The organism is Streptomyces sp. TLI_146 (assembly GCF_002846415.1).
GTDB lineage: Bacteria > Actinomycetota > Actinomycetes > Streptomycetales > Streptomycetaceae > Streptomyces.
Map to the genome: position 1 here is coordinate 2,727,115 of NZ_PJMX01000001.1, position 55,885 is coordinate 2,782,999.

Sequence of the window (55,885 nt, forward strand, 5' to 3'; positions counted from 1 at the left end):
CTCCCGTACGGACGCGCGCTCCGAGACGTCCGCCACGCGCGCGTGGACCCGCGCCCCCTCCTCGCGCAGCTCCTGCGCCGCCTTCTCCAGGGCCGCCTCCTCGACGTCCGCGAGGACCACCTTGAGCCCCTCGGCCGCGAACCGGCGGGCCATGGCGAGCCCGATCCCGCTCGCCGCGCCGGTGACGACGGCGACCTGTCCCTCGGCGAGCCGCATCACACGCTCCCCGCCGGGGGCCCGTCGAGGATCTGCTGCGGGTCGTCGTAGCGCTGGTGGATGTACGGCAACAGGGCCTCGGCGCTGACCCGTTCGGCCACCCGGCCGCGCTGGTCGGTGGTCTTCTCGCCGATCGTGATCTCCACGACGCGCCGCACCGGGAGGTCCGCGACCGGGTCGTACATCGACTCGCGCAGCACCACGTCCCCGGTGATCCGCTCCAGCTTGCGGACCTTCTCGTTGCGTACGCAGTGCACGAGCACCGGGTCCGCGTCGAAGCCCTCGCCGTCCACGGCGGGCAGGAACTTGAAGTAGAAGTCGGTCTTCTCCACCGGTTCCGGCAGCGGCAGCACGCTGTCGACCGCGCCGCGCACCTCGACGAAGGCGATGCCGTGCCGGGCGAGCGCGGCCCGCACGACCAGGCCGTCCCGCTCGACGGTGACCTCGCCGAGCTTCTTCGGCTCGCCGAACACCTCGCGCCCGCCGATCAGCGCCCGCTCATGGGTCATCGGCATCACCAGCGGATACCAGCCGGGCTGCCCGTCGTGCACGGCGGACACCGCCACCGAGCCCGCGCCGAGCGGATAGCCGGGCAGGTCGACCCGGCTGATGTTGGCCCGTACGAGTGAATCCCCGGCGGGCTTGAGCGGCGGCGGCAGCACGGCCGCCACCGCGTCGGGGTCGCTCTCCCAGACGGCCACCACACCGGTGGACCAGATGTCGGGGAGACGGGAGCTCGCGGAGCGCGCGGCCCGGATCTCGTCCTCGGTCCGCGCGCCGTACCGTACGCGTGCCATGGCGTACCACCCTTCCTGGGTTGTGCCTCGCAGTGCCGTTCCCCCGGGTCTGTAACACAGTTACACCGAGGCCGATGAAGGGTAAAGAGCCGTGCGGCGACCGGAGTTGGGAGGGCGCGGGCCATGACGCGTACGTCTCTGAGCCGCGAGGAGGTCCTGGCGGCCGCCGGGTCCCTGGTCAGACAGCACGGGCCGGCCGCCCTCACCATGCGCAAGCTCGCCGCCGAGCTGGGCACGGCGGTCACCTCGATCTACTGGCACGTCGGCAACCGCGAGTCGCTGCTCGACGCGCTCGTCGAGCGGACCGTGCGGGAGCTGGGCGAGATCAGCCCGCGCGGGCGCACCCCGGCCGACCGCATCGTCTCGGTCGCCACCGCGCTGCGCCGCCAGCTGCGCGAGCGCCCGCACCTGATCGCGATGGTCCACGAACGCGGCTTGACCGAGCGGATGTTCCTGCCCGCCCAGCAGGCCCTGGTCCACGAGGTCCACGAGGCCGGGCTGCGCGGGAGCGCCGCCGCGCGGGTGGTGCGGGCGGTCCAGTTCCAGGTCGTCGGCCACGTCCTGGTCGAGCGCTACCGCGAGCGGGCTCCGGCGCAGCACCCCGGCGAGGACGAGCTCTGGCACACCGCGCCCACCGAGGACGACCCGGCCCTCGCCCGCGCGCTGGCCCGGCCGCCGGACCCGGAGCGGCTGTTCGCGGCGTCGGTGCGGGCACTGGTCGACGGGCTGCTCGCACAGCCGCGTTGACGGGCGCCGCCCGCGTTGTCAGTGCGGCCCCGTATTCTCTGTGACCATGCTCGACGACCGTACGACAGCAGCAGCGACCTGGCCGACCGCCTACCCGCAGGGGTACGCGGTCGTCGACGTGGAGACCACCGGCCTCGCCCGCGACGACCGGATAATCTCGGCTGCCGTCTACCGCCTGGACGCCCAGGGCAACGTCGAGGACCACTGGTACACGCTGGTGAACCCCGAGCGCGACCCCGGGCCGGTGTGGATCCACGGCCTGACCACCGACGTCCTGGCGGACGCGCCGCTCTTCCCGGACATCGCCGGGGAGTTCGCCGAGCGCCTGGACGGCCGGGTCCTGGTCGCGCACAACGCGATCTTCGACTGGCAGATGATCGCCAGGGAGTACGCACGGGCCAAGCGCACCGCCCCGGTGCGCCAGCGGCTGTGCACCATCGCGCTCTCCAAGGAGCTCGACCTGCCGCTGCCCAACCACAAGCTGGAGTCGCTGGCCGCGCACTTCGGAGTGGTCCAGCAGCGCGCGCACCACGCGCTCGACGACGCGCGCGTGCTGGCCGAGGCGTTCCGCCCGAGCCTGCACGAGGCGGCGCGGGTCGGGGCGCGGCTGCCGCTCCTGGAGTGCCGCCCGCTCACCGAGTGGTCGGACGGCCCGGCCACCCGCCGTATCGGCTACCAGGCCACCGGGTCGTACGGACGCGGTTCCGGCTGGCGGCCCGCGCGCAAGCGCCCGGCGTGCCCGTACCCCAACCCCGGTCGTTACGAAGCGGACAAACCACTCAAGCAGGGCATGCGGGTGGCGTTCTCCGGCGACACCTCCATCGACCGGGAGCTCCTGGAGGACCGCGCGACCGAGGCCGGGCTGCACGTGGCGACCAGCGTCTCCCGGCTGACCAGCCTGCTGGTGACCAACGACCCGGACTCGGCGACCTCCAAGACCGTGAAGGCGAAGTCGTTCGGCACCCCGGTCGTCGACGAGGCGGCCTTCACCCAGCTGCTGCGGGACGTGGCTGCGGCAGACGGGTGACCGTGTGGCGTGCCGCCCGCCGTTGGGGCGCGGCGCGCTCCACCCTGTGGCGCATGGCACGTTGCGAGGTCTGCGGAAACGACTACGGGATGTCCTTCGAGGTGCACGCGCAGGGCGTGGTGCATGTCTTCGACTGCTTCTCGTGCGCCATCCACCGCATGGCGCCCATCTGCGAACACTGCCGGGTCCAGATCATCGGCCAGGGCGTCGAGGTCGAGGGGCACTGGTACTGCGGCGGGCACTGCGCCCGAGCGGAGGGCCGGGTGGGCATCGTCGACAAGGTGTGATCCGGCCGCGTCTGCCTCGTTAGGGCCTTTAAGGCGACGCGTTCGCCCAGTTCCCCGTTCTACGGGGGTGGTCCGCGATAGACCCCCCGACGATACAAGTCGGCTGTACGCACCCCGCCGATGCGGGGGTCCGGCCCCCGGCGGTACCCACTGCCGGGGGGCCTTTCGTCACGTTGTACCGTCGATGCGTGTATCGCTTCCTGTTGTCCCGGCAGTGGGTGCTCGTCACCCTCCTCGCCCTCGTTCTCATCCCCACGATGATCGAGCTGGGCTTCTGGCAGCTGCACCGCCACCAGCACCGCGTCGCGCAGAACACCGTCATCGCGGACAACCTGAAGGCGAAGCCGGTCCCGGTGACCGCGCTCACCTCCCCCGGCCACACCGTCCCGCACGCCCAGTACTGGCGCCGGGTCACCGCCACCGGCACGTACGACACCGCCCACGAGGTCGTGGTGCGCCGCCGCACCGCCGCCGACGGGCGGGTCGGGTACCACGTGCTCACCCCGTTCGTCCTCGACAGCGGGCCGACCGTGCTGATCAACCGCGGCTGGGTGCCGGACAACGGCAGCCAGACCGAGTTCCCGCAGATCCCGGCCCCGCCCAAGGGCGACGTCACGATCACCGGGCGGCTGATGGCCGACCAGACGACGGCGGCCAGCGGCATCAAGGACGTCAAGGGCCTGCCGCCCCGGCAGGTGATGCTGATCAGCAGCGCCCAGCAGCAGAAGGCGCTCGGCCGCCCGGTGCTCGGCGGCTACATCGAGCAGACCGCCCCCGAGGCCGACTCCCCCGAGCTGATCCCGGCGCCGGACCACTCCTCCATCGGCCCGCACATGGCGTACGCCGTGCAGTGGTGGCTGTTCACCGCCGGGGTCCCGGTCGGCTGGGTGATCCTGGTTCGCCGCGAGAAGCGGGACCGGGCCGAGGCAGCGGCCAAGGCGGAGGCGGCGGAGCCCGCACCGGCGACGGCCTGAGCCGGCCCGCAGGCGGCGCCCGCCCCATCCGTACCGTCCGGTCCTATGGACGTACTGGTCTGATTGACAATTCCGCAGGGCGGGAAGACGCCAGAGCGTGACGCGACGCATCCAACGCATCGAGGACTACGCCCTCATCGGCGACCTCCAGACCGCCGCCCTGGTCGGCCGGGACGGTTCCATCGACTGGCTCTGCCTGCCCCGCTTCGACTCGGCGGCCTGTTTCGCGGCGCTGCTCGGCGACGACGACAACGGCCACTGGCGGATCGCCCCGGCGGGCGCCGGGGACTGCACGCGCCGCGCCTACCTCGACGACTCACTCGTCCTGGAGTCCGTCTGGGAGACCCGCACCGGCACGGTGCGCGTCCTCGACTTCATGCCCCAGCGCGACACCGCCCCCGACGTCGTACGGATCGTCGAGGGCGTCAGCGGGAGCGTCGAGATGAGCTCCGTGCTGCGGGTGCGCTTCGACTACGGCCGGGTGGTGCCCTGGGTGCGCCGCGCCGACGGCCACCGGGTCATGGTCGCCGGACCCGACTCGGTCTGGCTGCGCACCGACCCCGCGGTCAAGACCTGGGGCCAGCAGATGAGCACCCGCTCGTCGTTCACCGTGGGCCCCGGCGAGCAGGTCGCGATGGTGCTGACCTGGCACCCCTCGCACGAGCCCCGGCCGTCGATAATCGACCCGTTCGAGGCGCTGGAGCAGAGCCTGGCGGACTGGCGCGAATGGGCCGACAGGTGCCGCTGCACCGGCCCCTACCGGGACGCCGTCGTCCGCTCCCTCATCACCCTCAAGGCCCTCACGTTCGCGCCGACCGGCGGCATCGTCGCCGCCCCCACCACCTCGCTGCCGGAGGAGATCGGGGGCGTGCGCAACTGGGACTACCGCTACTGCTGGCTGCGCGACTCGACGCTGACACTGGGCGCGCTGGTCTCGGCCGGCTACCTCGACGAGGCGGCGGCCTGGCGCGACTGGCTGCTGCGGGCGGTCGCGGGCGACCCCGCCGACCTCCAGATCATGTACGGCCTCGGTGGCGAGCGGCGCCTGCCGGAGACCGAACTGCCGTGGCTGCGCGGCCACTTGGGCTCCACCCCGGTGCGGATCGGCAACGCCGCCGTCAAACAGCTCCAGCTCGATGTGTACGGGGAGGTCATCGACTCCCTCCATCTGGCCCGTACCGCGGGCATGGCCGCCAAGCCGCACACCTGGAACGTCGAACTCAGCCTGCTCGGCTTCCTGGAGGCCCGCTGGCGCGAGCCGGACGAGGGGCTGTGGGAGGTGCGCGGCGAGCGCCGCCACTTCGTGCACTCCAAGGTGATGGCGTGGGTCGCCGCCGACCGCGCGGTGCGGGCCCTGGAGTCCGACCCGTCGCGGCGCGGCGACGCGGAGCGCTGGCGGCGGATGCGGGACGAGGTGCACCGGGAGGTGTGCGAGAAGGGGTTCGACGCCGAGCGCAACACCTTCACCCAGTCGTACGGGTCCGCGGAGCTGGACGCGGCGACCCTGCTCATCCCCCGGGTCGGGTTCCTGCCGGGCGACGACCCGCGGGTGGTCGGGACGGTGGACGCGGTGCGCGCCGAGCTCGGCCACGACGGCTTCGTACGCCGCTACAGCACCGAGGGCGTCACGGTGGACGGCCTGCCGGGCGACGAGGGCACGTTCCTGGTCTGCTCGTTCTGGCTGGCCGACGCGCTGCGGCTGACCGGCCGCGAGAAGGAGGCGCGGGAGCTGTTCGACCGCCTCCTCGCGCTCCGCAACGACGTCGGGCTGCTCGCCGAGGAGTACGACCCGGTGGCCGGCCGGCAGCTCGGCAACTTCCCGCAGGCGTTCAGCCACATCGGACTGGTGGCCACGGCGATGGGGCTGGAGGCAGGATAGGCGCATGGATCTTGGACTGAAGGACCGCGTCTACGTCGTCACCGGCGCCTCCCGGGGCCTCGGCCTCGCCTCGGCGCGGGCACTGACGGCCGACGGCGCGAAGGCGGTACTGAGCGGCCGCGACGAGAAGGCGGTGGCGGCCGCGGCCGAGGAGCTGGGGCCGAACGCGCTGGGCGTGGCCGTCGACAACAGCGACCCCGACGCCGCCGCCCGGCTGATCGCCACCGCCCGCGAGCGGTTCGGCCGCTTCGACGGCGTGCTCATCAGCGTGGGCGGCCCGCCGCCCGGCTTCGTCGCCGACAACACCGACGAGCAGTGGCGCTCGGCCTTCGAGTCGGTGTTCCTGGGTGCGGTACGGATGGCGCGCACGGCGGCGGAGGAGCTGGACGAGGGCGGCGTGATCGGCTTCGTCCTGTCGGGCTCGGTCCACGAGCCGATCCCCGGCCTGACCGTCTCCAACGGCCTGCGCCCGGGCCTGGCGGGCTTCGCCAAGTCCCTGGCGGACGAGCTGGGCCCGCGCGGCATCCGGGTGGTCGGCCTGCTCCCGTCCCGCATCGACACCGACCGCGTCCGCGACCTGGACGCCCTCTCCGGCGACGCGGAGGCCGCGCGCACGGCCAACGAGGCCCAGATCCCGCTGCGCCGCTACGGCACGCCGGAGGAGTTCGGCCGCACGGCCGCGTTCCTGCTCTCGCCGGCGGCTTCGTATCTGACGGGCCTGATGCTGCCGGTGGACGGCGGGGCACGGCACGGCTTCTGAGCCGACGTCATACGCCGGGGGGCTCGGCGGCGGGGCCCCCGTGGTCATGTGCCGGGGGCCCCGGCGGCGGGCCCCCGTGGTCATGCGCCGGAGGCCTCGACGACGGGGCCCTGTGCCCCGGTGTCAGCTCACCCGCCGGGCCCGGTGCTTGACTGCGCGCAGCCGGACCTCGGCGGGGAGTGCGGCCAGGCCCGCCGAGTCGCGGGCGTGGGCCAGGGCCTCCGAGGTGAGGCGGGAGAGGGCTTCGGCGGGGGCCGCGTGCGGCTCCAGGAGGAGGGCGACGCGGGCCGCCGGGGTGGTGCGGCGGCCGTGCAGGGTCACCTGGGCGCGGGCCACGCCCGGCAGCGCCTCCGCCTCGCCCGCCAGGACCGTCTCCATGGCGCGGCCGCGCAGCAGCGCGCCCTCGCCGTCGCCCGAGTCCACCAGGACCTCGGCCAGCCGCGCCCGGCGCAGCTGGGCGAACAGCCACCACAGGGTGAGCAGGACGAGTACGGCGAGCACCGCGATGACCGTCGGCCACCACCAGCCGTGGTGGTGCCAGCGCTCCCGGCGGGCCCGCTCCAGCAGGGCGTCGTCGCTGTCCTCCCAGGGCCACCACGACGGCACCGACAGGCCCGCCCCGGCCGCGAGGACCGCGCCGCCCGCCGCCACCAGGACCAGCCCGGCGAGGCCGATCAGCACCCGGTTCACCGTCCTGAGCATGGGTCACCTCTTCCTGGCGGCACGGCCCACATGCACGGAGAGCCCGGGCTGTCCGGCGAGCCCGAGCTCCTTGATGCCCGCGCCCAGCGCGGCGTCCAGATCGGCCCGTACGTCGTCGAGCTCGCGGAAGTGCGAGACGGCCCGTACGGCGACCTTGGCGCGGCCCATCCTGACCCGCACCGACTGCACGCCCGGGACCTCCATCGCCCGGTCCCGCAGCACCAGCGCGGCGGCCGAGCGGTCGAGCCCGGCGCGCACGGTGGCCGAGGCGCGCCGCATCGGCAGCACGTCCCGCAGCCCCGGCGTCACCGCGAGCACGATCAGCCAGATCCCGAGGGCCACCGCGACGCCCGCGCCGGTGAGCACCGCCACGTCGTCCACGGTGTGCCGGGCCGCCCAGTCGGCGAGCCTGCGGCGCCAGGCCATCGCGGGGCGGTCGGCCCGTACGGCCGCGATGTCGTACAGCAGGGGCCCGGACACGGCCAGGACGACGAGGGCGACCAGCACGGCGGGCACCCGCCGCACCGACCAGAAGCGATGGGCCCGGCCGCCCTCGTCCTCGGCGAGGACGGGCACGGGGTCGTAGGCGGCGGACGACCGCGACTGGTCGAGCCCGCCTTCGGGGTCCGGGGCGGCGCCCTTCTCCATGACGACGGGCAGAGGCCGGGTGCCGTTCCCGCCGTTGGACGCTTCCGGCTCGCTTGGCCCGTTCATGCGATCCTCCCCCGGTCCGCCGTACCGGTGTGCGCCGAGTGCAGACGCTCGATCTGCACCGCCACCTCGGGCACCTCCATGCCCGCCAACGCCCTTACCCGCTCGGCGACTCGCCGACGCACGGCGCCGCACTGGGCCCCGAGATCGGAGGGGTAGCCGAGCTCCAGGCTGACCCGCACCCGGGCCACGTCCTGGTGCACCGTGACCGCCGCGTGGGGCGCGGTGCCGCCCTCTGGGGGCGCACCCACCGCCTCGCGCGCCGCCTGCGCCGCGATCTTCGCGACGACCCGGTCGGCGATACGGGTCGCTCCGCGCTCGGCGGGCGGGATACGGCGGGGGGCGGCGGCCGGGCCGGGGTCCACGGGGCCGGGCGCGGTGGAGCCGGGCCCGATGGGGCCGCGTCCGCCTTCACCGGACCCGGACCCGGACTCGGCCCCGGGCGCCGCCGACACCGTCATGAGAACACCGTCATGACTCGGCGTCACCGCCGCCGGTCGCCGCGGTCGCGGTCCCGGGGACGGAAGAAGTCACCGGGTTCGAGATCGCCCTCCAGGAACCTGCCCACCACGAATCCGATCGCGCCGAGCGCCGCAACCAGCAGGAACGCCCCGAAGCCGCCGAAGTATCCGGCGAAGCCGAGCGCCATGCCGGCCACCATGCCGATCACCGCCATGCTCATCCTGAGCTCCTCAGTCGCTCCTCAGTCGGGGGCCGGGGCCTCACTGGAGCCGGTGCTCCGGCTCTTCCTCTTCCTCATCGGGAAGTTTCACGTCACTGACCGCGATGTTGACCTCGACGACCTCGAGTCCCGTCATGCGCTCCACGGCCGCGATCACGTTCTCCCGTACGGCACGGGCCACGTCCGCGATCGCCACGCCGTAGTCGACGACGATCTCCAGGTCGAGGGCCGTCTGGACCTCGCCCACCTCGGCCTTCACCCCGCGCGCCACGGCGGCTTTGCTGCCGCCGGGTACCCGGTCGCGCACCGCGCCGAACGTACGGGACAGTCCGCTGCCCATCGCGTGGACACCGACGACCTCGCGGGCCGCGAGCCCCGCGATCTTCTCCACCACGCCGTCGGCGATGGTGGTACGGCCGCGCGCGCCCGGGTCGCCGCCGCCGCGTCTGGCGGTGGAGGTCTTTCTGGTCCCGCCCTCGGGTGTGTCCTTGCCGCCCAGGCCGGTCGGTTCGGGGCGGCTGCGTTCCGTGGTGTCGCTCATGGCGTTCATCCCTTTCGGCTTCCCCTTCCCCTCAGCTGCTCACACTAAGTGCGGTTGCCCCGTCCCGCGCCCCGGATGCGGCAGGCTGGAGCAATGACGGCTGACGTGTGGAGCACGGAGGTACGGCGCCGACTGGCCCTGGGCAGGCTGCTGCCGCTCGGGGAGGCGGAGGACGGCGCATGGGTGACGGAGCGGGCGGCGGGGGCGGTGCTGCGGGCGGCGTGCGCGTCCGTGCAGGGCCTCGCCGTGACGTCCCTGCGGCTCGCGCTCGCGGATCCGGCGGCGGCCGGGGTCCCGGCCGTTCCGCCGCCGCCGAGTGGGCTGCCGCCGGGGGATGTGGGGGCGGTGGTGGAGGTGGCGGTGTGGGGGTCGGGGCGGCCGCGGGCGGATGAGGTGCGGGGGGCGATGCTGGCGGCGTCCTCCGCGCGCCTGGGCCTGCGCCTGACCCGTGTCGACATCCGGGTGACAACGCTGCTGGACGCCCCCGCTCCGCCCACTCCCCCGCCGCCCCCACCCGGGGCACGCCCCGGGCCCCCGCTCGCCGTGCCCGGTGTGGCGTTCCTGACGGCGGAGCTGGGGGTTCTGCCGGGGTGTGTGGAGGTGGGGGTGTCGGCGGGGTATCGGGTGGTGGAGGTGGTGCGGGGGGTTCGGGGGGTGGTGGGGGGTGGGGTGGCTGTGCTGGTGACGTGGGTGGGGTGAGTTTCGTTCCCCACCCCGCCCCTTCCCGGCTGTGACATGTGCGGCTCCGCCGCGTGGCCTCTGGCGGGCGGCCGGGTTCGTAGGCTGCGGGCCGGTGGGTGGCTGGTGGCGCAGTTCCCCGCGCCCCTGGATGCGCCCCTGCGGGCCGCCCTGGGGATTGCCGCGCAGCGGCATCTTCAGGGGCGTGGGGAACTGCGCCACCAGCCATCTACGGTCCGCAGACGAAAGAAGCGGGGTGCAGGGGCCGCAGGCCCCGCGAACGGGGTCCGGGGGCGCAGCCCCCGGGAGACGGGCCTCCACCCCCACCCACCCCCGGAGGGTTAAGGGAACGGGCGGGGTGGGGGAAAATCAGTCCGCCAAGCCCGCCAGGTCACGGAGGCGCCGCGCCTGCGCCCCCCGCTCCGCAACCCGCTGCTCCTCGTACGACCGCCCAGACGCCCCCCGCAACAGCGCCTTCGTCTCGATCACCGCATCCCGCGGCGCGGCCAGCAGCGCCGCGGCCAAGTCCCGTACAGCAGCGTCCAGTTCAGACCCCGGCACCGCCAGGTTCGCGAGCCCGATCCGCTCCGACTCCTCCGCCCCGACGAAGCGGCCGGTCGCGCAGATCTCCAGGGCGCGGGCGTAGCCCACCAGGCTCACCAGGGGGTGGGTGCCCGTGAGGTCCGGCACCAGGCCCAGGCTGGTCTCGCGCATGGCGAACTGCACGTCGTCCGCGACGACGCGCAGGTCACAGGCGAGCGCGAGCTGGAAGCCCGCACCGATCGCGTGCCCCTGGACCGCCGCGATCGACACGATGTCGTTGCGACGCCACCAGGTGAACGCCGACTGGTACTCGGCGATGACCTCGTCCAGCTCCGCGTCGGAGCCGCGCGCGAGGTCGATGAACGACGGCTCGCCGTCGAAGCCCTCGGGAGTGAAGGCCTGACGGTCGAGCCCGGCGGAGAAGGACTTGCCTTCTCCCCGCAGCACAACGACCCGGACGGTGCCGGGCAGTTCCTGACCGACGGACGCCAACGCCCGCCACAGAGCGGGAGACTGGGCGTTGCGCTTGTCCGGATTGGTCAGGGTCACCGTGGCGACTGCGTCGTCGACGGTGAGCCGGACGCCGTCCTTGTCGAGTACGGGGTCGGGCGAAGCCATGGGGCGCCTCCGGGTCGGGTGCGGTCAAAAATAAGTGACTGCACAGTAACCACCCGGCCGACGATCCGGCCGACCGGGTGGCAACCCGACCCGGCGAGCCCATGGACCCGCCCGGCCCCGGTCAGGCCGAGGCGGTCTTCTTGCCGCGTGTCGCTCCGCCGCGTCCGCGCAGAACCACCCCGGACTCGCTGAGCATCCGGTGGACGAATCCGTAGGAGCGGCCGGTCTCTTCGGCCAACGCCCGGATGCTCGCACCGGAGTCGTACTTCTTCTTCAGGTCTGCCGCGAGCTTGTCGCGCGCGGCGCCGGTAACCCGGCTGCCCTTCTTCAGAGTCTCGGCCACCCGTGCCTCCTCATGGGAAGTGCGCTCTGGACTTCTCATGATCACCCCTCCCGGGCTTCCTGGCCACCCATTCGGCAAGGTCCGTGCAACCGGGTTTCCGCGCAGCGCGGGGCGAGACAGGGCCGGAATCAAAAATTCCGCACGGCCGCGGAATCACCCCGGACCTCGGCGCGGCAAGAACGCGCTGGTCAGGGGTGTGTTCGGGGTCACACACCGGAATCAGCCCGTCCCGTACCCACCGGATCTTGATCCCGTGCATGACACGCCGGGGTACGAGACGCACTCACTCAGATTGAGGATCACACGTAAGCCGAATGATCCATATGGAGTGGATCAGTCGCACCGGGTCAGGCGAGGGCGACCAGATCCGCGTAGTCGGGACCCCACAGGTCCTCGACCCCGTCGGGCAGGAGAATGATGCGCTCGGGCTGCAGAGCCTCGACCGCGCCCTCGTCGTGCGTCACTAGAACGACCGCGCCCTTGTACGTGCGCAGCGCGCCCAGGATCTCCTCGCGGCTGGCCGGGTCGAGGTTGTTGGTCGGCTCGTCGAGCAACAGGACGTTGGCGGACGAGACCACCAGCGTGGCCAGCGCCAGCCGGGTCTTCTCGCCGCCGGAGAGCACACCCGCCGGCTTGTCCACGTCGTCGCCGGAGAACAGGAACGAGCCCAGCGTCTTGCGGACCTCGACCAGGTCCAGGTCGGGCGCCGAGGAGCGCATGTTCTCCAGGACCGTGCGGTCCGGGTCGAGCGTCTCGTGCTCCTGGGCGTAGTAGCCGAGCTTGAGGCCGTGGCCCGGGGTGACCTCGCCGGTGTCCGCCTTCTCGGCGCCGGCGAGCAGCCGCAGCAGGGTCGTCTTGCCGGCACCGTTCAGACCGAGGATGACGACCCGGGAGCCCTTGTCGATGGCCAGGTCGACGTCGGTGAAGATCTCCAGGGAGCCGTACGACTTGGACAGGCCCTCGGCGGTCAGCGGGGTCTTGCCGCAGGGCGCCGGGTCCGGGAAGCGCAGCTTGGCGACCTTGTCGGAGACCCGTACCGCCTCCAGGCCGGAGAGCAGCCGCTCGGCGCGCTTGGCCATGTTCTGCGCGGCCACCGTCTTGGTCGCCTTGGCGCGCATCTTGTCGGCCTGCGAGTTGAGGGCCGCGGCCTTCTTCTCGGCGTTCTGGCGCTCGCGCTTGCGGCGCTTCTCGTCGGCCTCGCGCTGCTGCTGGTAGAGCTTCCAGCCCATGTTGTAGACGTCGATCTGGGAGCGGTTGGCGTCCAGGTAGAACACCTTGTTGACGACCGTCTCGACCAGGTCCACATCGTGGGAGATCACGATGAAGCCGCCCCGGTACGACTTGAGGTAGTCGCGCAGCCAGACGATGGAGTCGGCGTCGAGGTGGTTGGTCGGCTCGTCGAGGAGCAGGGTGTCGGCGTCCGAGAAGAGGATGCGGGCGAGCTCGACGCGGCGGCGCTGACCGCCGGAGAGGGTGTGCAGCGGCTGGCCGAGCACCCGGTCGGGCAGACCGAGCGCGGCCGCGATGGTGGCGGCCTCGGCCTCGGCGGCGTACCCGCCCCTGGTGAGGAACTCCGTCTCCAGGCGCTCGTACTTCTTCATCGCCTTCTCGCGGGTGGCGCCCTTGCCGTTCGCCATCCGCTCCTCGTTCTCGCGCATCTTGCGCAGCACCTCGTCGAGGCCGCGCGCGGAGAGCACGCGGTCGCGCGCGAGGACGTCGAGGTCGCCGGTCCGGGGGTCCTGCGGCAGATAGCCGACCTCGCCGGAGCGGGTGATGGTGCCGGCGGCCGGGATGCCCTCGCCGGCCAGGCACTTGGTGAGGGTGGTCTTGCCGGCGCCGTTGCGGCCGACGAGACCGATGCGGTCGCCCTTGGCGACTCGGAAGGACGCGTTCTCGATGAGGATGCGGGCGCCGGCGCGCAGCTCGATGCCGGTGGCGGTGATCACGGAAATACTCCAGGGCGGTATGGACGGCGGGATGGACGGAGGTCGCGGAGCGTCGACGCCGTCTAATGCACAAGGAGAATTGCCATGGGCCAATTCTAGCGGGGGTGTGCAACTGCTTTTACGTGCGGTGATCTCTTACGGAGAGGTGGTCACCCGGGTACGGAGAGATCGTCCTCCGCGTACGGAGAGGCCGTCCTCCGGGTACGCAGAGGTGGCCCCCGGTCGCGGCGGGGCGCGGCGTCACACGCCCCGGGCGTCGCCCACGCGCGCGGGGAGCTCGTTGCCGAGCGGTGTGCGGCCGGGGGCGATCCGTCCGAGGGTGTCCACCGCCACCAGCTCCTGGGTCCACGCGTCCCGGTCCCGGCAGGGCTGGGCGACGATCAGGACGCCCGCCACGCGCGCGACGCGGCCCGGGTCAAAGGCGCACTCCCGCCGGGCGGGCAGCGTCCAGCGCAGATCGCCGTCGGCGGTGCGGTACGCGGCGATGCGCTCGGGGGTGACGACGGCGAGCATCCCGGCCGGGGCCAGCTGCTGGAGGACGCCCGCGGCCCGGCCGGGGCGCCCGGCGAGCCAGCCCGCGAGGCCCGGCACGGCCCGGTGCCAGCGGACCGCGTCGACCGAGAGCACGCGCGCGGTGTCGGTGACCATGCCGTCGCTCCACAGGGCGAAGGCGTGCCCCGGCGCGGTGCGCACGGCGAGCGGACGGCGCCCGTCGCGGCGGTAGGTCCAGCTGCGCGCCCCGCTCCTCGGGTCGTACGCCTCGACGGCCGCGCCCCGCACCCGTACCGCCGGGCGGCCCGGGGCGGTGGCGGCCAGCGAGGTGAGGCGGTCGCCGTAGGGGGCGGGCCGGGCGTGCCGGCCCGCGGTGACCAGCGGGAGGGCCAGTACGGCGGCGACGGCGGCCAGCGCGAGACGGTTCCGGTCCATGAGGCGCCGAGCGTATCGGCCACCGTGTCGAAACGGGCGCAACGCAATGAACTGTTCGATACTCTAGGTGATATCGGGTGACGGAGGGTGCTGAGCCCATGCAGTTCGACGACGACGCCGATCTGGACACGTCCGAAGTCAAGGACATGCGGGGCAGCCGGGTCCCCGGCGGCAGGGCCACCATCGGCGGCGGCGTCGTCGGGCTGATCGCGCTGGTGCTCGGCCTGCTGTTCGGGGTCGGGCCCGAGCAACTGGGGCTGTCCTCCGGCGACTCCGCCCCGGCGACCTCGGTGTCGGCCCAGGGGCAGGTGCAGGCGAGCTGCCGCAAGGGGCGGGACGCCAACACCAAGGAGGACTGCCGGATCCTCGCGGTGGTCAACAGCGTGCAGGACTACTGGTCGCAGGAGTTCCCCCGCCGCGGCGGCCGCTATACGCCCGCGCAGACGGTCTTCTTCACCGGCCGGGTCGCGACCGCCTGCGGCACGGCGACCTCGGCGGTCGGCCCGTTCTACTGCCCGGGTGACCGGCAGGTCTATCTGGACCTCGGCTTCTTCGACGACCTGCGCACCAAGTTCGGCTCCACCGGCGGCCCGTTCGCCCAGGCGTACGTGGTGGCGCACGAGTACGGGCACCACATCCAGAACCTGATGGGCACCCTCGCCCGGTCCCAGGACGGGCAGCAGGGCGCGAACAGCAACGCCGTGAAGGTCGAGCTGCAGGCCGACTGCTACGCCGGGGTGTGGGCGCACCACGCCACGACGACCCCGGACCCGAAGACCGGCAGGCCGCTGCTGACCCGGCTGACCGACCAGGACATCAAGGACGGCCTGGACGCGGCGGCGGCCGTGGGCGACGACCGGATCCAGGAGAAGTTCCAGGGCCGGGTGACCCCCGAGTCCTGGACGCACGGCTCGGCGCAGCAGCGCCAGCAGTGGTTCCACACCGGCTTCACCACCGGCGACATGGGCCGCTGCAACACCTTCGCGCGCTGAGCCCGCGAGTCCGCCCGCGCACCCGGCCCCGGTCGAAGGGGCGTTGTCAGTGGCCGGTGCAAGACTGAGATCCAGGTCACATGAAGGCACGGTGGCGTGAGCGACGGGAGTGCGTGATGAGTGTGTATCCGACGATTCTGTACACGGACGCGAAGGCGGCGATCAGTCTCCTGAAGGACGCGTTCGGCTTCACGGAGACGAGTGTGTACGAGGACGCGGACGGCCTGGTGCTGCACGCCGAACTGTCCAGCGGCACCGGCATGGTGATGCTCGGTTCCAAGGGCCGGGGCGGCGTCTTCGCCGACGCCATGCACGACGCGGGCCCGGTCGGTGTCTATGTGGTGGTGGACGACGTGGACGCGCACCACAAACGGGCGGTGGAGCACGGCGCGGAGATCCTGATGGAGCCCACCGACCAGGACTACGGGTCGCGCGACTACATGGCGCGCGACGCCGAGGGCAACGTGTGGAGCTTCGGTACGTACGCCCCCGGCGCGGGCTGACCCCCGTCACACCCCGCCGGTGTGGACCTGGAAGGCCGCGCGGCGCACTGCCTTGGCCAGCGCCGGGTCCGGGTGGGCGGCGGCGAGGGCGACCAGGACCTGGACGGTGCGGGGGTGGCCGACTGCCCTGACCTCGTCGAGCAGGGCGGGCACGGTGCCCTGCACGGCCGAGTCGAGATGGCGCACCATCAGCTCGACCTCGCCGTGGTCGGCGACGGCCGCGGCGGTGTCGACCCAGAGCCAGGTGGACTCCTCGCGGGTGAGGACGGCGGTGGCGTCCTCGGGGTCGGTCCCCTCGTGCTCGGCGAGCCAGAGCAGGGCGTAGGGGCGCAGGAAGATCTCGTCGGTGGCGGCGCGCACCTCGGGCTCGGCGGGCGCGCCGACGACCCGGAGCGCCTCGAAGGCGAGCCCGCGCACCAGGGCGTCCTCGCCCCGGGCCGCGTCGAGCAGCTCGGTCACCGCGCTGCCGACGGGCCGGGCGGCGAGCCAGGCGCGGTACTCGGCGCGGGCCGGGCCGGGGGTGAGCCGGGCGCAGCCGCGCAGCATGTCCTCGGCGGACTGCTCGATGTTGCCGGCCGGGCTCTGCGCGGCGACGCAGATCTGCTCCAGCTTGACCCACACCGCCCAGCTGCCGAGCGGGGTGAGGGTGGCCGAGCCCTCGCCGAGGGTGAGCGCGCCGACGGCGGCGAGCCCGGCGAGGACCCAGTCGAGAAGGAGGGAGAGGAAGGCGAGGGAGGCGGGGCGGTCCCCGCCGGTGCCGTCCGCGTCGGTGCCGTACGGGACTTCGCAGCGCTCGTCGCGCAGTTCGGCGACGCGCTGGCCGAGCAGGTCGAGCAGGGCCGGTACGAGGACGGGGCCGGCCGAGAGCTGGAGGAGGGAGAGCACCTGGGGAACGGCTTCGACGACCTCGGCCACGGCGGCGGGCGCGATGGCGGCCGGGGCGGGGTGGACGATCGACCAGGCGTCGAAGAGGGCGACCCAGCCGCGCAGCACCGCGGCGTCGTCGCGGTCCCAGGCGCGCAGCCGCCAGCCGGGGCGCGCGGTGCCGCCGTGCAGTTCGACGAGTCCGGCGAGCCGGGCCCGGTCCCAGCCTTCCCGCACCTGGGCGGGTGTCAGCCCAAGGGTGGCGGCGGCCAGTTCGGCGGCGGCGCCCGACAGGGTGCCCGTCGCGGCGGGGCGGGGCGCGTTGCCCCGGGCGCGCTCGGCGTCGGCCCAGCGGGCGACGCGTACGGCGTCGGCGAGGACCGCTCTGGCCTGGCGGGCCAGTTCGGCGGCGGCCGGGGTGCCCTCGGGCGGCCGGGACCCCGCCCGGGAGCGGCGGTCGCTCACGGCCCGGCGGGCGCTGGCGAGCGGTCGGGCATCCTTCGCGTGCGGTGCGCGGACAAGCCGCAGTCTGGAGTCTCGCGGCAACTTCTCTTCAGGCTTCCGGGACGTCACGGATGCAGTCTTCCCGCTGACGGGCAGAAAGCCCAAACGGAATGGGTCAGGTCCGGCTCCCGGACGGGCCGGGCGCGGCCGGGGTCCCGGGCTGTCCCCCGGGGCGGCGTGGTCCGTTGACGGGCCGATTGCAGAAACGGAATGGGCGCCCTGATCGTCGGGGCGGTGCGGCGCGCCCCCCCGTGCGCCGCTTGGGGTGCTTTGCCCCCGCGCGTCACATGAGCGGCGTCAGGAAGCGCCGCAGCGCCTCCTCGTAACGGGCGGGGTCGGCGTTCCACATCGAGGCGTGCGGGGCGTGCTGAACCGCGTGAAGGGTCACCAGATCGGGGCGGCGGGCCGCGAGTTCACGGGTGAGGTGCCAGGAGGCCAGAGTGTCGTCGGGGCCGTGGAAGACCAGGGCCGGGACGCTCAGGGCGGCCGGGTCGGCGGCCTCGCGCAGACGGTCGCCGTGCGGGCCGGTGCGGCCCTGCGCGGCCCGGACGGCGAGTGGAAGCAGCGCGCTCGGGGCGCCGTGGGCGACGGCGAGGGCGCGCAGCGTGCCCTCCCAGTCGAGCACCGGGGAGTCGAGGACGACGCCCCGGATGTGCTCGCGCATCCCGGAGCTCGCGGCGGCGTGCAGCGCCATGGTGGCGCCGGTGGACCAGCCGTGCAGGATGACGCGCTCGGCCCCGGAGCGCACGGCGTACCGGACGGCGGCGTCGAGGTCGCGCCACTCCGAGTCGCCGAGGTGGCCGAGGCCGTCCGGGGAGCGGGGCGCGCCCTCGTCGCCCCGGTAGGCGATGTCGAGCACGGGGAGCCGGCGGTGGTGCAGGAACCCGATGACGTTGAGCGGGTGCTCGCGGGTGGTGCCCAGGCCGTGCACGGTGATCACCCAGGTCTTGCGCACCCCCGGCACCAGCCAGGCGGGCAGCACCCCGAGCTCGGCGGGGATCTCCACGTCCTCGTAGTCGACGCCGAGCGCCTCCTTGGGGGTGCCGTGGTGGAGCTGCGGGGTGAGCCGGACCCGGTCCCCCGGCTGCGGGCTGCCCCGGGTGACCAGCTCCAGGCGGCGCACCACGGTGTCCGCCGGGTGCGGCACGTCGACGACCTCGCCGACCACCGCGCGGATGCCGGGCCCCTCGATCCCGTACAGGCCGGGGCGCAGCGAGGCCAGGCAGCGGGTCAGGGTGATCCGCCCGGGCCCGGTGGCGTGCACGGTGAGTTCGGGGTCGGTGGGCAGCGGGCGGCCGGGCGGCGCCTTGAGGGCCGCGTCGCTCGCGTACCGTCCGGCGGCCACCGCTGCCGCGCCGACGCCGATGAGTGTGGTGACGGCCGCTGCCGTCGCTGTAGCCGGGCGCACCGTTCCAGTGTCGGCAGTGCGCGGCGGCATGGCCAGTGGGCGGGGGCCTACCGGGGCACGCCCGGGTGCGGGGGCGTCAGCGCTGCCCGTATCCCCGGAACTGTTCGGCGGCCCGGTCGAGGTCGGCGGCGGAGAGCAGGGAGGGGGTGCGGCCGGGGACGGAGGAGGCGGCGAGCCAGAGGCGGCACATCCACTCCAGTTGGGCGGTGCGGTCGTATGCCTGGGAAAGGGTGGTTCCGTAGGTGATCGTCCCGTGGTTCCGCAGGAGGCAGCCGGTGCGGCCTTCGAGGGCGCCCAGCATGTTCCGCGCCAGTTCCTCGGTCCCGTACAGCGCGTACGGCGCGACCTGGACCGGACCACCGAGCGTGGCGGTCATGTAGTGGACCGGCGGGAGCTCGGTGACCAGGGTGGAGACGGCCGTGGCGTGCACGGCGTGGGTGTGGACGACGGCCAGGGCGTCGGTGTTCCGGTATACGGCCAGGTGCATGGGCAGTTCGCTGGTGGGGCGCAGCGAGCCGGTCACCTGGTGGCCGGTGAGGTCGACGGCGACGGTGTCGTCGGGGCCGAGGCGGTCGTAGGGGACCCCGGTGGGGGTGACCAGGACCAGGTCCCCGACGCGTACGGAGACATTGCCCGAGGTGCCCACGACCAGGCCTTCCTCGGCGGTGCGGCGCGCGGTGGCGGTCAGCTCGGCCCAGGCCGCGGCGACCGCCGCTGAGTCGTTCGGCTCTCCCATGGGGGCGATCCTCGCAGGCTCCGCCCGGCGAGCGGCGGAGTGAGCAGAATCTCTTCTATAGGCGCTATGACCGGTTCACGGGGTTTGTCAGAGCCTGACCGCATCAAAAACCGGTCAGATACACCGTGACGCCCGACCCAGTTCACCTTCCGTTCATCCAAGTTACTTACGTTCGTCCAGCCACTGACGTCGAACGATTGCCTGGGTAAATGGAACACATCACGCTGCTGCTCGCCATTGTGGTCGTGACAGCTCTAGTGTTCGATTTCACGAACGGTTTCCATGACACCGCCAACGCGATGGCCACGACCATCTCGACCGGCGCCCTGAAACCCAAAGCCGCGGTCGCCATGTCCGCCGCGCTCAACCTGGTCGGCGCGTTCCTGTCGGTGGAGGTCGCCAAGACGATCTCCGGCGGGATCATCAACGAGAAGGGCATCAGAACAGAGGTCATCTTCGCGGCGCTCGTCGGCGCCATCCTCTGGAACCTGGTGACCTGGCTGCTCGGCCTGCCGTCCAGCTCGTCCCACGCCCTGTTCGGCGGTCTGATCGGCGCGGCCGTGATGTCGGCCGGCTGGTCCTCGGTGAACGGCTCGACCGTCGTCACCAAGGTGCTGCTCCCCGCCGTCGCCGCCCCGATCGTCGCGGGCGTCGCCTCGATGCTGGCCACGCGTCTGACGTACCGGATCAACCGGAATACGGACGAGAAGGCCACCGCCAAGGGCTACCGGGCCGGACAGATCGCCTCCGCCGGTCTCGTCTCGCTCGCCCACGGCACCAACGACGCGCAGAAGACGATGGGCATCATCACCCTCGCCCTGGTCACCGGCGGAGTGCTGCACCCGGGTGCCAACCCCCCGATGTGGGTCATCGTCTCGGCCGGCATGGCCATCGCCATGGGCACCTACCTCGGCGGCTGGCGCATCATCCGCACCATGGGCAAGGGCCTGACCGAGCTGGCGCCGCCGCAGGGCTTCGCCGCCCAGTCCGGTGCCGCGACCGTCATCCTGGCCTCCTCGCACCTCGGCTTCTCGCTCTCCACCACCCAGGTCTGCTCCGGCTCCGTCATGGGCGCCGGCCTCGGCCGCAAGGGCGGTGTGGTCCGCTGGTCCACCGCGACCCGCATGTTCATCGCCTGGGGCCTGACCCTGCCCGCCGCGGGTCTGGTCGGCGCCGGCGCCGAGTTCCTCACCGGCCAGGGCACCTGGGGCGTCGTCCTCGTGGCGATCCTCCTGGTCGCGGGCTCCGGCTTCATCTGGAAGCTGTCGCGCCGCCAGCCGGTCGACCACAACGACGTCACCGCCACGGCCACCCCGGCCGAGTCCCCGGCCGAGCCCGCGGGCGTCGTGACCACCGCGATCGCCGCCGTCACCCCGCCGCCCACCGTCGCCGCCGTGGCCGCCGATCTGACGGCCACCATCCCGGCGCCGGCCCCGGTGGCCCCCGCCGACCCGGCCCGCCCGGCTGCCGTCTGAACGGGCCGACCCGGCCCGCACCCCAAAGGAATCGTCATGCACATCGACTGGGCAGCTCTCGGCACCGTCTTCGGTGTCAGCCTCATCGTCACCGTCGGCCTGGTGGGCCTGTTCACCGTCGGGATCATCGGCCTCAGCAAGCAGCAGTCGGCCGCGGCCGGCAAGGGCAACGTCGCCGTCGCCCGCACCACCGCCTACCTCTGCTTCGCGCTCTGCGCGGCGGCCGTCGCGTACGGCATCAACCTGATCGTCGGCAAGTAGCGCGGCGAGCGGTACCGCACACCCCCAGAACCGCCCTCCGGCCCCGCCGGAGGGCGGTTCTCTGTGTGCCTGGGCACACTCTCCCGTCGCAGGTCAGCAGCGAGTTGACGGGCGTTCGCGGGCGTGGTGGACTGCCCGAGCCATTACGGCGGCAGAAGAGGAAGCCGGTGCGAATCCGGCGCGGTCCCGCCACTGTCATCGGGGAATCATCCCCGTGAGCCAGGAACTCTCACCGCCGGTCGACGTCGTACCAGGGCGCGGACACCCTGAGTGAGGACATACCGCCATGTGCGCCTGCCTGTTGCCGGCACCCCCCGGAAGTACCAGAGCCCTTCTCGGCGTTGCGGCGGGCTGATCCCATGCGTGCCGATCGCACTTTCGCGTACGGCGCCACCGCCGGTCTCCTCGGCGACCTCCTCCTCGGCGACCCCCGCCGAGGGCACCCGGTCGCCGCGTTCGGCCGTGCCGCGGCCGCTGTGGAGCGCGCGCTGTGGCGCGACCACCGGGGCTGGGGCGCGCTGCACACCGCCGTGTGCGCCGGAGGCGCCGCGGGCACCGCGCTGCTCGCCACGCGCGCGGTACGCAGGCGTCCCGCCGCGTCCGTCGCCCTGACCGCCGCCGCCACCTGGGCCGTCGTGGGCGGCACTTCGCTGGGCCGGGAGGCCCGGGCGATCGGCGCCGCCCTGGAGGCCGGGGACGTCGAGGCGGCCCGCGCGCGCCTGCCGCACCTGTGCGGACGCGACCCGCAGTCCCTGGACGCGCCGGGCATCGCGCGCGCGGTCGTCGAGTCCGTCGCCGAGAACACCTCGGACGCCGTGGTCGGCGCGCTGGTGTGGGGGGCGCTCGCGGGGGTGCCGGGCCTGGTCGCCTTCCGCGCGGTCAACACGCTGGACGCGATGGTCGGCCACCGCTCGCCGCGCCATCTGCGGTACGGGTGGGCCTCGGCGCGCCTGGACGACGTGGCGGGCTGGCCGGGCGCCCGGCTCACCGCCGCACTCGCGGTGGCGGCCGGAGGCGCTCCGCGTCGCGCCACGCGCGCGTGGCGCGACGACGCCCGCAAGCACCCGAGCCCCAACGCGGGCCCCGTGGAGGCGTCGTTCGCGGGCGCGCTCGGAGTACGGCTGGGCGGCACCCTCTCGTACGGCGGCCGCGTGGAGCACCGGCCCGTCCTGAACGGGGGCGGCCGGGCGGTGGAGGTCGCGGACATCGAGCGGGCGGTGCGGCTGTCGCGCCGGGTGGGCTGGCTGGCGCTTGGCGCGGCGATCGCGGTGAGGAAGGTACGGACATGAGCGGCGGACTGCTGGTCGCGGGCACCACGTCGGACGCCGGGAAGAGCGTCGTCACCGCCGGGATCTGCCGGTGGCTGGTGCGCCAGGGCGTGAAGGTCGCGCCGTTCAAGGGACAGAACATGTCCCTCAACTCGTTCGTCACGCGCGAGGGCGCCGAGATCGGGCGGGCGCAGGCGATGCAGGCGCAGGCGGCGCGCGTCGAGCCGTCCGCGCTGATGAACCCCGTGCTGCTCAAGCCGGGGAGCGACCGGTCGAGCCAGGTCGTACTCATGGGCAAGCCGGTGGGCGAACTGAGCGCCAGCGGCTACCACGGCGGGCGCCAGGAGGCGCTTCTCGGCACCGTCGTGGACTGCCTGGAGCGGCTGCGGGGCACATATGACGCCGTGATCTGCGAGGGGGCGGGCAGTCCGGCCGAGATCAATCTGCGGCGTACCGACATCGTCAACATGGGCATCGCGCGCGCCGCGAAGCTGCCGGTGGTGGTGGTCGGCGACATCGACCGGGGCGGGGTGTTCGCCTCGTTCTTCGGTACGACGGCGCTGCTGAGCCCCGAGGACCAGGCGCTGGTCGCCGGGTACATCGTCAACAAGTTCCGCGGCGACGTCTCGCTGCTCGAACCCGGCATCGACATGCTGCGCGGTCTCACCGGTCGTCATACGTACGGGATCCTGCCGTACGCGCACGGGCTCGGCATCGACGAGGAGGACGGCCTGCGGGTGTCGTTGCGCGGCGCCGTGCGCGAGTCCGTGGTGGCGCCGCCGGTCGGCGAGGACGTGCTGCGGGTCGCGGTCTGCGCCGTCCCGCTGATGTCCAACTTCACCGACGTGGACGCCCTCGCCGCCGAACCGGGCGTGATCGTACGGTTCGTGGACCGGCCCGAGGAGCTGGCCGACGCGGATCTGGTCGTGGTGCCGGGAACCCGGGGCACGGTCCGGGCGTTGGAATGGCTGAGGGAACGGGGGCTGGCGCGGGAGCTGGCGCGCAGGGCGGCCGAAGGGCGTCCGGTGCTGGGGATCTGCGGCGGGTTCCAGGTGCTCGGAGAGCACATCGAGGACGAGGTCGAGTCACGGGCGGGTTCCGTGACGGGGCTCGGACTGCTGCCCGTACGGGTGCGGTTCGCGCCCGCGAAGACACTTGCACGGCCGACCGGCGAGGCGCTGGGCGAGTCCGTGGAGGGATACGAGATCCACCACGGCGTCGCCGAAGTGCTGGGCGGGGAAGCCTTCTTGGACGGATGCCGGGTCGGTGCGGTCTGGGGGACGCACTGGCACGGGTCACTTGAGAGCGACGGATTCAGACGACGGTTCCTGGAGACGGTCGCGAGCGCCGCAGGACGGCGTTTCGTGCCCGCCCCGGACACGTCGTTCGGCGCGCTGCGCGAAGAGCAGCTGGACCGCCTCGGCGACCTCATCGAAGAACACGCGGACACGGACGCGCTCATGCGGCTCATCGAGCAGGGCGCGCCCGCAGGACTTCCCTTCATCGCACCTGGAGCACCCGCATGAGCACTGTGCTGTTGTTGTCGACCGCCGACACGGATCTGCTGGCGGCCCGGGCCTCCGGGGCGCCCTTCCGGATCGGCAACCCGACCCGTATCGACGTGGCCGAGGAGCTGCCCGCGCTGATCGAGGGCGCGTCCGTGGCCGTCGTGCGCCTGCTCGGCGGCAAGCGCGCCTGGGAGGACGGGCTCGCCGCGCTGAAGGCGTCCGGCATCCCGACGGTGCTGCTCGGCGGCGAGTCCGTGCCGGACGCGGAGCTGATGGCCGAGTCCTCGGTCCCGGCCGGTGTGGTCGCCGAGGCCCTGCGCTATCTGGTCGAGGGCGGCCCCGGCAACCTCGTGGAGCTGTCCCGGTTCCTCTCCGACACCGTGCTCCTGACCGGCGTGGGCTTCGCCGAGCCGGAGAAGATGCCCGAGTGGGGCGTGCACGGCACGCGCGCGTACGTGGAGGGCCGCCCCACGGTGGGCGTGCTCTTCTACCGCGCCCACGAGCTCTCCGGCAACACCTCCTTCGTCGACGTCCTCTGCGACCGCATCGAGGCCCAGGGCGCCAACGCCCTCCCGGTGTACGTGGGTTCGCTGCGCGGCGCCGAGCCCGCGCTCTACGAGACGCTGGGCCGGGCGGACGCGCTCATCGCGACGGTCCTGGCGGCGGGCGGCACCACCGCGTCACAGGCCAGCGCGGGCGGCGACGAGGAGGCGTGGGACATCGGCGCCCTGGCCGACCTCAACGTCCCCGTGCTCCAGGGGCTCTGCCTCACCTCGTCCAAGGCGGTGTGGGAGGCCTCGGACGCGGCCCTCTCCCCCATGGACGCGGCGATGCAGGTCGCCATCCCCGAGTTCGACGGCCGGCTGATCACCGTCCCGTTCTCCTTCAAGGAGCAGGGCCCGGACGACGTGCCGGTCTACGTCGCCGACCCCGAGCGGGCCTCCCGGGTCGCCGGGATCGCGGTGCGCCACGCCCGCCTCAAGCACAAGCCGAACGCGGAGAAGAAGCTGGCCCTGGTCTTCACGGCCTACCCGACCAAGCACTCCCGCGTCGGCAACGCGGTGGGCCTGGACACGCCCGCCTCGGCCGTGCGGGTCCTGGACGCCCTGCGCGACGCCGGTTACGTAGTGGAGGGCCACCCGGACAACGGCGACGAGCTGATCCACCGCCTGATCAACGCGGGCGGCCACGACGTGGAGTGGCTCACGGAGGAGCAGCTGGCCGCCGCACCCGCGCGCGTGCCGCTCGCCGACTACCGCGCCTGGTTCGAGAAGCTGGAGCCCGAGCTGCGCGACGGCATGCTGGAGCACTGGGGCGAGCCGCCGGGCCAGCTGTACGTGGACGGGGACGAGATCGTGCTCGCCTCCCTCCAGTTCGGCAACGTCGTCGTGATGATCCAGCCGCCGCGCGGCTTCGGCGAGAACCCCATCGCGATCTACCACGACCCGGACATGCCGCCGTCGCACCACTACATGGCGGCCTACCGCTGGCTGGAAAACAGCTTCGGCGCCGACGCCATCGTCCACATGGGCAAGCACGGCACCATGGAGTGGCTGCCCGGCAAGGGCCTGGGCCTGTCCTCCGGCTGCGGCCCGGACGCGGTCCTGGGCGATCTGCCGCTGGTCTACCCGTTCATCGTCAACGACCCGGGCGAGGGCACCCAGGCCAAGCGACGCGGCCACGCCACGGTCGTGGACCACCTGGTCCCGCCGATGGCCCGCGCCGACACCTACGGCGACCTGGCCAAACTGGAGCAACTCCTCGACGAGTACGCGCTGGTGAGCGACCTCGACCCGACGAAGGCCCCGGCCGTGCGGGCCCAGATCTGGACGCTGGTGAAGGCCGCCGAGCTCCACCACGACCTGCACGTCGACGAGCAGCCGGACGACGGCGACTTCGACGAGTTCGTCATGCACATCGACGGCTATCTGTGCGAGATCAAGGACGTCCAGATCCGCGACGGCCTGCACATCCTGGGCGGCGGCCCCGAGGCCGAGCCCCGGGTCAACCTGGTGCTCGCGGTGCTGCGCGCCTCCCAGGTGTGGGGCGGGCAGGCCAACGCGCTTCCGGGCCTGCGCGCCTCGCTGGCCGAGCACTTCGGCCTGGTGGAGAAGGAGCTCCTGGCCGAGCCGGGCACACCGGTGAAGGTGCCGGTGGAGCTCACGGACCTGGTCGAGGGTCCCGCCCGTACGGCGGCCGACGCGATCGACCTCCTGGAGCAGCTGTGCCGCCGCCTGGCGGAGGGCATGGAGGAGCGCGGCTGGGACGCCGCCGCCTGCGGCCCGCTGGTGACGCGGGTCCTGGGCGCCGAGCTCGCCCCGGCCGTGGCAGTCCTCGACTTCGCCTGCCGCGAAGTGGTGCCGCGCCTGGCCCGGACGACGGACGAGATCACCCACATCCTGCGGGCGCTGGACGGCGGTTACGTCCCGGCGGGCCCGTCCGGCTCCCCCACCCGGGGCCTGGTCAACGTCCTGCCGACCGGCCGCAACTTCTACTCGGTCGACCCCAAGGCCATCCCGTCCAGGCTGAGCTGGGAGGTCGGCCAGGCACTGGCGGACTCGCTGGTGCAGCGCTACCTCGCGGACAACGGCGCGTACCCGAAGTCCGTGGGCCTCACGGTCTGGGGCACCTCGGCGATGCGCACCCAGGGCGACGACATCGCGGAGATCCTGGCGCTGCTGGGCTGCCGCCCGGTGTGGGACGAGGCGTCCCGGCGCGTCACCGGCTTCGAGGTGGTCCCGGTCTCCGAGCTGGGCCGCCCCCGCATCGATGTGACCGTCCGCATCTCCGGCTTCTTCCGGGACGCGTTCCCGCACGTGGTCGGCCTGATCGACGACGCGGTGCGGACGGTGGCGGAGCTGGACGAACCGGCCGACTCCAACTACGTACGGGCGCACGCCGACGAGGACACCGCCGAGCACGGCGACCGCCGCCGCGCCACGGCCCGTATCTTCGGCTCCAAGCCGGGGGCGTACGGGGCGGGCCTGCTCCCCCTGATCGACGCCCGCAACTGGCGCTCGGACGCGGACCTGGCCGAGGTGTACGCGGTGTGGGGCGGCTATGCGTACGGGCGCGGCCTCGACGGGCGCGCGGCGCGGGGCGACATGGAGACGGCGTTCCGGCGGATCGCGGTGGCGGCGAAGAACGTCGACACCCGCGAGCACGATCTGGTCGACGCCGATGACTACTTCCAGTACCACGGCGGCATGGTCGCCATGGTGCGGCACCTCACGGGCGAGTCCCCCGAGGCGTACGTGGGCGACTCGGCCACCCCGGACCAGATCAAGACCCGCACCCTGGGCGAGGAGACCCACCGCGTCTTCCGCGCGCGCGTGGTCAACCCGCGCTGGATGGCGGCGATGCGGCGCCACGGCTACAAGGGCGCGTTCGAGATGGCCGCGACCGTGGACTACCTGTTCGGCTACGACGCGACGGCGGGCGTGGTCGACGACTGGATGTACGAGAAGCTCAGCGCGGAGTACGTGTTCGACGAGACGAACCGGGACTTCATGAAGAAGTCCAACCCCTGGGCGCTGCGCGGCATCACGGAACGGCTCCTTGAGGCGGCCGAGCGCGGCCTGTGGGCCGAACCGGACGCGGAGACGCTGGAGCAGCTCCGCGCGACCTATCTGCAGCTCGAAGGCGACCTGGAGGGTGACGACGCATGAGCACGCCTTATCCGTTCACCGCGATCGTCGGTCAGGACGACCTGCGTCTCGCGCTGCTGCTGAACGCGGTGTCACCGGCGGTCGGCGGCGTCCTCGTCCGGGGCGAGAAGGGCACCGCCAAGTCGACCGCCGTGCGGGCGCTCTCCACGCTGCTGCCCGAGGTCGACGTCGTCACCGGCTGCCGGTTCTCCTGCGACCCGGCGGCGCCCGATCCGGCGTGCCCGGACGGGCCGCACGAGGCCGGGACCGGGGCGGCCCGGGCCGCGCGGATGGTGGAGCTACCGGTCGGCGCGTCCGAGGACCGGCTCGTCGGCGCGCTCGACATCGAGCGGGCGCTCGCAGAGGGTGTCAAGGCCTTCGAGCCCGGTCTACTGGCCCACGCCCACCGAGGGATCCTCTACGTGGACGAGGTCAACCTCCTCCACGACCACCTGGTCGACCTGCTGCTCGACGCCGCCGCGATGGGCGCCTCGTATGTGGAGCGCGAGGGCGTCTCCGTACGGCACGCGGCGCGGTTCCTGCTGGTGGGGACCATGAACCCCGAAGAGGGCGAGCTGCGGCCGCAGTTGCTCGACCGGTTCGGGCTGACCGTGGAGGTCTCGGCGTCCCGGGAGCCGGACCAGCGGGTCGAGGTGGTCCGCCGCCGTCTCGCCTACGACGACCAGCCCGCCGCCTTCGCCGCGCGCTGGGACGACGAGGAGAAGTCCGTACGGGCGCGGATCGTGGCGGCGCGGGCGCTGCTGCCCGAGGTGCGCCTCGGCGACGCCGCGCTCCGGCAGATCGCGGCGACCTGCGCGGCCTTCGAGGTCGACGGGATGCGCGCCGACATCGTGATGGCGCGCACCGCCACGGCGCTGGCCGCCTGGGCGGGGCGTACGGACGTGCTCGCCGAGGATGTCCGGCAGGCGGCGCTGCTCGCGCTGCCGCACCGGCGCCGGCGCAACCCGTTCGACGCCCCGGGCCTGGACGAGGACAAGCTCGACGACACCCTGCAGGAGTTCGGGGACCAGGGCGAGGACGACGACCCGGATCCGGACGGTCCCGGCGGCGGGGGCGGGCAGCCCCCGCAGGACGGCGGCCCGACGCCGGACGCGGGCGCCGGGGACACCCCCGCGCGCCCCGAGGCGGGCGAGGGCGGCGAGCCGCAGCCGTCCGGCGCGGGCGAGCAGCAGGCCGTCCGGGCGGGCGAGCCGTTCCGTACGAAGATGCTGAGCGTGCCCGGGCTCGGCGAGGGCGCGGCCGGGCGCCGTTCGCGGGCCCGCACGGCGCACGGGCGCACGACCGGGGCCCGCCGCCCTCAGGGCGCCCTCACCAAGCTGCACCTGGCGGCGACCATCCAGGCGGCGGCGCCGCATCAGCGGGCGCGCGGGCGTTCGGGGCGCGGCCTGGTCGTCCGGCGCGACGATCTGCGCCAGGCGACCCGGGAGGGCCGCGAGGGCAACCTGGTGCTCTTCGTCGTCGACGCCTCGGGCTCGATGGCGGCCCGGCAGCGGATGGGCGCTGTCAAGGGCGCGGTGCTCTCGCTGCTGCTCGACGCCTATCAGCGGCGGGACAAGGTCGGCCTGATCACCTTCCGGGGCAAGGACGCGGAGGTGGTCCTGCCGCCGACGTCGTCGGTGGACGCGGCGGCGGCCCGGCTGGAGACGCTGCCGACGGGCGGGCGCACCCCGCTGGCGGCCGGGCTGCTCAAGGCGCACGACGTGCTGCGCGTGGAGCGGCTGCGGGATCCGTCGCGGCGGCCGCTGGTCGTGGTGGTGACGGACGGGCGGGCCACCGGTGGCGTGGACCCGGTGGCACTGGCGGGCCGGTCGGCCCGGCTGCTCGCCGCCGAAGGGGTCGCCTCGGTGGTCGTGGACTGCGAGGCGGGCGCGGTGCGCCTTGGGCTCGCGGCCGAGCTGGCGCGGGAGCTGGGCGGCCCGGCGGTGACGCTGGACGAACTGCGGGCCGACTCGATCGCCGGTCTGGTCAAGGACGTGCAAGGGACTTCGAGGAGGGCCGCCTGATGCCGCAGGGACAGCCGAGTGTGGTGCCCGAGGACGGGCTGACGACCCGTCAGAGGCGTAACCGGCCGCTGGTCGTGGTGCACACGGGCATCGGCAAGGGCAAGTCGACGGCCGCGTTCGGGCTCGCGCTGCGGGCCTGGAACCAGGGCTGGCCGATCGGGGTGTTCCAGTTCGTCAAGTCGGCGAAGTGGAAGGTCGGCGAGGAGAACGCGCTGAAGGTGCTGGGCGCCTCCGGCGAGGGCGGCAGCGTCGCCTGGCACAAGATGGGCGAGGGCTGGTCCTGGGTCCAGCGGGATCTGCAGGGCGACAACTCGACCAACGAGGAGAAGGCCCGCGAGGGCTGGGAGCAGGTCAAGCGGGACCTGGCGGCCGAGACGTACCAGCTCTACGTGCTCGACGAGTTCGCCTACCCCATGCAGTGGGGATGGGTGGACACGGACGAGGTCATCGCGGTGCTGCGGGACCGCCCGGGCACCCAGCACGTGGTGATCACGGGGCGCAACGCACCGGAGAAGCTGGTGGACTTCGCCGATCTGGTGACCGACATGTCCAAGGTCAAGCACCCGATGGACGCCGGCCAGAAGGGGCAGCGGGGCATCGAGTGGTAGCACGTCTCGTCATCGCGGCCCCCTCGTCGGGCAGCGGGAAGACCACGGTCGCGACGGGCCTGATGGCCGCGCTCGCCGCGACCGGGCTCACCGTGTCCCCGCACAAGGTCGGCCCCGACTACATCGACCCCGGTTACCACGCCCTGGCCACGGGGCGCCCGGGGCGCAACCTCGACGCGTATCTGTGCGGCGCGGAGCTGATCGCTCCGCTGTTCGCGCACGGCGCGCGTGGGTGCGACATCGCGGTGGTCGAGGGCGTGATGGGGCTGTACGACGGGGCGGCGGGGCAAGGTGAGCTCGCCTCCACCGCGCAGGTGGCGAAGCTGCTGCGGGCGCCGGTGGTGCTGGTCGTCGACGCGTCCTCGCAGTCGCGGTCGGTGGCGGCGCTGGTGCACGGGTTCGCGTCCTGGGATCCCGGGGTGCGGATCGGTGGGGTGATCCTCAACAAGGTGGCGTCGGAGCGGCATGAGGTGCTGCTGCGCTCGGCGCTGGACGAGTCGGGGGTGCCGGTGCTCGGCGCGCTGCGGCGGGCCGCGCCTGTCTCGACGCCGTCGCGTCACCTCGGGCTCGTGCCGGTCGCGGAGCGGCGGGCCGATGCGGTGGCCGCTGTCGCGGCGATGGCGGAGCAGGTGCGGCGGGGGTGCGATCTGGCCGCGCTGGTGGGGTTGGCCCGGTCGGCGCCGGGGATGGCCGACGAGCCGTGGGACCCGACGGGATTGTTCCCCCACCCCGCCCCTTCCCTGAACCCTCCGGGGGTGGGTGGGGGTGAAGGCGGTCTCCTGGGGGCTGCGCCCCCGGACCCCCTTGCGGGGCCTGCGGCCCCTGCACCCCGCTCGGGGCTCCGCCCCGGGTCTCCGTTCGTCAGCGGGCCGTCCTCGGCTGGTCGCGCAGTTCCCCGCGCCCCTTGGGCCGCGGGGGCTGAAGATGCCAGTCTTTCCAGGGGCGCGGGGAACCGCGCGACCAGCCACCCACACCCCGCAGACGAACCCCGGGCCGACAAGGGGCGCGGGGAAGTGCGCGACCAGCCACCGACGGCCCGCAGACGAACACCGGGCCCAGGGGTGCAGCCCGTCGTCGCCATCGCCGGGGGCCCCGCCTTCACCTTCTCGTATGCCGAGCATGCCGAGCTGCTGACCGCCGCCGGGGCGGACGTCGTGGTGTTCGACCCGCTGAGGGACGAGCAACTGCCCGACGGGACCGCCGGGTTGGTGATCGGCGGCGGGTTCCCCGAGGTGTACGCGGCGGAGCTCAGTGCCAATGAGCCCCTGCGCAAAGCCGTCGGCGCGCTCGCGCGCGGTGGCGCGCCCGTCGCCGCCGAGTGCGCCGGGCTGCTCTACCTCGCGCGCTCGCTCGACGGGCAGCCGATGTGCGGGGTCCTGGACGCCGACGCCCGGATGTCGGAGCGGCTCACGCTCGGGTACCGGGAGGCCGTCGCCGTCGGGGACAGCTGCCTCGCGCCCGCCGGCACGCGGCTGCGCGGGCACGAGTTCCACCGGACCGTCCTCGACCCGGGGGCGGGGCCCGCGCCCGCGTGGGGTCTGGTGCACCCGGAGCGCCGGGTCGAAGGTTTCGTACAGCAGGGCGTGCACGCGAGCTATCTGCACACGCACTGGGCCGCCCGGCCCGCCATCGCCCGTCGGTTCGTCGAGAGGTGCACGCCATGAGCAAGCTGGTCGGAGTCGGAGTCGGCCCGGGTGACCCGGAGCTGGTGACCGTCAAGGGCGTACGGGCCCTGAAGGAGGCCGATGTCGTCGTCGTGCCCGTGATGGCCGCGGCCGACGGGCAGGACGGCGGCGAGCCCGGCCGCGCCGAGGCGACCGTGCTGCACTACGTGGACCAGGAGAAGGTCGTCCGGGTCGTCTTCGCACTCAACGAGCGGTCCGACCGGGGGCGGCGCGAGGCCGCCTGGGACGCGGCGGGCGAGGCGGTCGCCGCGCTGCTGCGCGCGCACGGCTCGGTCGCGTTCGCGACCATCGGCGACCCCAATGTGTATTCGACGTTCACGTATCTCGCCCAGACGATCACCGAGCTGGTGCCGGGGACCGGGATCGTGACCGTGCCGGGGATCACCGCGATGCAGGACCTCGCCGCGCGTTCGGGCGCCGTGCTGACGGAGGGGACCGAGCCGCTCACGCTCGTCCCCGTCACCGCCGGGGCGACCGTGCTCAAGGACGCGCTGGAGGGGCCGGGCACGGTGGTGGCGTACAAGTTCGGGCGCCAGGCCGGTGAGGTGGCGGCGGCGCTGCGGGCGACCGGGCGGATCGAGGACGCGGTGTGGGGCTCGGCGCTCGGCCTGGACGAGGAGTTCATCCGCCCGGCCGCCGAGCTCGACGGCAGCGCGCTGCCGTACCTCTCGACGCTCATCGCGCCGGCGCGGCGCGAGGGCGGGCGCGGCGGCAAACTGTGACGGCGCCCAGGGCTCCGTACGCGCCGGGCTCACCCCGCCAGGCCCACCACCAGCCAGATGAAGGCCACCCCGCCGACCGTGAACAGCAGGGTGGACAGCGCCGGGTGGTCGTGGTGGGCCTCGGGCAGGATCTCGGCGGCGGCCAGATACAGCAGCACTCCGCCGAAGAAGCCCAGATAGCTTCCGAGCAGCTCGGCCGGAAGGGTGAACAGCAGCGTCGAGGCGGCGCCGACCATCGGGGCGAGCGCGTCCGCGATCAGCATGGCGACGGCCTTGCGCTTCTCGTTCCCGTACAGGCTGGTGATCGTGTACGTGTTGAAGCCGTCGGCGAAGTCGTGCGTGATCACGGCGACCGCCACGGCCGCGCCCATGCCGCCGCCCACCTGGAAGGCCGCGCCGATCGCGATGCCGTCCATGAGGCTGTGGCCGACCATCGCCGCGGCGGCCGTAAGCCCCACCTGCGGCACCCTCTCGTCCGCCCCATGGCCCGCCCTGCGCACCGCGAGCACACGCTCCACCAGGTGGCCGAGGAGGAAGCCGCCGACGAACAGCAGCAGCGCGGCCGGTACGCCGAAGACCTCGTCGCCCGCGGCCTCCAGCGCCTCCGGCAGCAGGTCCAGCCCGACCACGCCGAGCATCAGCCCGCCCGCGAGACCCAGCACGAGATGGCGCCGGTCGGTGACGCGCTGGGCCGTCCAGCCACCGACCAGTGTCATCAGGAACGCGCCGAGCGCCACGATCACCGCCATGCGCCCTTGCTAACCGACTGACCCACCCCCGCGCATTTCGCTTTACCGACTGTGTGACGTACGAGAGGACCCCTCCCATGGCCGATGCCCCCACCGGCAGGCTGACCGTCGTCGGCGCCGGCCCCGGCGCCGCCGACCTGCTGACGTTCCGCGCCGCCCGGGCGATCGCCGAGGCCGACGTGGTCATCTGGGCCGCGAGCCTGGTGCAGGCCGAGGTCCTGGACCACGCGCGCGAAGGCGCCGAGATCCTGGACTCGGCGGCGATGTCCCTGGAGGACGTCGTCGGCGTGTACGAGCGGGCCGCCCGCGAGGGGCTGAAGGTCGCCCGTATCCACTCCGGCGACCCGGCGCTGTGGGGCGGCACCCAGGAGCAGCTGGACCGGGTGGCGGGGCTCGGCCTGGAGGTCGAGGTCATCCCGGGTGTCTCGTCGTTCTCGGCGGTCGCGGCGATCGCCCAGCGCGAGCTGACCATCCCGGAGGTGGCGCAGTCCGTCATCCTCACCCGCCTCGGCGGCGGCAAGACGCCGATGCCGCCGGGCGAGGAGGTCCGCGAGTTCGCGCGGCACGGCACCACGATGGCGATCTTCCTGTCCGCGGCCCGCTCGGGTCAGCTGGTGGAGGAGCTCCTTGAGGGCGGCTACCCCACCTCGACGCCGGTCGTCATCGCGTACCAGGCGACCTGGCCCGAGGAGCTGGTGCTGCGCTGCACGATCGAGACCCTTGAGGAGACGGTCAAGGAGCACAAGCTCTGGAAGCACACGCTCTTCCTGGTCGGCCCGGCCCTCTCCGCCTCCGGCACCCGCTCGCACCTCTACCACCCGGGTCACTTCCACGGCTTCCGCCGGGCCGACCCGGCGGCGCGCCGCGCGCTGAAGGCCGAGAAGGCGGAGCGCGCCTCGTCATGATCACGGTCATCGGTACGGGGACGGGCGCGCCGCTGGCACCGGACGCCCTGGCGGCGCTGGCCGGGGCCACGCTGGTCACCGGCGCCGCCCGCCATCTCGCGGCGGCCGAACTGCCGCCGCAGGCCAAGCAGTTGGTGCTCGGCCCGCTGGCGCCCGCCCTGGACGCCATCGCCGAGCACCACGAGCGCGGTGGCCGGGCCGTGGTGCTGGCCTCCGGTGATCCCGGGTTCTTCGGGATCGTGCGGGCGCTGGCCGAGCGGTTCGGACCGCAGGAGCTGGACGTACGGCCGGGGACCGCCTCGGTGGCGGTCGCCTTCGCCCGCCTCGGGCTGCCCTGGGACGACGCGCTGGTGGTCAGCGCGCACGGCCGGGACCTGCGGACGGCCGCCAACGTGTGCCGGGCGCACCCCAAGACCGCCGTGCTGACCGGTCCCGGTGCCGGGCCCGCCGAGCTGGGCGCGGAGCTCGCCCGGCGGGCGCCCGAGCGGATGCTCGTCGTCGCCTCGGCCCTCGGCGACCCCGAGCGGGAGCGGCTGGTGCGGGTGACCCCGGCGGAGGCCGCGGCCCGGGAGTGGGACGCGGTCAGTGTGATCGTCTGCCTGGACGAGGAGAAGGCGCTCTCGCCGCTGCGCACGGTCGCGGGCGGCCGGGCCACCCCCGACCGCTGGGCGCTGGACGAGTCCGCGTTCGCCCACCGCGACTCGATGATCACCAAGGCCGAGGTGCGGGCGCTGGCACTGGCCAGGATCGGGCCGCGCCTGGGCGATCTGGTCTGGGACATAGGGGCCGGGTCGGGTTCGGTGGCCGTGGAGTGCGCGCGGTTCGGGGCGGCGGCGGTCGCGGTCGAGAAGACCGCCGAGGGCTGCGAGCACGTCCGGGCCAACGCGGTGGCGCACGGCGTGGACGTGAAGGTGGTGCACGGCGCGGCGCCCACGGTCCTGTCGGATCTCGCCGATCCGGACGCGGTGTTCATCGGTGGCGGCGGCCGCGAGCTGCCCGCGATCGTGACCGCGTGCGCCCGGCGGGCCCGGCGCTCGGTCGTGGTGGCGCTGGCGGCGCTCGACCGCGTTCCGGCGGTGCGGGCGGCGCTTGCCGGGGCCGGTCTGGAGACCGACGGCGTGCTGTTGCAGTCCTCCCGGCTCGCCCCGCTGCCCGGGGACGTGACCCGGCTCGCCGCCACCAACCCCGTCTTCCTGCTGTGGGGCGACCGCCCCGCGGCCCCTGTTGTCGAAGGAGCTGTTCAGTGATCGGCCTGATCTCCGCCACGGCGGCGGGCGCCGTAGCCCGCGACCGGCTGGCCGCGGCCTGGCCCGGCCGGGTCCGGGTGTACGAAGGACCCGTGCGGGAGGCCGTGGAGCGGGCCTTCGCGGAGTGCGACCAGCTGGTGTGCTTCCTCGCCACGGGCGCGACGGTCCGGCTGCTCGCCCCGCTCCTCGCGGACAAGGTGTCCGACCCGGGTGTGGTCTGCGTGGACGAGGGCGGGCGCTTCGCCGTCTCGCTGCTCGGCGGCCACGGGGGCGGCGCCAACGCGCTGACCGCCGAGGTGGCCGACGTCCTCGGCTGTACGCCGGTGGTGACCACGGCGACGGACGCGGTGGGCGTCCCCGGCCTGGACACCCTCGGCCTGCCGGTGGAGGGCGCGGTGGCGGCGGTGTCCCGGGCGGTCCTGGACGGCTCGCCGGTGGCGCTGCGGGCGGACGGCGTGTGGCCGCTGCCCGCGCTGCCCCCGAACGTGACCCCGGCCGCAGAGGGCCCCGCCGCCACCCTCCACCTGACCGACCGCCTGCTCGAACTCGGCCCCGCCGACGCCGTGTTGCGCCCCAGGTCGCTCGTCGTGGGGGTCGGCGCCTCCAAGGGCGCGCCCGTCGACGAGGTGCTCGGGCTCGTGGCGGACACACTCGCGGGTGCGGGGCTCAGCGCGCTGAGCGTGGCCGCACTGGCCACCGTGGACGCGAAGTCCGACGAGCCGGGGATCGTCGGGGCCGCCTCCCGGCTCGGGGTGCCGCTCACCACGTACAGCGCGCAGGAGCTCTCCCGTATCGAGGTGCCGAACCCCTCCGACGCGCCCCTGGACGCCGTGGGGACGCCGTCCGTCGCGGAGGCCGCCGCGCTCGCGGGCGGGGGTGAACTGCTGGTGCCCAAGCGGAAGTCGAGCCCCGAGGGGCGGGCCGCGATGGCCACCTGCGCGGTGGTGCGGCGCGCCCCGCGCGGGCGGCTCGCGGTCGTCGGGCTCGGGCCCGGCGCCCGGGACCTGCTCACCCCGCGCGCCAAGGACGAGCTGCGCCGGGCCTCGGTGCTCGTCGGGCTCGACCAGTACGTGGACCAGATCCGCGATCTGCTGCGGCCCGGCACCACGGTGCTGGAGTCGGGGCTCGGCGCCGAGGAGGAGCGGGCCCGTACCGCCGTCGCCCAGGCGCGCGAAGGGCACGCGGTCGCGCTGATCGGCTCCGGCGACGCGGGGGTGTACGCGATGGCGTCGCCCGCGCTCGCCGAGGCCGCCGACGACATCGAGGTGGTGGGCGTGCCGGGCGTGACGGCCGCGCTGGCAGCCGCCGCGATCCTGGGCGCGCCGCTGGGGCACGACCACGTCTCCATCTCGCTCTCGGACCTGCACACGCCGTGGGAGGTCATCGAGCGCCGCGTACAGGCGGCCGCCGAAGCGGACATCGTGGTCACCTTCTACAACCCGCGCAGCCGGGGCCGCGACTGGCAGCTGCCCAAGGCGCTCGGCATCCTCGCCGAGCACCGCGCCCCGCACACCCCGGTCGGGGTGGTGCGCAACGCCTCGCGTCCCGACGAGAGCAGCAGGCTGACCACGCTCGGCGTACTGGACCCGGCGACCGTGGACATGATGACGGTGGTGACCGTGGGCAACACGGCCACCCGGGAGATCGCCGGCCGCATGGTGACCCCGCGCGGCTACCGCTGGCAGACCGGCACCCACGGGGAGGCCTCGTGAACCGGCCCTGGGAGCGTCCGGTCCACCCGATCGAGGTGGAGTCGTACCGGCGGATGCGCGCCCGCCTCGACACCACCCACTTCGCGCCGCTGACCAGGGCCGTGGTGGAGCGGGTCGTCCACTCCGCCGCCGACCTCGGCTACGCCACGGACCTCGTCATGGACGAGGACGCGCTGGCGAAGGCGCACGCGGCGCTGCACGCCGGGGCGCCGGTCGTCACCGATGTGGAGATGGTCGCGGCCGGGATCACCCGGCGCGAGACCGTCTGCCGCCTCAGGGACGCCGAGTCCGGTCCGGGCCTGACGCGTTCGGCGCACGCCATCCGGCTCGCGTACGAGGAGGTGGGCCCCGGCGCGCTCTGGGTGATCGGCAACGCGCCCACCGCGCTCGAAGAGCTCCTCACCCTCGACGCCGCGCCCGCGCTGGTGATCGGCCTCCCGGTCGGCTTCGTCGGAGCCGTCGAGTCGAAGCAGGCGCTGCGCGAGAGCGGTCTGCCCGCCGTCAGCAACGTTTCCGAGAAGGGCGGTTCGGCGGTGGCCTCCGCCGCGCTCAACGCCCTTCTGTACCACCCCCTCGCCAAGGAGAACCAGTGACCACCCCCCAGACCAAGCCCGCACTGCTGATCGCCGGGCACGGCACCCGGGACGACGCCGGGGCCGAGGCGTTCCGCTCGTTCGTGGCCGAGCTCGGCCGCCGCAACCCCGAACTGCCCGTCGCGGGCGGCTTCATCGAGCTGTCGCCGCCGCCGCTGGGCGAGGCCGTGACCTCGCTGGTGGAGCAGGGCGTCAAGCGGTTCGCCGCCGTGCCGCTGATGCTGGTGTCGGCCGGGCACGCCAAGGGCGACATCCCGGCCGCGCTGACCCGCGAGAAGGAGCGCCACCCCGGCATCTCCTACACGTACGGGCGCCCGCTCGGCCCGCACCCGTCGCTGCTCGCGGTCCTGGAGCGCCGGGTCGACGAGGTCCTCGGCGACCTCGACCGCTCCGAGGTCACCGTCCTGCTGGTCGGCCGGGGCTCGACCGACCCGGACGCCAACTCCGAGGTGTACAAGGCGGCCCGGCTGTTCTGGGAGGGGCGCGGTTACGCGGGCGTGGAGACGGCGTTCGTCTCGCTGGCGGCGCCGGACGTGCCGTCCGGTCTGGACCGCTGCGAGAAGCTGGGCGCCCGGCGGATCGTGGTCCTGCCGTACTTCCTGTTCACCGGCATCCTGCCGGACCGGGTGCGGGAGCAGACCGAGGCGTGGGCGGCCGCGCACCCCGAGCTCGACGTCCGTTCCGCCGAGGTCATCGGCGCGGCCGAGGAGCTGCACGCGCTGGTCATGGAGCGGTACGAGGAGGCGGTGAAGGGGGATCTGCGGATGAACTGCGACTCCTGCGTCTACCGGATCGCGCTGCCCGGATTCGAGGACAAGGTGGGACTGCCCCAGCAGCCGCACTTCCACCCGGACGACGACGGCCACCATCATCACCACCATGGCAGCCATGCGCACGCACATCACTGAGCACGATCTGCGCCACCACGGGGACGCCGAGGTCCGTGACGGCGGCGAAGGCCTGACCGATCTGGCGGTCAACGTACGGGCGGGCACTCCCCCGGAGTGGCTGCGGGAGCGGATCGCCGCGTCCCTGACCGGGCTCGCCGCCTACCCCGACGGGCGGGCGGCGCGGGCGGCGGTCGCGGGGCGGCACGGGCTGCCGGTGGAGCGGGTGCTGCTCACGGCGGGGGCGGCGGAGGCGTTCGTGCTGCTGGCGCGGGCGCTGCCGTTCCGGCACCCCGTGGTGGTGCATCCGCAGTTCACCGAGCCGGAGGCGGCGCTGCGGGACGCGGGGCACGCGGTGCGGCGGGTGCTGCTGCGCCCGGAGGACGGGTTCCGGCTCGACCCGTCGGCGGTGCCCGAGGACGCCGACCTGGTGGTGGTGGGCAACCCCACCAACCCCACATCGGTGCTGCACCCGCGCGGGGTGCTGGCCGCGCTGGCCCGGCCCGGGCGGACGCTGGTCGTGGACGAGGCGTTCATGGACGCGGTGCCGGGCGAGCGGGAGGCGCTGGCGGGGCGTACGGACGTGCCGGGCCTGGTGGTCCTGCGCAGCCTCACCAAGACGTGGGGGCTCGCGGGGCTGCGGATCGGCTATGTGCTGGCGGAGCCGTCCACGGTGACCGCGCTGTCCCGGGCCCAGCCGCTGTGGCCGGTCTCCACGCCCGCGCTGGTGGCGGCGCAGGCGTGCGTGTCGCCGCGGGCCCTGGCGGAGGCGGAGGAGGCTGCTCGCCGCCTCGCCACGGACCGGGCGCATCTGGTCGCGGGGCTGGGGGAGTTCGAGGAGGTACGGGTGGTGGCTCCGGCGGAGGGGCCGTTCGTGCTGGTGCGTATGGCGGGGGCGGATGCGGTGCGGGCGCGGCTTCGGGGGCTGGGGTTCCTGGCTCGCCGGGGCGACACGTTCCCTGGCCTGGGCCCGGAGTGGCTACGTCTCGCGGTGCGGGACCGCGCCACGACGAACCGTTTCCTCCAGGCCCTGGACCAGGCCCTGACGCTGACGTCCGGCTGAGCGGCGCGCTCCGGGGGTAGGTGGCTGAGGTGGCTCTCCCGGGGACTGCGCCCCCGGACCCCCGCTTGCGGGGCCTGCGGCCCCTGCACCCCGCTGAGTTCGTCTGCGGACCGTCTGTGGCTGGTCGCGCAGTTCCCCGCGCCCCTTAAATGCGCCCCTTCGGGGCGCCCTGTAGGGGCGCGGGGAACTGCGCGAGCAACCGGCCACCGGCCCGCAGACGAACTCAGGGGATCCGGGGGCAAAGCCCCCGGCAGCCCGCCCCGACCCACCACCCGGCCGCCCGCCCAGGGCTTTAGGGAAGGGGCGGGGTGAGGGCTCCCTCAGGGACGGCGCGTCCGCGCCAGCGCCACCCCACCCCCCGCCACCAGCACAACCGCCCCACCGACCACGTACCCCGCCGAAGACCCCCCGCCCGTCTCCGCCAGCTCCGGGTCCGCATCCACCGTCTGGGGGCGCACGGACGTGCTCGACGCACGCGACCGCGAGGGCGGGGCCGGGGCCGGGGTCTCGCACGTGGCCTCCGCCAGCGTCACCTCCCCCTCCACCTCCGCCACGTTCAGCTTCAGCGGATTCACCGAGACCTTCAGGCGCAGGGCCGTCGCCGCCGCCGTGCGGGACGTCGTGCGGGTCGACGACAGGTCGAGGGTCACCTCGCCCACCCCCGGCACCGCCACCCGCGTCGTCCCGCCCGTCGTCAGGGTGAGCTTCTTGCCCAGTACCGTCACCGCGCCCAGCAGGTTCGACGAGGCCGACGGCCGGGCGCCCGCCGCGCAGACCGCCTTGGACGTGACGTCCTGGACCTCGACCAGGGACAGCAGCGGCAGGCCGGGCACGTGCAGCCGGGCGTGGAGCAGATGTGTCGAGCCCTCCGCCCGGCCCGCCGCCACCGTCGCCGTCGCGGTCGCCACGTCCGCCTTCAGGACGCTGACCGGCTGCCCCTTCTCGACGCCGTCCAGCTTCACCTCCAGCGCCGTCTCCCCCGCCGTACGCGAACCGCCCGGCGCCCGGACCTCGTTGAGCGTCGTCTTCAGGGGGACCTCGATCGTCTTGTTCAGCAAGGAGACGTCGAGGCCGGTGCGCAGCACTACCGCGCTCGCCCTGCCCTCGCCGCCCCCGGTCGCGTGCGCCGGGACGGGCGTCGCCAGGACCAGTGAGCCGAGCGTCAGGGCCAGCGCGGCCGAGGTGCGTACGGGCAGGCGGAAGTCGATGGTGTTCAAGGTGGTGGAACCCCCACGGGAGACATGAGCCGTCACCCCGCGCCCCTCCCACGGGGACTCGTGGGACTCGGGTGAGCCAGGGGCGCGCCGGTGACCTGAGACACCGGAATCTTTACGCACGGAGAGTGAACTCGCGTACACCTGGGGTTAGTTCACCCTACGGGGGGACCGCCACGCCCTTCTGTTCGGGTCGAGTCGTGTGCGCGTTCGTCCGTAGGGCCCCCACCCTCACCCTCCGGGCGTACGCCGGTGGTGCGCACCGGCGGTCGCGCCCCCGCGCCGAAACAGTTACAACGAGCCCGTCCCCCGGACCGTCACCCTCCGCGTCAACTCCCCGCCCTCATCCCACGATCCGCCCGTTGAGCACGATCCGGCTCGGCGCCGCCAGTGCGCGTACGTCCGCCCGGGGGTCGTCCTCGTACACCACCAGGTCCGCCGGGGCGCCCTCCTCCAGGACCGGGCGGCCCAGCCAGGTGCGGGCGCGCCAGGCCGTCGCCGAGAGGGCGTCGAGCGGGGGGATGCCCGCCTTGACCAGCTCCGCCACCTCCGCCGCCACCAGGCCGTGCGCCATCGAGCCGCCCGCGTCGGTGCCGACGAAGACCGGGATTCCGGCGTCGTAGGCGGCGCGGACCGTGTCGTAACGGCGGGCGTGCAGACGGCGCATATGGGCCGACCAGACCGGGAACTTGGCCTCCCCGCCGTCCGCGAGGTGCGGGAACGTGGCGATGTTGACCAGGGTCGGGACGATGGCGACCCCGCGCTCCGCGAACAGCGGGATGGTGTCCTCGGTCAGGCCCGTGGCGTGCTCGACGCAGTCGATGCCCGCCTCGACCAGGTCGCGCAGCGAGTCCTCGGCGAAGCAGTGGGCGGTCACCCGCGCGCCGAGCCGGTGCGCCTCGGCGATCGCCGCCTCGACCTCGCCGCGCGGCCAGCACGGCGTCAGGTCGCCCACCTCGCGGTCGATCCAGTCGCCGACCAGCTTGACCCAGCCGTCGCCGCGCCGCGCCTCCCGGGCCACATACGCGACGAGGTCGCCGGGCTCGATCTCATGGGCGTAGTTGCGGATGTAGCGGCGGGTGCGCGCGATGTGGCGGCCCGCACGGATGATCTTCGGCAGGTCCTCGCGGGCGTCGATCCAGCGGGTGTCGGAGGGCGAGCCCGCGTCCCGTACCAGCAGGGTGCCCGCCTCCCGGTCCTGGAGGGCCTGCTTCTCGCTGGTTTCGTCGTCGACCGGGCCGTGCCGGTCGAGCCCGACGTGGCAGTGCGCGTCGACCAGGCCGGGCAGCACCCAGCCCGCCACGGTGACCGTCTCCACGGCGTCCGGCGGGCGTTCGTAGGTGATCCGGCCGTCCACCGCCCACAGTTCGTCCCGCACCTCCTCGGGACCGACGAGCACCCGCCCCTTCACATGCAGTACCACGTGATCGCTCATGGTCAGCACTGTACGAGGCGCTGGGTAGGCTCGGCCGGGTACACCCGGCGAAGTACCCGGCACGCCCGAAGTACCCGGCACAGCCGAAGTACCGAGCCGCACCCGATGACGTGAAGAAGGCACCGCTGTGACGCACCCGTTCCTCGACCTGGCCCCGCTGACCGCCGGCCGCTTCGCGGCCATCGAGCGGCGGGTGGCCGCGCTGCTCGGCACCGAGCAGGACGTCGTGATCATGCAGGGCGAGGCGCTGCTGCCGCTGGAGGGCTGCATCCGGGGCGCCGCGCACCCGGGCTCCACCGCCCTGAACGTGGTGACCGGCCCGTACGGCCAGACCTTCGGCGACTGGCTGCGGGACTGCGGCGCCGAGGTGGTGGACCTGGAGGTGCCGTTCCACACGGCCGTCACCGCCGAGCAGATCGACCGGGCGCTCACCGAGCACCCGGAGATCGACTTCGTCTCCCTGGTGCACGCGGAGGCGGCGACCGGCAACACCAACCCGGTGGCGGAGATCGGCGAGGTGGTACGGCGCCACGGCGCGCTGTTCATGCTGGACGCGGTCGCCTCGGTGGCCGCCGAGCCGCTGCTGCCGGACGCGTGGGGCGTGGACCTGTGCGTGATCGGCGCGCAGAAGGCGATGGGCGGCCCGGCGGGCGTCTCGGCGGTGTCGGTGAGCGAGCGCGCCTGGGCCCGGATCGCCGCCAACCCGCGCGCCCCGCGCCGCTCCTACCTGTCGCTGCTCGACTGGAAGGAGCGCTGGATCGACGGCGGCCGCAAGGCCCTGCTGCACGCCCCGGCGCAGCTGGAGATGCTGGCCCTGGAGGCGTGCGTGGAGCGCATCGAGGCGGAGGGCCTGGACGCGGTGACGGCCCGGCACGCCTCGGCGGCGGCCGCGACCCGGGCGGGCGCCTCGGCGCTCGGCGGCGGTCTTGAGCCGTATGTGTACGAGGCGCGGGACGCGGCCCCGGTGGCCACGACCCTGCGGACGCCCGCGGGCGTCGACGCCTCCGAGCTGGTCGCCAAGGCGCTGGCGTCCGACCCCGCGCTGCCGCTGATCGCGGGCGGCGGGGCGCTGGCGAAGGAGATGATCCGGGTCAATCACTACGGGGCCGATGCCACTCGGGGTGCGGTTCAGGGCTCGCTCGCGGCGCTGGGGGCCGCGCTGGGCGAGGCGGGCCTTCGGGTCGATACGGAAGCTGCCCGCAAGGCCGTGTCACAAACCTGGTGACACCTTTACCGCAGACAAATAGCCGATGAATTCCGGTAAACGGGAAGCTGCTTTATCCAGAGCAGCTTCCCGTTTTCTTCTGCCCCGGCTTGTTGATCTCAAACGCAGGATCTCAACAAGGTTTTTCCGGCCCTCGGACGGGTGTGATCGACTCCACAGGCGTGCCGTTTTGTCCGGGAATTACCGGACAAACCACCTTGCGCATGTGCCCGCGTGATAACACATATCCGCGCGCCGCACACCCCCCACCGAGAATGCGATTTCGATTTCCGCTGGGTAAATTCCCTCCGCATGACCGCCGCACAGACCGTTGTCCATATCGACACCCCACGCGTCGAGGACGGCGCCGCGATCTGGCGTATCGCCCGCGACTCGCAAGTCCTGGACCTCAACTCCTCGTACAGCTATCTGCTCTGGTGCCGCGACTTCGCCGCCACCTCCGTGGTGGCGCGCGACGCCACCGGTGAGCCGATCGCCTTCGTCACCGGGTACGTCCGGCCCGACCGGCCGGAGACCCTCGTCGTCTGGCAGGTCGCCGTCGACCGCGAGCACCGGGGGCGCGGCCTGGCCGGCACCCTGCTCGAAGCGCTGACCGGCAAGGTCGCCGACTCGCACGGCATCAGCTCCGTCGAGACCACCGTGACCCCCGACAACACCGCCTCCGACCGGCTGTTCACCGCCTTCGCCGAGCGGCGCGGCACCGCGCCCCGCCGCGAAGTCCTTTTCGACAGCGGCCTGTTCCCCGACGAGGGGCACAAGGCGGAAGTCCTCTACCGGATCGACCTGGGAGTACGACTGTGACCATCACCCCGCCCGCACTGAGCGTCTTCGAGACCGTCGAGTCGGAGGTGCGCAGCTACTGCCGCGGCTGGCCCGCCGTCTTCGACCGCGCCCAGGGCGCCCGGCTCACCGACGAGGACGGCCACGAGTACCTCGACTTCTTCGCCGGGGCCGGCTCACTCAACTACGGCCACAACAACCCGGTGCTCAAACGCGCGCTGCTCGACTATCTGGAACGCGACGGCATCACCCATGGCCTGGACATGGCCACCACGTCGAAACGCGCGTTCCTGGAGACGTTCCAGAACGTGATCCTGCGCCCGCGCGACCTGCCGTACAAGGTGATGTTCCCCGGCCCGACCGGCACCAACGCGGTCGAGGCGGCGCTGAAGCTGGCCCGGAAGGTGAAGGGCCGCGAGTCGATCGTCTCCTTCACCAACGCCTTCCACGGCATGTCGCTGGGCTCGCTCGCGGTCACCGGCAACGCGTTCAAGCGGGCCGGGGCCGGGATCCCGCTGGTGCACGGCACGCCGATGCCGTTCGACAACTACCTGGACGGGCAGGTGCCCGACTTCCTGTGGTTCGAGCGGCTCCTGGAGGACCAGGGCTCCGGGCTCAACAAGCCCGCCGCCGTGATCGTGGAGACCGTACAGGGCGAGGGCGGCATCAACGTGGCCCGGCCCGAGTGGCTGCGCGCGCTCGCCGACCTGTGCCGGCGCCAGGACATGCTGCTGATCGTCGACGACATCCAGATGGGCTGCGGGCGCACCGGCGCGTTCTTCTCCTTCGAGGAGGCGGGCATCACCCCGGACATCGTCACCCTGTCGAAGTCGATCAGCGGCTACGGACTGCCCATGTCGCTCTGCCTGTTCCGGCCGGAGCTGGACGTGTGGGAGCCGGGCGAGCACAACGGCACCTTCCGGGGCAACAACCCGGCCTTCGTCACCGCGACCGCTGCCCTTGAGGCGTACTGGGCCGACGGCGGCGCCCTGGAGAAGCAGACCCGGTCCCGCGGCGAGCAGGTCGAGCAGGCGCTGATCTCGATCACCGAGGAGAACCTGGTCGACATCAAGGAGTACCGGGGCCACGGCCTGGTCTGGGGCATCGAGTTCCACGACAAGGCGCGGGCGACCGCGGTGGCGCGGCGGGCCTTCGAGCTCGGGCTCCTTGTCGAGACGTCGGGCCCGCAGAGCGAGGTCGCCAAGCTGCTCCCGCCGCTGACGATCACGCAGGACGAGCTCGACGAGGGGCTGCGCACGCTCGCCCGGGCGGTCCGCGAGACCGCGGTCTGACCCGTACGCACACGAGAAACACCCGAGGGAAGAGAGCAACTCACCGTGATCGTCCGCTCGTTGAAGGACATCGAGAACACCGAGCGCCATGTCCGCGCCGCCTCCGGCACCTGGGAGAGCAAGCGGATCGTGCTCGCCAAGGAGAAGGTCGGCTTCTCGCTGCACGAGACGGTGCTGTACGCGGGCACCGAGACGTCGATGTGGTACGCCAACCACATCGAGGCGGTGCTGTGCGTGGAGGGCGAGGCCGAGCTGACCGACCACGAGACGGGTCTGACGCACTGGATCGAGCCCGGCACGATGTACCTGCTGAACGGCCATGAGCGCCACACCCTGCGCCCCAAGACCGACTTCCGCTGCGTCTGCGTCTTCAACCCGCCCGTCACCGGACGGGAGGACCACGACGAGAACGGCGTCTACCCGCTGCTCACCGAACCCGAGGAGGGCTGATCGATATGCAGGACCTGTACCCCACCCGAGGCGCCACCGAAGTGGTGACCCCCCGTCAGGACCCCGTCGTCTGGGGGCCGTCCGAGGGGCTTGAGTCGTACGAGAAGGACGGCTTCCTCACCGTCGACCAGCTGCTGGCCGACGACGAAGTGGCCTTCTACCGGCGCGAGCTGGAGCGGATGATCGCCGATCCGGCGGTCCGCGCCGACGAGCGGTCGATCATCGAGCCGCAGTCGCAGTCGGTGCGCTCGGTCTTCGAGGTGCACAGGCTGAGCGAGGTCTTCGCGGGTCTGGTGCGCGACGAGCGCGTGGTCGGCACCGCCCGGCGGATCCTGGGCTCGGACGTGTACGTCCACCAGTCGCGCATCAACGTGAAGCCGGGGTTCGGGGCGTCGGGCTTCTACTGGCACTCGGACTTCGAGACCTGGCACGCCGAGGACGGCCTGCCGAACATGCGGACCGTGTCGGTGTCGATCGCGCTCACCGAGAACCACGACACCAACGGCGGCCTGATGATCATGCCGGGTTCGCACCGGGACTTCCTGGGGTGCGCCGGGGCCACGCCGAAGGACAACTACAAGAAGTCGCTCCAGATGCAGGACGCGGGCACGCCGTCCGACGAGGCGCTGACGAAGATGGCGGACCGGCACGGGATCCGGCTGTTCACCGGCCGCGCGGGCTCGGCGACCTGGTTCGACTGCAACTGCATGCACGGCTCCGGGGACAACATCACCCCGTATCCGCGCAGCAACGTGTTCATCGTCTTCAACAGCGTGGAGAACGCGGCGGTCGAGCCGTTCGCGGCCCCGATCCGCCGCCCGGAGTTCATCGGCGCCAGGGACTTCACTCCGGTGCGGTGACCTCGGCGCGGGCCGACGGTGATCGTTGGTACGGTCGGCCCATGGCTGATGAATCTTCACGAACTCCCGTCACCGCGGCCGATGTCGAGCACGCCGTACGGCTCTGCGTCACCGCCCTGCGGGCGGGTCTGGCCGCGGACTGGAGCGTGAAGGCGGGGTCCCTGGAGTGGGACTGCTGGGAGACCGTCGAGCACCTCTCGGACGACCTCTTCGCGTACGCCGTGCAACTCGGCCCGCAGCAGCCCCCGCTCGACGGGGAGGTGCCGTACCTGTGGGAGGCGAAACGTCCCGGCGGGCCGCACAACGCGGTGCACGCGGACCGTACGGCCGGGCCCGCCGGGCTGCTCCAGACCCTGGAGGCCAGTGGCGCCCTGCTGACCGCGATGGTCCGCACGGCGTCCCCGGACGTCCGCGCCTACCACGGCTTCGGCATCTCGGACCCGGAGGGCTTCGCGGCGATGGGCGTCGTCGAGACGCTGCTGCACACCCACGACGTGGCGGAGGGCCTCGGGGTCACCTGGGCGCCGCCGGGCGGGCTGTGCGACCGGGTCCTGGCGCGGCTGTTCCGGGAGGTTCCGGCGGATCCGGACCGGTGGCGCGTGCTGCTGTGGGCCACCGGCCGGGCGGATCTGCCGGACCTGCCGCACCAGGACTCCTGGCGCTGGTACGGCGAACCGCTCAGTGACGCAGCCAGATCCTGAGCTCCCCGACCGGGGTGAACCCGGCGCGGACGGCGGCCGCGAGGTCGTCGCCGCTCTCATAACCGACCACGTCGAGGCCGGGCCGGTGCCGGGCGAGCGCGCCCAGGCAGCCGGCCCAGGCCGCGTCGAGGTCACCGTCGGCCGCGAACAGGTTGGAGACGCCGACCACCGCGTCGCCGCGGCTGGCGACGGCACCCGCGACGATCCGGCCCGCCGCGTCCCGCGCCGCGAGGAAGGCGTGGGTGTCGTCGGCGAGCAGCGCGGACGGGAAGAGACCCTCGCTGTCCCCGTCCGACCAGGCCTGCTCCCATGCGGCCAACTCGGCTTCGGTACGCACCGGTTCCCACCCTCCCTCGCCCGCTTCGGGCGCGGGGCGGTGGATCCACCGGGCGTCGAAGAGGACCTCGAAGCCGTCGGCCGTCAGGTCCAGGGCGGCGAAGCTGTCCTTGACCGAGGCGCCCGGCGAGGCGTCGATCCGCTCCACGGTCTCGCCCGGCCCGGCGCCCGGGTCAAGGGTCACCGCGTCGGGGTAGAGCAGCGGGGTGCGCCGTGCGCTGGTCCAGGCGCGGGGGCCCCACGCGCCGGTGATGCCGTGGGCGCGGCAGAGCGCCGCACACCACTCGGCGTTGTTGCGGGCGGCGGCGCGCACCCGTACGTCCTGCTCTATGTCCATGGTCACGGCCCGATCCTCCCCCGCGGGGCCGGGCCGTGACCATGGGTTTTCGTCCGCGTCAGACCACGACGGCGGCGGCGTCCAGCGCCGGGTAGTCGAGGTAGCCCTGGTCGTCGCCGCCGAAGAAGGTGGCCGGGTCGGGGGCGTTGAACGGGCCGCCCGTCGCCAGGCGCCGCGGCAGGTCCGGGTTGGCGAGGAAGAGCGCGCCGTACGAGAGCAGGTCGGCGGTGCCGTCCTCGATGAGCGCGAGCGCGTCCGGGCCGGTGGGGCCGTCGGTGGCCGCGTTGAGCACGACCGTGCCGCCGAACAGCTTGCGCAGGGTCAGGGTGAGTTCGCGGTGCCGGGGAGCGCCCTCCAGGATGTGCAGATAGGCGAGCCCGAGGGGCTCCAGCTCGCGCACCAGCGCGGTGTACGTAGCCTCGGGCGCGGGCTCGCTGATGTCGTTGTAGTCGTGTCCGGGCGAGATGCGCAGGGCGGTGCGGCCCGCGCCGATCTCGGCGGCGACGGCCTTGACGACCTCGGCGGCGAACCGCGCGCGGGCCTCGTCGGAGCCGCCCCAGCGGTCGGTGCGCACATTGGTGTTGGGCGCGAGGAACTGCTGGATGAGATAGCCGTTGGCGCCGTGCAGCTCGACCCCGTCGAACCCGGCCGCGATGGCGTTGCGGGCCGCAGACACGAACTCGCCGATGGTCTCGACGACCTCGGCGTCGGTGAGCTCGCGCGGAGTGACGAAGTCCTGCGGGCCCTCGTGCGTGTAGATCTTCCCGGCGGCGGCGACCGGGGACGGGGCGACGTTGACCAGGTCGCCGGGGAGCAGGTCGGGGTGACCGATGCGGCCCGCGTGCATCAGCTGGGCGAAGATGCGCCCGCCCTCGGCGTGCACGGCGTCGGTGACCTCGCGCCAGGCGGCGACCTGCTCCTCGCTGTGCAGGCCCGGGGTGTCGGGGTAGCCCTGGCCGACGGGGGACGGCTGGACGCCCTCGCTGATGATCAGCCCGGCGCCGGCGCGCTGGGCGTAGTACGCGGCCGTGGACGCGGTGGGCGAGTTGCCCGGGCCGTAGGCGCGGCTGCGGGTCATCGGCGCCATGGCGATGCGGTTGGGGAGGCGGAGGCCGGACAGGTCGATCGGGTCGAAAGCGGTGGTCATGACAGCTCCAGGGGACGATTACATTGGTCGGCCAAGCAATCCGACGCGGTTCACTGTAACCCATTGATTGGCCGACCAAGGTAAAGTTGTGGCATGACCACGGACGCACGCAGCCAAGACCCTCTCTGTACGGAGCTGACCCGCACCCCGGGCGCGGCGCGCGGAGGCCCGATCAGCCACGCGGTGTCCCGGGTGTCCCGGCTGCACCGCGTCGCCGCGGGCCGTCTGCTGCGTGCGACCGGGCTCTACGCGGGCCAGGAGATCTTGATGATGCACCTGTGGGACGCGGGTGCGGTGCGCCAGTCCGAGCTGATCAAGGCGCTGGAGCTGGACCCGTCGACGGTGACGAAGATGCTCCAGCGCCTGGAGCAGGCGGGCCAGGTCCGCCGCCGCCCCGACCCCGCCGACCGCCGCGCCTCCCTGGTGGAGGCGACAGAGGCCAGCTGCGCCCTGCACGAGGCGGTCGAGGCGGCGTGGAACGACCTGGAGGAGAAGACCCTGACCGGCCTGACCCTCCAGGAGCGGGCCGAACTGGCCCGCCTCCTGAACAAGGTGGAGGCGAACCTGTGCCCGATGGCGGCGGAGGGGGAGGAATGCCCGTGATTCGTCTGCGGCTGGTGGTGGGCCGGTCGCGCAGTTCCCCGCGCCCCTGAATGCACCCCTTCGGGGCGCCCAGGGGATTGCCGCGGAGCGGCGTGTCTAAAGCGCCGCAGCCAGCACCTCCAGCGCCCGGTCGACATCCGCGGACGAGTTGTACAGGTGGACGGCGAACCGCAGGTTCCCGCCCCGCGCGGACGCGTACACCCCGCCCCTCACCAACTCCGGCTGAAGGCCGTCCAGTCCCGGCACGGCGACGACCGCCGAGGACTCGGAGACGGCCCGGTGCCCCAGGGCGGCGAGCCCGGAACGCAACCGCGCGGCCAACGCCAAGTCGTGTGCGCGCACCGCCTCGATCCCCACCTCCTCCAGCATCGCGAGCGACTCCGCCGCCGCGTGGTAGGACAGGAAGGACACTGGCTCGTCGTACCGCCGGGCGGACCCGGCGAGCTCCCGCACGGGCCCGTAGTTGTCGGTCAGGTCCTCCGCCGCGAACCACCCCGAGTGCAGCGGCGCCAACTGCTCCTGCGCCTCCTCGGTCACCGTGAGGAACGACGTACCGCGCGGGCAGGCGAGGAACTTGAACCCGGCCGTGACCGTGTAGTCGAAGGCGCCCGCGTCCAGCGGCAGCCAGCCCGCCGACTGGCTGGCGTCGAGGAGCGTACGGGCCCCGTGCGCGGCCGCGGCGGCCCGTACGGCGTCGAGGTCCGCGACCCGACCGTCCGCGGACTGGACGGCCGAGAAGGCGACCAGCGCGGTGCCCGGCCGCACCGACTCGGCCAGCGACTCCAGCGGCACGTACCGCATCTTGAGGTCGCCGCGTACGGCGAAGGGCTGCACCACCGAGCTGAACTCGCCCTCGGGGGCGATGACTTCGGCCCCGGCGGGCAGCGAGTGGGCGACGAGGGCGACGTGCACCGACACGGACGAGCCGACCGCGACCCGGTCGGCGCCGACCCCGGTGAGCCGGGCGAACGAGGAGCGGGCGGCGGCGAGCGCGTCGAAGCCGCCCGCGCCCAGGCGGGTGCCCGCCGCGTTCTCTCCGGCGAGCCGCGCGATCGCGTCCACGGCACGCCCGGGCAGCAGGCCGCAGCTGGCGGTGTTCAGATACGTCGTCTCGGGCGCGAACGCGTCGCCCGACAAGGGCTCCAGGATTTCCATGATCCCACCCTGCGGTCCCCCGCCCCGGGGTCAATCGACAAAAAGCGGAGGGAACCGTCAACGGTTGCTTACGGGTTGGGCCGGAGCGGGGAGCCCCAAGAGTGCCGAAACGGCCGGCGCCAGGCCCGTACGTACGTCAGGCGCGCGGGACCTCGCACCCGTCCGGGCCGCAGGCCTCGGCGTCGGCCGCGGGGGCCCCGAGCGTGGCGAGGACGGGCGTGTGCTCCTGCCAGGCCTGCTCAAGGGCCTTCGTGAACACCTCGGCGGGCTGCCCGCCGGAGATGCCGTACTTGCGGTCGACCACGAAGAACGGCACGGCGTTGGCGCCGAGCGCGGCGGCCTCGGCCTCGTCCGCGCGCACCTCGTCGGCGTACGCGCTCGGGTCGGCGAGCACGGCCCGCGCCTCGTCGGCGTCCAGACCCGCCTCGACGGCCAGCTCCAGCAGGACGCCGTCGTCGAAGACCGAGCGCTCCTCGGCGAAGTTGGCCCGATAGGCGAGGTCGAGCAGCGCCTCCTGGCGGCCCCGGGCCTTGGCCAGGTGGAGCAGCCGGTGGATGTCGAAGGTGTTGCCGTGGTCGCGGCCCTCGGTGAGGTAGCCCAGGCCCTCGGCGTGCGCGTTGGAGGCGACGTGCTCCTCCATGCCCCGGGCCTCGTCCAGGGTGCGGCCGTACTTCTGGGCCAGCATCGGGATCACCGGGCCGACCGCGTCCTTGGCGCGGTCGGGGTCGAGCTCGAAGGAGCGGTGCACCACCTCGATGTCGTCGCGGTGGGCGAACTCCGCCAGGCCCTTCTCGAAGCGGGCCTTGCCGATGTAGCACCACGGGCAGGCGATGTCGCTCCAGATCTCGACGCGCATGTCACTTCTCTCGGATTCTCTCGGGGGAGGTTGTACCACTTTCAAGTATTGCAACGTGCGGGAAGCCCGCCGCATTCCCCCAGGTCAGCTCGCCGTCGCCAGCCTGCTGAAGGTGGCCCGGTACGCACTCGGGGTCAGCCCCGTGCGCCGGACCAGATGGGCGCGGAGCGAGTCGGCGCTGCCCAGGCCGCTGGCCTCGGCGATCTGGTCCATGCCGAGCGTGGTGGTCTCCAGGAGCTCCTTGGCCCGCTCGATGCGCTGGTGCAGCAGCCATTGCAGCGGGCTCACCCCGCTCTCGGCGTGGAAGCGGCGGGTCAGGGTGCGCACGCTCACCCCGGCGTGCCGGGCCAGGTCGGTCAGGGTGAGCGGCTTGTCCAGGTTGCGCATCGCCCAGCCCCGGGTGTCGGCGCAGGCCACCCCCCGCTCGGCGGGCAGCGGGGTCTGGGTGAACTGGGTCTGGCCGCCGGGCCGCACCGGGGCGACCAGGGCGGCCCGGGCCACCTGGTTGGCGACGGCGGCGCCGTAGTCGGTACGGATGATGTGCAGGCACAGGTCGATCCCGGCCGCGTATCCGGACGAGGTCATGACGTTCCCGTCCTCGACGTAGAGGACGTCGCCCTTGAGGTCGAGGGCCGGGTAGCGCCGGCGCAGCTCCTCGGCGAGCTCCCAGTACGTGGTGGCGCTGCGCCCGTCGAGCAGTCCGGCCTCCGCCAGGACGAAGGCGCCGCTGCAGATGGAGGCGATCCGGCGGCCCTCGGCGGCGGCCCGGCGGACGGCCTCCACCGTGGGCGCGTCGGTCGCGTAGCGCTGCCCCGTCCCCGCGATCAGGACCGTGTCGGCGTCCGCCACGGCGTCCAGGCCCCGGCTCACGTACAGGTCGAGCCCGCCGGTGGTGGCGACCGGGCCCGGCTGCGGGGTGCAGACGGTCAGCTCGTACCCGGGAGCGCCGTCGATCTCCACCTTGGCGAAGAGGAGCTCGGGGATGGCGAGGTTGAACATCGACACGGGGGAAGGCGCGATGACGACGACGCGGTGGGGGGCGGACGGCCGGCCGGCGGCCCGTCGGTCGGACTTCATGGCCAGAACCTCCGGATGCATGGCGTTCGGGCCACTACTGTAACCGGCGGCGGATCGCCAGGCTGAGGGCATGTCACCCAACGCCGTACGCCAATCCGTCCCCGCAGCCGCGCAGTTGACCGCCGACGGGCCCGCCGGGCACGGGCCGCGCCGCTCGCCCTCCCCCGGCCTCACCCTGGCCGCCGCCCTCCTCGGCTTCGCCCTGATCACACTGGACGCGTCCGTGGTGAACGTGGCGCTGCCCGCGATCGGCTCCGACCTGGGCGGCGGGATGTCGGGGCTCCAGTGGGTGGTCGACGCCTACACGCTCGCCTTCGCGGCGCTGATGCTGTCGACCGGCGCCTTCGCGGACCGGATCGGCTCGGCCCGGGCGTACGCGCTGGGCACCGTCGTCTTCGTCCTCGCCTCGGCCGCGTGCGGGCTCGCGCCCGGTCTCGGGGTACTGGTCGGGGCGCGGGTGGTGCAGGGCGCGGCAGCCGCCGTGGTGCTGCCCGCCTCGCTCGCGCTGGTGCGCCAGGCGTACGCGGATCCGGCGCGCCGGGCCCGGGCGGTGGCGCTGTGGGCGGCGGGCGGTTCGGTCGCGGTGGCGCTCGGCCCGGTCGCGGGCGGAGCTCTGACGACGGCCTGGGACTGGCGCGGCATCTTCTTCATCAACCTCCCGCTGGGCCTGGCGGCCCTGGCCCTGACGCTGCGGGCGCCGCGCTCGGAGCCCCGCCCGGCTCCGCTGGACCTGCCGGGACAGCTGACGGCGGTGGTGGCGCTGGCCGCGCTGGCCTTCGCGGTGATCGAGTCCGGCCCCGTACGCCTGGTGGCGGCCGGGGTGGCCCTGGTCTCCGGCTCGGCCTTCTTCCTGATCGAGTCGCGCGCGGCCCATCCGGTCGTCCCGCTCGGCCTGTTCCGTACGCCGACGGTCGCGGTGGCGGTCGCGGTGGGCTCGGCGGCGAGTGTGGCGTTCTACGGGGTGATCTTCGTCTTCTCCCTCTACTTCCAGCGGGTACGGGGGGAGTCGGCGCTGATGGCGGGGCTGATGTTCCTGCCGATGACGGCGCTGATCCCGGCGACCAACGTCCTGTCGGGCAAACTCGCCAACCGCTACGGCCCGCGCCGCCCGATGCTGCTCGGCCAGCTGCTGGCCCTGGCGGGCCTGCTCCTGCTCCTGATCCCCTCCGCCGACACCCCGCCCCTCCTGGTGGCCTTCCTCCTGATCCCCCTGGCCCTCGGCTGCGGCCTGGCGGTCCCGGCCCTGACCGCGGCGATGATGGAAGCCCTCCCCCAGGAGCGGGCGGGCCTGGCGGCGGGCGTACTCAACGCGGCGCGCCAGGTCGCGGGGGCGCTGAGCGTGGCGATGTCCGGGGCGCTGGTGGCGGGCGATTTCGTACCCGGAATGCGGGTGGCTCTGGTGGGGGCGGCGGTGCTGTTCGGGGGGACGGCGGTGGCGACGCGGCGCCTTCGGTGAGCCCGGTGTTTGTCTGCGGGCCGGTGCTGGGCTGGGCGCGCAGTTCCCCGCGCCCCTCTTTTGGCCCGGTGTTTGTCTGCGGGTTGTGGTGGGTTGCTCGCGCAGTTCCCCGCGCCCCTCTTTTGGCCCGGTGTTTGTCTGCGGGTTGCGGTGGGTTGCTCGCGCAGTTCCCCGCGCCCCTGGGGGGTCGGGGTCGCCGGGGTCGCCGCAGGATCGCCCCGAAGGGGCGCATGTAGGGGCGCGGGGAACTGCGCGGCCGGCCCGCCACCGGCCCGCAGACGAACGGGGTCCGGGGGCGTAGCCCCCGGCAGAGTCGCCTCAGTCCCCAACCGGCGCGGGGTGGGGCCCCCGTAGCGTTAGCGCGGCCAGCGCTGCCGTCACCCCCACCACCGGCAGCAGCACCCCCACCCCCACCACCCCCACCAGACCCGCCCCCAAACCCAACCCCACCGCGTTCGGCACGAACAGCAGCGTCGACGCCGTGGACGCCGTCCGCCCCAGCACCGCATCCGGCACCGAACGCTGCACCCCCGTCATCGCCGCCACCAGCACGCACGGCAACCCGAACCCGATCCCCGCGCTGCACGCCAGTGCCACCGCGTCGTACGGCAGGACCCGCCCGCACACGGACAGGGCGAACACCGCGATGCCGAGGGCGGCGAAGCGGTGACCCGGCAGGCGGCGCAGCAGCGGGCCCGACAGCAGCCCGGCCGCCACCGACCCCACCCCCTGCGCCGTGTACAGGACACCCACATACGCCGCCGAGTGGCCGAGCCGCTCGTCCACCACCGCGTAGAGCGCCGCCCCGTTCAGCCCCGCGCACAGCATCGTCACCCCGCCCGCGAGGACCAGCGGCCGCAGCACCGGGGAGCGCCACACCGTACGCGCCCCCTCCGCCGTGTCGGCCGCCCAGCGGCCGCCCGGCACCGGCCGCGCCTCCCGTACCCGTATCAGCGCGAAGATCCCCGCCGCCAGCAGAAACGTCACCGCGTCCAGGACCGCCACCGCCGCCCCGCCGAACCGCGTGTACAGCCCCGCCCCCACCAGCGGAGCCACCAGTTTCATGCCCTCGTTGGCCGTCATCCGCAGCCCGTTGAAGTCGGCGAGCAGGTCCCGGTCCACGGCCTTGGCCACCAGCGCCGCCTCGGCCGCGTCCTGGACGACGCCGTTCACGCCGTACACCACGAGCACCGTGAACAGGATCCAGATCCGGCCCGCCGAG

The 55,885-nt window shown here is 73.5% G+C and carries 55 protein-coding genes and 1 riboswitch (2 of these 56 running past the window's edge); of the genes, 32 read left to right on the plus strand and 23 right to left on the minus strand.

Going from position 1 to position 55,885, the window contains the following annotated elements; genetic code table 11:
• Both BX283_RS12485 and BX283_RS12490 read right to left on the minus strand, forming a co-directional pair.
• Nucleotides 1–216: the 5' portion of an SDR family NAD(P)-dependent oxidoreductase gene (locus BX283_RS12485; RefSeq protein WP_101387690.1), read on the minus strand. It extends 669 nt beyond the left edge of the window; the window shows 216 of its 885 coding nt (coding positions 1–216); the start codon lies at nt 214–216; its stop codon lies off the left edge, out of view.
• Complete coding sequence (locus BX283_RS12490) at nt 216–1,013, minus strand: acetoacetate decarboxylase family protein (protein ID WP_101387691.1); 798 nt, start codon at nt 1,011–1,013, stop codon at nt 216–218. The genes BX283_RS12485 and BX283_RS12490 overlap by 1 nt, the downstream gene beginning before the upstream one ends.
• Before the next feature lie 123 nt (nt 1,014–1,136).
• On the opposite strand from BX283_RS12490, the gene BX283_RS12495 reads away from it, so the two are divergent.
• From BX283_RS12495 to BX283_RS12520, 6 genes are all read left to right on the plus strand, one after another.
• Nucleotides 1,137–1,760 (plus strand): TetR/AcrR family transcriptional regulator, encoded by a 624-nt coding sequence (locus BX283_RS12495; RefSeq protein ID WP_101387692.1) that lies wholly within the window; start codon nt 1,137–1,139, stop codon nt 1,758–1,760.
• Nucleotides 1,761–1,800: 40 nt separating this feature from the next.
• The gene (locus tag BX283_RS12500; protein WP_180357141.1) at nt 1,801–2,787 is read left to right on the plus strand and encodes a DEDDh family exonuclease; all 987 of its coding nucleotides are present in this window, start codon (nt 1,801–1,803) and stop codon (nt 2,785–2,787) included.
• 53 nt (nt 2,788–2,840) lie between these two features.
• Nucleotides 2,841–3,074: a hypothetical protein gene (locus tag BX283_RS12505; protein WP_067160707.1), complete on the plus strand. Its 234-nt coding sequence runs from the start codon at nt 2,841–2,843 to the stop codon at nt 3,072–3,074.
• A gap of 188 nt (nt 3,075–3,262) precedes the next feature.
• A complete protein-coding gene (locus tag BX283_RS12510) occupies nt 3,263–4,048 on the plus strand; it encodes an SURF1 family protein (RefSeq protein ID WP_101387693.1) in 786 nt (261 codons plus the stop codon).
• Between the two features lie 97 nt (nt 4,049–4,145).
• A complete protein-coding gene (locus BX283_RS12515) occupies nt 4,146–5,927 on the plus strand; it encodes a glycoside hydrolase family 15 protein (protein WP_257582659.1) in 1,782 nt (593 codons plus the stop codon).
• A gap of 4 nt (nt 5,928–5,931) precedes the next feature.
• The gene (locus BX283_RS12520; protein ID WP_101387694.1) at nt 5,932–6,687 is read left to right on the plus strand and encodes an SDR family oxidoreductase; all 756 of its coding nucleotides are present in this window, start codon (nt 5,932–5,934) and stop codon (nt 6,685–6,687) included.
• Between the two features lie 123 nt (nt 6,688–6,810).
• Here the strand turns inward: BX283_RS12520 and amaP are convergent, their stop codons facing one another.
• Genes amaP through BX283_RS12545 form a run of 5 tightly spaced genes read right to left on the minus strand, consistent with a single transcriptional unit; the run spans nt 6,811 to nt 9,323 of the window.
• Nucleotides 6,811–7,389, minus strand: coding sequence for an alkaline shock response membrane anchor protein AmaP (amaP, locus tag BX283_RS12525; RefSeq protein ID WP_101387695.1), 579 nt, complete (start codon nt 7,387–7,389; stop codon nt 6,811–6,813).
• Nucleotides 7,390–7,392: 3 nt separating this feature from the next.
• A complete protein-coding gene (locus tag BX283_RS12530) occupies nt 7,393–8,103 on the minus strand; it encodes a DUF6286 domain-containing protein (RefSeq protein ID WP_101387696.1) in 711 nt (236 codons plus the stop codon).
• Entirely contained in the window at nt 8,100–8,561 is a 462-nt protein-coding gene (locus tag BX283_RS12535; protein WP_373979166.1) for a hypothetical protein, read from the minus strand. The genes BX283_RS12530 and BX283_RS12535 overlap by 4 nt, the downstream gene beginning before the upstream one ends.
• A 23-nt stretch (nt 8,562–8,584) precedes the next feature.
• Nucleotides 8,585–8,782: a hypothetical protein gene (locus tag BX283_RS12540; protein WP_101387697.1), complete on the minus strand. Its 198-nt coding sequence runs from the start codon at nt 8,780–8,782 to the stop codon at nt 8,585–8,587.
• Between the two features lie 40 nt (nt 8,783–8,822).
• Nucleotides 8,823–9,323: an Asp23/Gls24 family envelope stress response protein gene (locus tag BX283_RS12545; protein ID WP_101392304.1), complete on the minus strand. Its 501-nt coding sequence runs from the start codon at nt 9,321–9,323 to the stop codon at nt 8,823–8,825.
• A gap of 93 nt (nt 9,324–9,416) precedes the next feature.
• Here BX283_RS12545 and BX283_RS40580 point away from each other — a divergent pair, with 93 nt between their 5' ends.
• Entirely contained in the window at nt 9,417–10,022 is a 606-nt protein-coding gene (locus BX283_RS40580; protein WP_180357142.1) for a nucleopolyhedrovirus P10 family protein, read from the plus strand.
• Nucleotides 10,023–10,370: 348 nt separating this feature from the next.
• Here BX283_RS40580 and BX283_RS12555 read toward each other — a convergent pair whose 3' ends face one another.
• From BX283_RS12555 to BX283_RS12570, 4 genes are all read right to left on the minus strand, one after another.
• A complete protein-coding gene (locus tag BX283_RS12555; protein ID WP_101387698.1) occupies nt 10,371–11,162 on the minus strand; it encodes an enoyl-CoA hydratase/isomerase family protein in 792 nt (263 codons plus the stop codon).
• Nucleotides 11,163–11,283: 121 nt separating this feature from the next.
• The gene (locus BX283_RS12560) at nt 11,284–11,505 is read right to left on the minus strand and encodes a helix-turn-helix domain-containing protein (protein ID WP_067157635.1); all 222 of its coding nucleotides are present in this window, start codon (nt 11,503–11,505) and stop codon (nt 11,284–11,286) included.
• Between the two features lie 347 nt (nt 11,506–11,852).
• Complete coding sequence (locus BX283_RS12565) at nt 11,853–13,451, minus strand: ABC-F family ATP-binding cassette domain-containing protein (RefSeq protein WP_101387699.1); 1,599 nt, start codon at nt 13,449–13,451, stop codon at nt 11,853–11,855.
• Between the two features lie 240 nt (nt 13,452–13,691).
• The gene (locus tag BX283_RS12570) at nt 13,692–14,378 is read right to left on the minus strand and encodes a hypothetical protein (protein ID WP_101387700.1); all 687 of its coding nucleotides are present in this window, start codon (nt 14,376–14,378) and stop codon (nt 13,692–13,694) included.
• 98 nt (nt 14,379–14,476) lie between these two features.
• Between BX283_RS12570 and BX283_RS12575 the strand changes: the two genes are divergently transcribed.
• Both BX283_RS12575 and BX283_RS12580 read left to right on the plus strand, forming a co-directional pair.
• Nucleotides 14,477–15,370, plus strand: coding sequence for a neutral zinc metallopeptidase (locus BX283_RS12575; protein WP_101387701.1), 894 nt, complete (start codon nt 14,477–14,479; stop codon nt 15,368–15,370).
• A 116-nt stretch (nt 15,371–15,486) separates the two neighbouring features.
• Nucleotides 15,487–15,873, plus strand: coding sequence for a VOC family protein (locus BX283_RS12580; RefSeq protein ID WP_257582667.1), 387 nt, complete (start codon nt 15,487–15,489; stop codon nt 15,871–15,873).
• A gap of 6 nt (nt 15,874–15,879) precedes the next feature.
• Here BX283_RS12580 and BX283_RS12585 read toward each other — a convergent pair whose 3' ends face one another.
• The 3 genes from BX283_RS12585 to BX283_RS12595 all read right to left on the minus strand — a co-directional run bounded on the left by BX283_RS12585 (nt 15,880) and on the right by BX283_RS12595 (nt 19,385).
• On the minus strand, nt 15,880–17,202 hold the full coding sequence (locus tag BX283_RS12585; RefSeq protein WP_101387703.1) for a hypothetical protein: 1,323 nt from the start codon (nt 17,200–17,202) through the stop codon (nt 15,880–15,882).
• A 322-nt stretch (nt 17,203–17,524) separates the two neighbouring features.
• Entirely contained in the window at nt 17,525–18,649 is a 1,125-nt protein-coding gene (locus tag BX283_RS12590; protein ID WP_101387704.1) for an alpha/beta hydrolase, read from the minus strand.
• A 76-nt stretch (nt 18,650–18,725) separates the two neighbouring features.
• Nucleotides 18,726–19,385, minus strand: a complete 660-nt coding sequence (locus BX283_RS12595; RefSeq protein ID WP_101387705.1) for a class II aldolase/adducin family protein — start codon at nt 19,383–19,385, stop codon at nt 18,726–18,728.
• A gap of 209 nt (nt 19,386–19,594) precedes the next feature.
• Here BX283_RS12595 and BX283_RS12600 point away from each other — a divergent pair, with 209 nt between their 5' ends.
• The 9 genes from BX283_RS12600 to cobI all read left to right on the plus strand — a co-directional run bounded on the left by BX283_RS12600 (nt 19,595) and on the right by cobI (nt 32,583).
• Nucleotides 19,595–20,860 carry an inorganic phosphate transporter gene (locus BX283_RS12600; protein ID WP_101387706.1) on the plus strand — a complete coding sequence of 422 codons (1,266 nt, stop codon included), beginning with the start codon at nt 19,595–19,597 and terminating at the stop codon, nt 20,858–20,860.
• A 36-nt stretch (nt 20,861–20,896) separates the two neighbouring features.
• Complete coding sequence (locus tag BX283_RS12605) at nt 20,897–21,121, plus strand: hypothetical protein (RefSeq protein WP_101387707.1); 225 nt, start codon at nt 20,897–20,899, stop codon at nt 21,119–21,121.
• 110 nt (nt 21,122–21,231) lie between these two features.
• A riboswitch (cobalamin riboswitch) is annotated at nt 21,232–21,373 on the plus strand.
• 107 nt (nt 21,374–21,480) lie between these two features.
• Nucleotides 21,481–22,410: a cobalamin biosynthesis protein gene (locus BX283_RS12610; protein WP_101387708.1), complete on the plus strand. Its 930-nt coding sequence runs from the start codon at nt 21,481–21,483 to the stop codon at nt 22,408–22,410.
• The gene (locus tag BX283_RS12615; RefSeq protein ID WP_101387709.1) at nt 22,407–23,915 is read left to right on the plus strand and encodes a cobyric acid synthase; all 1,509 of its coding nucleotides are present in this window, start codon (nt 22,407–22,409) and stop codon (nt 23,913–23,915) included. The genes BX283_RS12610 and BX283_RS12615 overlap by 4 nt, the downstream gene beginning before the upstream one ends.
• Entirely contained in the window at nt 23,912–27,565 is a 3,654-nt protein-coding gene (cobN, locus tag BX283_RS12620) for a cobaltochelatase subunit CobN (RefSeq protein WP_101387710.1), read from the plus strand. The genes BX283_RS12615 and cobN overlap by 4 nt, the downstream gene beginning before the upstream one ends.
• Complete coding sequence (locus BX283_RS12625) at nt 27,562–29,568, plus strand: putative cobaltochelatase (RefSeq protein ID WP_101387711.1); 2,007 nt, start codon at nt 27,562–27,564, stop codon at nt 29,566–29,568. The genes cobN and BX283_RS12625 overlap by 4 nt, the downstream gene beginning before the upstream one ends.
• Complete coding sequence (cobO, locus tag BX283_RS12630; RefSeq protein ID WP_101387712.1) at nt 29,568–30,176, plus strand: cob(I)yrinic acid a,c-diamide adenosyltransferase; 609 nt, start codon at nt 29,568–29,570, stop codon at nt 30,174–30,176. The genes BX283_RS12625 and cobO overlap by 1 nt, the downstream gene beginning before the upstream one ends.
• Nucleotides 30,170–31,840: a cobyrinate a,c-diamide synthase gene (locus BX283_RS12635; protein ID WP_101387713.1), complete on the plus strand. Its 1,671-nt coding sequence runs from the start codon at nt 30,170–30,172 to the stop codon at nt 31,838–31,840. The genes cobO and BX283_RS12635 overlap by 7 nt, the downstream gene beginning before the upstream one ends.
• Nucleotides 31,837–32,583 (plus strand): precorrin-2 C(20)-methyltransferase, encoded by a 747-nt coding sequence (cobI, locus tag BX283_RS12640; RefSeq protein ID WP_101387714.1) that lies wholly within the window; start codon nt 31,837–31,839, stop codon nt 32,581–32,583. Before BX283_RS12635 ends, cobI begins: the two co-directional genes overlap by 4 nt.
• Before the next feature lie 29 nt (nt 32,584–32,612).
• Here the strand turns inward: cobI and BX283_RS12645 are convergent, their stop codons facing one another.
• Nucleotides 32,613–33,332, minus strand: coding sequence for a ZIP family metal transporter (locus BX283_RS12645; RefSeq protein WP_101387715.1), 720 nt, complete (start codon nt 33,330–33,332; stop codon nt 32,613–32,615).
• Between the two features lie 77 nt (nt 33,333–33,409).
• On the opposite strand from BX283_RS12645, the gene cobM reads away from it, so the two are divergent.
• Genes cobM through cobC form a run of 6 tightly spaced genes read left to right on the plus strand, consistent with a single transcriptional unit; the run spans nt 33,410 to nt 39,739 of the window.
• Nucleotides 33,410–34,237, plus strand: coding sequence for a precorrin-4 C(11)-methyltransferase (gene cobM, locus BX283_RS12650; RefSeq protein ID WP_101387716.1), 828 nt, complete (start codon nt 33,410–33,412; stop codon nt 34,235–34,237).
• Complete coding sequence (gene cbiE / locus BX283_RS12655; protein WP_101387717.1) at nt 34,234–35,484, plus strand: precorrin-6y C5,15-methyltransferase (decarboxylating) subunit CbiE; 1,251 nt, start codon at nt 34,234–34,236, stop codon at nt 35,482–35,484. The genes cobM and cbiE overlap by 4 nt, the downstream gene beginning before the upstream one ends.
• Nucleotides 35,481–37,196: a precorrin-3B C(17)-methyltransferase gene (cobJ, locus tag BX283_RS12660; protein WP_101387718.1), complete on the plus strand. Its 1,716-nt coding sequence runs from the start codon at nt 35,481–35,483 to the stop codon at nt 37,194–37,196. Before cbiE ends, cobJ begins: the two co-directional genes overlap by 4 nt.
• Before the next feature lie 53 nt (nt 37,197–37,249).
• Nucleotides 37,250–37,789 carry a precorrin-8X methylmutase gene (locus tag BX283_RS12665; RefSeq protein ID WP_373979568.1) on the plus strand — a complete coding sequence of 180 codons (540 nt, stop codon included), beginning with the start codon at nt 37,250–37,252 and terminating at the stop codon, nt 37,787–37,789.
• Nucleotides 37,786–38,697, plus strand: coding sequence for a sirohydrochlorin chelatase (locus BX283_RS12670; protein ID WP_101387720.1), 912 nt, complete (start codon nt 37,786–37,788; stop codon nt 38,695–38,697). The genes BX283_RS12665 and BX283_RS12670 overlap by 4 nt, the downstream gene beginning before the upstream one ends.
• Nucleotides 38,669–39,739 carry an Rv2231c family pyridoxal phosphate-dependent protein CobC gene (gene cobC / locus BX283_RS12675; protein WP_101387721.1) on the plus strand — a complete coding sequence of 357 codons (1,071 nt, stop codon included), beginning with the start codon at nt 38,669–38,671 and terminating at the stop codon, nt 39,737–39,739. Before BX283_RS12670 ends, cobC begins: the two co-directional genes overlap by 29 nt.
• Before the next feature lie 320 nt (nt 39,740–40,059).
• On the opposite strand, the gene BX283_RS12680 is transcribed toward cobC, so the two are convergent.
• Entirely contained in the window at nt 40,060–40,956 is an 897-nt protein-coding gene (locus tag BX283_RS12680; protein WP_101387722.1) for an SCO1860 family LAETG-anchored protein, read from the minus strand.
• A gap of 340 nt (nt 40,957–41,296) precedes the next feature.
• On the minus strand, nt 41,297–42,388 hold the full coding sequence (locus BX283_RS12685) for an amidohydrolase family protein (protein WP_101392305.1): 1,092 nt from the start codon (nt 42,386–42,388) through the stop codon (nt 41,297–41,299).
• A gap of 127 nt (nt 42,389–42,515) precedes the next feature.
• On the opposite strand from BX283_RS12685, the gene BX283_RS12690 reads away from it, so the two are divergent.
• The 6 genes from BX283_RS12690 (at nt 42,516) to BX283_RS12715 (ending at nt 47,696) form a co-directional block, all read left to right on the plus strand.
• On the plus strand, nt 42,516–43,613 hold the full coding sequence (locus BX283_RS12690) for an alanine--glyoxylate aminotransferase family protein (protein ID WP_101387723.1): 1,098 nt from the start codon (nt 42,516–42,518) through the stop codon (nt 43,611–43,613).
• Between the two features lie 291 nt (nt 43,614–43,904).
• Nucleotides 43,905–44,414 carry a diaminobutyrate acetyltransferase gene (gene ectA / locus BX283_RS12695; RefSeq protein WP_101387724.1) on the plus strand — a complete coding sequence of 170 codons (510 nt, stop codon included), beginning with the start codon at nt 43,905–43,907 and terminating at the stop codon, nt 44,412–44,414.
• On the plus strand, nt 44,411–45,685 hold the full coding sequence (ectB, locus tag BX283_RS12700; protein ID WP_101387725.1) for a diaminobutyrate--2-oxoglutarate transaminase: 1,275 nt from the start codon (nt 44,411–44,413) through the stop codon (nt 45,683–45,685). The genes ectA and ectB overlap by 4 nt, the downstream gene beginning before the upstream one ends.
• Nucleotides 45,686–45,730: 45 nt before the next feature.
• Nucleotides 45,731–46,135, plus strand: coding sequence for an ectoine synthase (locus BX283_RS12705; protein WP_101387726.1), 405 nt, complete (start codon nt 45,731–45,733; stop codon nt 46,133–46,135).
• 5 nt (nt 46,136–46,140) lie between these two features.
• The gene (gene thpD, locus BX283_RS12710; protein WP_101387727.1) at nt 46,141–46,995 is read left to right on the plus strand and encodes an ectoine hydroxylase; all 855 of its coding nucleotides are present in this window, start codon (nt 46,141–46,143) and stop codon (nt 46,993–46,995) included.
• 41 nt (nt 46,996–47,036) lie between these two features.
• Entirely contained in the window at nt 47,037–47,696 is a 660-nt protein-coding gene (locus BX283_RS12715) for a hypothetical protein (RefSeq protein ID WP_101387728.1), read from the plus strand.
• Here BX283_RS12715 and BX283_RS12720 read toward each other — a convergent pair.
• Nucleotides 47,674–48,369 (minus strand): hypothetical protein, encoded by a 696-nt coding sequence (locus BX283_RS12720; protein ID WP_101392306.1) that lies wholly within the window; start codon nt 48,367–48,369, stop codon nt 47,674–47,676. The two genes, BX283_RS12715 and BX283_RS12720, sit on opposite strands and share 23 nt — an antisense overlap.
• A 58-nt stretch (nt 48,370–48,427) precedes the next feature.
• A complete protein-coding gene (locus tag BX283_RS12725; protein ID WP_101387729.1) occupies nt 48,428–49,516 on the minus strand; it encodes an alkene reductase in 1,089 nt (362 codons plus the stop codon).
• Between the two features lie 93 nt (nt 49,517–49,609).
• On the opposite strand from BX283_RS12725, the gene BX283_RS12730 reads away from it, so the two are divergent.
• Nucleotides 49,610–50,119 carry a MarR family winged helix-turn-helix transcriptional regulator gene (locus tag BX283_RS12730; protein WP_101387730.1) on the plus strand — a complete coding sequence of 170 codons (510 nt, stop codon included), beginning with the start codon at nt 49,610–49,612 and terminating at the stop codon, nt 50,117–50,119.
• 96 nt (nt 50,120–50,215) lie between these two features.
• Here the strand turns inward: BX283_RS12730 and BX283_RS12735 are convergent, their stop codons facing one another.
• From BX283_RS12735 to BX283_RS12745, 3 genes are all read right to left on the minus strand, one after another.
• The gene (locus tag BX283_RS12735; RefSeq protein ID WP_101387731.1) at nt 50,216–51,274 is read right to left on the minus strand and encodes an aminotransferase class V-fold PLP-dependent enzyme; all 1,059 of its coding nucleotides are present in this window, start codon (nt 51,272–51,274) and stop codon (nt 50,216–50,218) included.
• 136 nt (nt 51,275–51,410) lie between these two features.
• Nucleotides 51,411–52,130: a DsbA family oxidoreductase gene (locus tag BX283_RS12740; protein WP_101387732.1), complete on the minus strand. Its 720-nt coding sequence runs from the start codon at nt 52,128–52,130 to the stop codon at nt 51,411–51,413.
• A gap of 84 nt (nt 52,131–52,214) precedes the next feature.
• Entirely contained in the window at nt 52,215–53,207 is a 993-nt protein-coding gene (locus BX283_RS12745) for a GlxA family transcriptional regulator (protein WP_373979167.1), read from the minus strand.
• Between the two features lie 70 nt (nt 53,208–53,277).
• On the opposite strand from BX283_RS12745, the gene BX283_RS12750 reads away from it, so the two are divergent.
• Nucleotides 53,278–54,663 (plus strand): MFS transporter, encoded by a 1,386-nt coding sequence (locus tag BX283_RS12750; RefSeq protein WP_101387733.1) that lies wholly within the window; start codon nt 53,278–53,280, stop codon nt 54,661–54,663.
• 318 nt (nt 54,664–54,981) lie between these two features.
• Here the strand turns inward: BX283_RS12750 and BX283_RS12755 are convergent, their stop codons facing one another.
• Nucleotides 54,982–55,885 carry the 3' portion of an MFS transporter gene (locus BX283_RS12755; RefSeq protein WP_101387734.1) on the minus strand. 317 nt of this gene lie beyond the right edge of the window, so only the last 904 of its 1,221 coding nucleotides appear in the window; the start codon falls outside the window, past its right edge; the stop codon is at nt 54,982–54,984.

Bases quoted from the DNA above. Each gene is read 5' to 3' on its own strand.
- BX283_RS12490 (WP_101387691.1), bottom strand. From the start codon at position 1,013: ATGGCACGCGTACGGTACGGCGCGCGGACCGAGGACGAGATCCGGGCC.
- BX283_RS12495 (WP_101387692.1), top strand. From the start codon at position 1,137: ATGACGCGTACGTCTCTGAGCCGCGAGGAGGTCCTGGCGGCCGCCGGG.
- BX283_RS12505 (WP_067160707.1), top strand. From the start codon at position 2,841: ATGGCACGTTGCGAGGTCTGCGGAAACGACTACGGGATGTCCTTCGAG.
- BX283_RS12520 (WP_101387694.1), top strand. From the start codon at position 5,932: ATGGATCTTGGACTGAAGGACCGCGTCTACGTCGTCACCGGCGCCTCC.
- amaP (WP_101387695.1), bottom strand. From the start codon at position 7,389: ATGCTCAGGACGGTGAACCGGGTGCTGATCGGCCTCGCCGGGCTGGTC.
- BX283_RS12530 (WP_101387696.1), bottom strand. From the start codon at position 8,103: ATGAACGGGCCAAGCGAGCCGGAAGCGTCCAACGGCGGGAACGGCACC.
- BX283_RS12535 (WP_373979166.1), bottom strand. From the start codon at position 8,561: ATGACGGTGTCGGCGGCGCCCGGGGCCGAGTCCGGGTCCGGGTCCGGT.
- BX283_RS12540 (WP_101387697.1), bottom strand. From the start codon at position 8,782: ATGAGCATGGCGGTGATCGGCATGGTGGCCGGCATGGCGCTCGGCTTC.
- BX283_RS12545 (WP_101392304.1), bottom strand. From the start codon at position 9,323: ATGAGCGACACCACGGAACGCAGCCGCCCCGAACCGACCGGCCTGGGC.
- BX283_RS40580 (WP_180357142.1), top strand. From the start codon at position 9,417: ATGACGGCTGACGTGTGGAGCACGGAGGTACGGCGCCGACTGGCCCTG.
- BX283_RS12555 (WP_101387698.1), bottom strand. From the start codon at position 11,162: ATGGCTTCGCCCGACCCCGTACTCGACAAGGACGGCGTCCGGCTCACC.
- BX283_RS12570 (WP_101387700.1), bottom strand. From the start codon at position 14,378: ATGGACCGGAACCGTCTCGCGCTGGCCGCCGTCGCCGCCGTACTGGCC.
- BX283_RS12575 (WP_101387701.1), top strand. From the start codon at position 14,477: ATGCAGTTCGACGACGACGCCGATCTGGACACGTCCGAAGTCAAGGAC.
- BX283_RS12580 (WP_257582667.1), top strand. From the start codon at position 15,487: ATGAGTGTGTATCCGACGATTCTGTACACGGACGCGAAGGCGGCGATC.
- BX283_RS12595 (WP_101387705.1), bottom strand. From the start codon at position 19,385: ATGGGAGAGCCGAACGACTCAGCGGCGGTCGCCGCGGCCTGGGCCGAG.
- BX283_RS12600 (WP_101387706.1), top strand. From the start codon at position 19,595: ATGGAACACATCACGCTGCTGCTCGCCATTGTGGTCGTGACAGCTCTA.
- BX283_RS12605 (WP_101387707.1), top strand. From the start codon at position 20,897: ATGCACATCGACTGGGCAGCTCTCGGCACCGTCTTCGGTGTCAGCCTC.
- BX283_RS12610 (WP_101387708.1), top strand. From the start codon at position 21,481: ATGCGTGCCGATCGCACTTTCGCGTACGGCGCCACCGCCGGTCTCCTC.
- BX283_RS12615 (WP_101387709.1), top strand. From the start codon at position 22,407: ATGAGCGGCGGACTGCTGGTCGCGGGCACCACGTCGGACGCCGGGAAG.
- cobN (WP_101387710.1), top strand. From the start codon at position 23,912: ATGAGCACTGTGCTGTTGTTGTCGACCGCCGACACGGATCTGCTGGCG.
- BX283_RS12625 (WP_101387711.1), top strand. From the start codon at position 27,562: ATGAGCACGCCTTATCCGTTCACCGCGATCGTCGGTCAGGACGACCTG.
- cobO (WP_101387712.1), top strand. From the start codon at position 29,568: ATGCCGCAGGGACAGCCGAGTGTGGTGCCCGAGGACGGGCTGACGACC.
- cobI (WP_101387714.1), top strand. From the start codon at position 31,837: ATGAGCAAGCTGGTCGGAGTCGGAGTCGGCCCGGGTGACCCGGAGCTG.
- BX283_RS12645 (WP_101387715.1), bottom strand. From the start codon at position 33,332: ATGGCGGTGATCGTGGCGCTCGGCGCGTTCCTGATGACACTGGTCGGT.
- cobM (WP_101387716.1), top strand. From the start codon at position 33,410: ATGGCCGATGCCCCCACCGGCAGGCTGACCGTCGTCGGCGCCGGCCCC.
- cbiE (WP_101387717.1), top strand. From the start codon at position 34,234: ATGATCACGGTCATCGGTACGGGGACGGGCGCGCCGCTGGCACCGGAC.
- BX283_RS12665 (WP_373979568.1), top strand. From the start codon at position 37,250: ATGCGCGCCCGCCTCGACACCACCCACTTCGCGCCGCTGACCAGGGCC.
- cobC (WP_101387721.1), top strand. From the start codon at position 38,669: ATGGCAGCCATGCGCACGCACATCACTGAGCACGATCTGCGCCACCAC.
- BX283_RS12685 (WP_101392305.1), bottom strand. From the start codon at position 42,388: ATGAGCGATCACGTGGTACTGCATGTGAAGGGGCGGGTGCTCGTCGGT.
- ectA (WP_101387724.1), top strand. From the start codon at position 43,905: ATGACCGCCGCACAGACCGTTGTCCATATCGACACCCCACGCGTCGAG.
- thpD (WP_101387727.1), top strand. From the start codon at position 46,141: ATGCAGGACCTGTACCCCACCCGAGGCGCCACCGAAGTGGTGACCCCC.
- BX283_RS12715 (WP_101387728.1), top strand. From the start codon at position 47,037: ATGGCTGATGAATCTTCACGAACTCCCGTCACCGCGGCCGATGTCGAG.
- BX283_RS12720 (WP_101392306.1), bottom strand. From the start codon at position 48,369: ATGGACATAGAGCAGGACGTACGGGTGCGCGCCGCCGCCCGCAACAAC.
- BX283_RS12725 (WP_101387729.1), bottom strand. From the start codon at position 49,516: ATGACCACCGCTTTCGACCCGATCGACCTGTCCGGCCTCCGCCTCCCC.
- BX283_RS12730 (WP_101387730.1), top strand. From the start codon at position 49,610: ATGACCACGGACGCACGCAGCCAAGACCCTCTCTGTACGGAGCTGACC.
- BX283_RS12735 (WP_101387731.1), bottom strand. From the start codon at position 51,274: ATGGAAATCCTGGAGCCCTTGTCGGGCGACGCGTTCGCGCCCGAGACG.
- BX283_RS12740 (WP_101387732.1), bottom strand. From the start codon at position 52,130: ATGCGCGTCGAGATCTGGAGCGACATCGCCTGCCCGTGGTGCTACATC.
- BX283_RS12745 (WP_373979167.1), bottom strand. From the start codon at position 53,207: ATGAAGTCCGACCGACGGGCCGCCGGCCGGCCGTCCGCCCCCCACCGC.
- BX283_RS12750 (WP_101387733.1), top strand. From the start codon at position 53,278: ATGTCACCCAACGCCGTACGCCAATCCGTCCCCGCAGCCGCGCAGTTG.